This window comes from Yersinia sp. 22-579 (assembly GCF_030433455.1).
GTDB lineage: Bacteria > Pseudomonadota > Gammaproteobacteria > Enterobacterales > Enterobacteriaceae > Yersinia > Yersinia enterocolitica.
The window spans coordinates 1-49,457 of the sequence record NZ_JAUJTZ010000024.1 but is presented as its reverse complement, the minus strand read 5'-3'; the positions used below and the strand labels follow the sequence as shown (position 1 = coordinate 49,457).

The window sequence follows — 49,457 nt, the reverse complement described above, 5'->3', positions numbered from 1 at the left end:
CCGTGCCGAGTATATGGAAAAACTGCGCAACTCGGATGTCTACAAAGACGAAATGAAGAAAAACGGCACCGGCAGCGTCCTACAACAAAGCGTTCAGGCCGCAACCGCCGCCATACAGGGCCTGGCCGGTGGTGTAAGTGCCGGAATCTCTGACTGTTCTTCCAGCCATATTATTTAATCTATCTTTAGAAAGCAGCGATATAAGTGCGATAAGCTCAGCAATTGTTGGTATATTGGCGTGGACACCTTATTTTCTTTTATCGAAACGTATCCCTATTGTCTTTCATAAATAAATCACTTCATAAGTAATAATAGGAATCGCCCAGGAAAAAAACTTTAACTGGGCTGATAATATATTGATAAACCAAAAAAAATGAGAAACAAAACTAAGTATAGCAACCCAATACCAAAGCAACCCTCCCTCCCCTTTACTGACCTCAATCATAGTCTGACTATCCTTTAATGTGATAAAAAGTGTAAAATAGATGAATATCGATACAGTAATCTGTAATTTGTCACTTTTTTATATTTATTAATTTTAATTTCAAGAGGTTAGCGAGATGGGTTTACCAAACTGTCCAAAATGCAATTCTGAGTATACATGGCAGGAAGGGGAAAAACTGAATTGCCCAGAATGTGGTAATGAGTGGTCAGAAAATGGCGATTCTGCAACTACCGATGAAGGTCTGGTAGTACGTGATGCCAATGGCAATTTGCTGGCCGACGGTGACGCGGTGACCGTTATTAAGGATCTGAAAGTAAAAGGTAGCTCTTCAACCCTGAAAATTGGGACTAAAGTGAAAAGCATCCGCCTGGTTGAAGGTGACCACAACATCGATTGCAAAATTGATGGCTTTGGCCCGATGAAACTAAAATCTGAGTTTGTGAAGAAAAGCTGATTGCTCGGTTCCCCTTGCTCACCAGCGTGCCACGGCGCAAGGGGATTATTTATAGCTGCATCCCCTCTCCTACCCTTAGCCATAAAAATATCCCACCACTCCCTCTGGTCGCTCAGAAATCACTGCCATTGTGATTTTCCTCCTCTATCTTTCCATCCACTACTCTGTCGAAAAACTCATTTAGATATATCTTTTTTCATCCCCCTCTTGCTAATTTCGATATATCGATCTAGATTAGATATATCGAAACGTTTTCGATATATCTAAAGGAGATTTATTATGTTTGGTTTTTCAAAACGTGGTCATCGTTGTGGTGACAGAATGCATCGCGGCGGTCGCCATCATATGGCAGCTGAAGCAATCGAAGCTGCAAGAGGCGGCAGACGTGGGCGTGGTGAAAAAATGCATCGCTTGTTTGAACATGGCGATTTGCGGGTTGTTCTGTTGGCGCTACTTGATAAAAAGCCCAGCCATGGTTATGAACTGATTAAAGCTATCGAAGAGGCATCTTCAGGCTTATATGTACCTAGCCCAGGTGTTATCTATCCAACACTGACATTGCTAGAAGAACAGGATTTTGTTACTCCAGTAGCCACTGGTAATGGCCGTAAAAGCTACCAAATTACCGATGCCGGTAAAGCTGAATTACAACAAAATCAACAGATGGTTGATGCTATTTTTGCACGATTGGCACAAGTAAATCGCCGCCCTGAAGGCAATATGGCTGAAGGTATTTCTGATGCAATGCACCGCTTACGCCATATTCTACGTAGCAGCATGATGCGTTCGGATGTCACACCAGAGCAGGTTGAGCATATTAATACAGCATTACTGACCGCAGTAGAAGCCATTGAAAAAGCGTTAGAACCCAAGACGGCAGAGACTAATGAACCGGAGAAAAGCTAATGTCGGGATATCGTTATCGAATCACCATTGAGCCATTGACGGACCGCAAAGGCGAGCCTCTGGATAAAGCGCCAGTGACATTCGAAGCCGAGAATCATGATGAGATCCTCGGCATCATCGAACGGCTACAGACGCGTGAAGATCTGGATTTTGGTAAAGAAAAAACAGCAGCATTTGCACTAGGTCTGAAACTGTTTTCAGAAACTATGATGGAGAATCGCAAGCATCCTATATTTGCCCCATTGCGAACTGCATTTATGGATTTTATGACTAACTTGAAAAAAGGATCGACACGCGATCGTGGCGAGTGAAACATCATAAATTTAAAATAAAAATACCGCGGTATCCACATACTATTCATCGCCGGGAACATCAGCCATAGCCACCATTCCCGGCGAGTTATTTAACTCAAATCAGCACCATTACTGGCAATGACTTTTTTATACCAATAGAAAGATTTCTTTTTCTTGCGCGCTAAAGAACCCTTGCCCAAATCGTCACGGTCAACATAAACAAATCCATAGCGTTTGCTCATTTCTCCAGTCGAGGCAGAAACTAAATCGATACATCCCCATGAGGTATATCCAATGACCGGAATGCCATCGTCGATAGCTTCCGCCATAGCTTTAATATGTTCACGTAGATAACTAATACGGTAATCGTCTTCAATTTCACCCTGCGGATTAATTTCATCCTTAGCACCTAATCCATTTTCAACCAGGAATAGTGGCTTCTGGTAACGGTCATACATCATATTCATGGTGATGCGTAAACCTAAAGGATCAATGCCCCAACCCCATTCACTGGCTTGAATATGTGGGTTTTTCAAAGATTTCACAATATTAGCTGCGCTGCTGTTATGGTCATTCATATCCGCCGAAGCACAACGCGAAGCGTAATAACTGAAGGAGACGAAATCCACCGTATGTTTAAGAATATCGTCATCACCCACTTGGGTGGCAATTGAAATTCCCTTCTCGCGGAAAAGGCGTTTGGTATAAGCGGGGTAAGCCCCACGGGCCTGCACATCAATAAAAAATAGATTTTCCCTATCTTTTTCCAGCGCGGCCCAAACATCTTCGGGTTTACAGGTTCGCGGGTAAAAATTCCCTCCCGCCAGCATACAACCTACCTGATTCTCAGGGTTGACCTCATGAGCAATTTTAGTCGCTAATGCGCTGGCGAGCAGTTCATGATGAGCAGCTTGGTATTTTACCTGTTCCTGATTTTCATTCGGCTCAAAGACCAAACCAGCACCTGAAAATGGGCTATGAAGCAGGATATTAATTTCGTTAAATGTGAGCCAATATTTCACCAAACCATCGAAGGCCTCAAAACATGTTCGGGCATAACGCGTAAAAAACTCAACCATTTTTCGGTTACGCCACGAGCCATATTCTGTGACCAGATGCATGGGTACATCAAAGTGACACAGTGTTACCAGCGGCTCAATATTGTGCTTCTTACATTCATTAAAGAGGTCGCGATAAAATGCAATGCCCTCAGCATTAGGTGTCAATTCATCACCATTAGGATAAATCCGGCTCCATGCAATTGATGTACGGAATACGGTAAACCCCATTTCTGCCATTAACGCGATATCCTCTTTATAATGATGATAAAAATCAATGGCCTGATGACTGGGGTAAAACTCATCATCTCTTAAGGTAAAACGCTTTTCCTGCCCTAATTTCACTGCCAAACGGTGTTCCCCATGAGGGATCATATCCACCGTTGTCAGCCCTTTTCCACCCTCAAAACAAGCACCTTCGGCCTGGTTTGCGGCTAATGCGCCGCCCCATAAAAAACCGTCGGGAAATGTTGATACTGACATTCAATACCTCTTTATTTAGTTAATTTTCACTGCACTGTGTGAAACAGTTGAAGCAGGAGAATCGGCACGGCTATCCGCACTATCTTCGACCGGGATATCTTCAAATCCCAGTAAGAGTGTTGTGACGAAAGAAATGACTATTGCCAGAATCATGACGCCAAACACCCATACAATGCTCATTGGATTGGCCGGATCGAAGAACTGAACACTGGTAAATAACCCTGGTGAGGCCATGGAATGACTGGCTAACCCACCGATTCCCGCCACGGCACCACAGATAAACCCACTGATAAGGCTGGCGATTAACGGGCGTTTGAGTCGCAATGCCACCCCATAAAGTGCCGGTTCAGAGATACCCGCTACAATCGCGGAAGCCGCAGCAGCCAACGCCGTTTGACGTAATTCAGGGTTTTTGGTGCGCCAGGCAACCGCCAGAGATGAACCGCCCAATGAAAGGTTGGCACCAATTTCTGATGGCATCACCATGCCCTCTTTTCCCGTTTCGGCAATGGTCTGGATGATGGTTGGCGTAAAGACACGGTGCATACCCGTCATAACCAATAATGGCCAAAGTGCCCCCATAATTGCCACGGATAGCCAGCCCAGATAATCATGAACGGTATATACCAAAGAGGAAATGCCGCTGCCAATCCAGATTCCCAGTGGCCCAATAAACATGATGGCAATAGGGGCAGAAATCAGCACGATCAGCATCGGTTTAAGGAAGTTTTTCGTCACCGCCGGTGTAATACGGTCAACCCAGCGCTCAATATAAGACAGCAGCCAGGTCATACAGAGTGCCGGGATCACCGTATAGGTGTACTTCACTGCCGTAACGGATACACCCATAAATTCAACATGTTGGCCTTGTGCAGCTTTTGCCATTAAATCAATAAACGCCGGATGAACCAACACCCCGGCAATGGCGATAGCCAGCGACATATTGGTTTTAAATTTTATCGCCGCAGATGCCGCCACCATGACTGGCAGGAAGAAGAAAGCGCCGTCGCCAATCACATTAAGGATAATGAGAGTTGATGAGCCTTTCTCAAAAATGCCGGTCATATCCAGTATCATCGCCAGCAGTTTTACCATCGAACCACCGATGATGGCGGGGATCAACGGTGACATGGTGCCAATCAATGCATCCAGTATCCCTGCTCCAATCCGCTTTAAGGTGATTTTGTTTTTCTGGGGTAATGCGTTTGCCGGTAATGCACCTTCAGGCAACAATTTGAGCACTTCAGCAAAGGCATAACTCACATTATTTCCAATAATAACCTGACACTGGTTTTCACTGTGTACCACGCCCAACACACCAGTGATGGCTTTTAATTTTGCCAAATCGACCACAGTCTTATCATTGAGTACAAAGCGTAAGCGTGTCATACAGTGGGTCACGGCCCCAATATTATTGGCCCCACCAATGGCATCGACTATCTGTTGCGATACTGCGGCATAATTTTTTGACATGAGTAACAACTCCCCGTAATGGCGCGCACTGAGCTAAGTGTCCCTTCTGCACTGAGGGGATCCCCTCATCGCCACGAACTCACAATTAGCCATCAAATTCATATAGTTATAAATTATTCACTGGCCGGAAAGATCTTATCTATGAACATTCTCAGATAAATAGGTAACCGGTTCCACATGAGAGTCTTAAAATATGAGGTAGAATTCAATAGATCGCTTTATTCAATTTTCATTATGTGATGATGATCGACATCGAGAGGGAATTTATTCTGCCCGGCAACCTGCTTCTCGGCGGCGGTAACGTGTAGAATAGTAATAATTTTCAACGTGTCAGGAAGAGCCTATGTCTACAATGCAAGAAGTGGCAAAGAAAGCCGGTGTTTCAAAAGCCACGGTTTCGCGTGTTTTGTCGGGCAAAGGCTATGTCAGTGATGCAACTAAAGAAAGTGTCTTTAAAGCTATTGAAGAGACGGGATATCGGCCAAATTTACTGGCGAGAAATCTGGCGACCAATAAATCTGAATGCATCGGATTGGTGGTCACCAATACCCTGTATAACGGCAGCTACTTTAATGAAATCCTGTCTCAAGCGGCGCAAAAATTAGAAAAAAATGGTCGTCAGTTAGTTCTGGTTGATGGGAAACACAGTGCTGAAGAGGAACAAGAGGCTATTCAGTTCCTGCTAGACTTACGCTGTGATGCAATAATAATTTATCCTCGGTTTTTAACTGTTGATGCCATGGATCTTATTATTGATCAATATAAGCAACCGATTATGGTGGTTAACAGAAAGCTGCGTAAAAATCATAGTCATTGTATTTTCTGCGATCATAAAGGTTCCAGCTATAATGCGACTAAATATCTTATTGATCAGGGCCATCGCGATATTGCCTTTATTACCGGCTCACTTGATTCACCCACCGCGATTGAGCGACTTTCTGGCTATAAGACAGCATTAGCAGCATTTTCGCTGCCCGTTCAGGACAAACTTATTGCGCAAGGTAGATGGACGCCTGCAAGTGGTGCCACTGCAGTTGAGTCTTTATTAGCCAGCCAGTTACCTTTTAGCGCAATTATCGCCAGTAACGATGATATGGCCATTGGGGCGATGAAAAAATTAAACGAAGCCGGATTAAAAGTCCCAGAAGATGTTTCCATCATCGGGTTTGATAATATTCCTATTGCGCCTTTCCTGCTACCGCCATTATCCAGTATCAAAGATCCTGTCAGTGGCATGATAAATGAAGTTATTAACCGGTTAATATCCATGCTAGATGGCGGCTATCTATCAAATGAAAATATATTTCAATCTGAATTGTTCATCAGAGATTCAGTCGGTAAAGGGCCTTTCTTTGCAGAAAATAAGGTCAAATAGCCTTATCTTTTATAATTTCGATATTAAAAAAGGAGCCAAGGCTCCTTTCAGATAGAACAACACAGGTTATTTAGCTCGAACACCTTCGACGGACAGAATCAATTCAACTTCCTGTGATGCCGGGCCTAAATCAGTAGTGATATTAAAGTCTTTCAGCTTAATATTACCATTAGCTTCAAAACCGGCACGATAGCCACCCCACGGGTCATTACCCTGGCCAGTCAGCTTACTTTCCAAGGTCACTGGCTTAGTCACACCATTTAATGTCAGGTTACCAACTACAGTATAACCTTCAGCATTTTTCTTCACTTCAGTCGACGCAAATGTCGCTTGTGGGAATTTACTGACGTTCAGGAATTCTTTGCTGCGCAAATGTTTATCACGTTCAGCATGATTGGTATCAACACTGTTAGTGTTAATCACCACATTCACTTTATCAGCTGCTGGATTCTTTTCATCAAAAGTGAAAGAACCATCAAAATCATTAAAACTGCCATATAACCAGCTATAGCCTAAGTGTTTAATCCGGAATTCGATAAAGGCGTGTTGACCTTCTTTATCAATTTTATATTCGGCGGCTACGGCACTACCAGCGGTAAACATCAGTGCGCCTACAGTCAGGCCCAATAGGGTCTTATTAAACATACTTAATTCTCCATAATACAGTTGGTTAATCGGTGCTACGTCCCAGCATCCGTTTAAGGGTAATATCACCATCAATAAAATGGTGTTTAATTGCGGCCAGCCCATGTAATAGTGAAAGCACCACTACGGCCCAAGCCAGATAAAGATGCACAGTACCCGCGGTATCAGCCTGATCAGGTAAACTTGTTAATGTTGCAGGAACAGCAAACCAACCAAATACAGAGATCGGTTGCCCATCAGCCGTTGAGATCAAATAACCGCTGAACATAATACAAAATAAAACAATATATAAAAACAGATGTGCCAATACTGCACTAATGCGAGTGAACCGGCTATAAGTGGATAAAGGCTTTGGTGGCGGAGAAATAAATCGCCAAATAACCCGAAATAACATCACAGCAAAAAGTATACAACCGATGCTTTTATGTATTTCAGGTGCCTGATGATACCAGCCATCATAGTAGCCTAAAGTCACCATCCATAAACCCAAAGCAAACAGTGCATATACTATCAATGCCACCAGCCAGTGGATACTAATAGTGATACGGCCAAACTGTTCCCTGGTATTTTTCCAAAGCATAATGATTCCCTTTTGCTCAACTTATAGAACAATAGTCAAACATTATGAAACATAAAATCAACTCTTATTTGATATAAGATATATTTCCGCAACAGCAATCAGATATTTTGTAGAAGTTTATAATTTCTCGGTCAATATAACTGTCGGACTTTACTTAACCTGACATAACCTCCCTGCCGTCACAGTTCCCCCAGTGCCGACTATCATCCTTCATATTGAGATATTGACATTAGAGTAGCTCGAAGCCATATATTTACTGTTCACGATCAAAAGCTGATTCAAGGACATATTAACATGTACAAATTGCCGTATAAAAAAGCGCTGCTTACCTTGGTCTGTCTCAGTATATTTCCACTATTCGGTGCCAATGCCGATATAAAAATGCCCTCCGACTGGCATGGCAAAAAGATTGAAGGCCCGCCACAAGGTGCCAATGGCTGCGGTGAAGCACCAGATATATCGCGTATTACCCATAAATATTTGGATGTTCCTTACGCCTCAGTCTCCGATGCGCAAAAAATGGATATCTTCCTACCCGAACAATGGCAGCTAAAGTACCCCGTTATCATCAATGTACACGGTGGTGCATTCTTTGGTTGTGACAAAATGGATAATCAGCTTGTCCCGGCACTTTACGGGTTGGAAAAAGGGTATGCAGTGGTGAATATCAATTACCGACTCAGCCCAGAAGCTGCATGGCCAGCACAGATAAATGACGTAAAAGCAGCCATCAAATTCGTCCGCGCTAACGCTAAAAAATACAATTTCGACCCCGATAATATTGTTTTAATGGGCGGTTCGGCAGGCGGAAACCTGGTGGCATTAGCCGGAGTCTCAGCAGATGTGAAATCTTTAGAAGATCCGGCATTGGGCTACCCTGATGTTTCGACTAAAGTTCAGGCGGTTATTGCCTGGTATCCCCCAATTAATTTCCTGAAGATGGATGAGCAATGGAAGCAAATCGGTATCGATGGACAAAAACATTCAACAGCAAATTCTTTTGAATCTTTCCTGATGAGAAAACAAATCTCTCAGGTGCCACAAGATATTATGGATACCACGAATCCTGAAAAATATATTACCAAAGATGCACCGCCATTTTTGATTCAGCATGGTTATAAAGATTCAGTTATTCCACGACTGCAAAGCCAAGAGTTTGCCGATAAGTTGGCTCAAGCAATTGGGGGCGATAATGTGGAATACAACCTATTAATGGAATCTGATCATGCTGAAGATAAGTATTTCCATACACAGAACAATCTTGAGCGAAACTATGAGTTTCTGTCTCGTCATTTAAATCTTAAATAACAATAATTCTGAGGCTCTTATTGCAAATAAGAGTCTATTAAGAAATACCTTTTACGATTATCATTAATCGTTGATAAGAAGGAGATACTAATGAATTACACCATAAAAAAGTTTCAAGAGATAACGCGTATCTCTTCTCACAATCTACGGTATTTCGATAAAATTGGCCTATTAGTCCCCAAAAGGGATGCTAATGGATACAGATTATATTCACATGCTCAGATATCCCAAGCTCATATGATCGAAATCTTGCAAGAGGCCAGGATGCCTAATGCCGAGATCAAGGCAGTTTTATCAGATTACTCATCGTCTGAAAACATAGATAAAATAAAAAAGGCACATGCTGAACTGCTGGCGTACCAAGAAAAACTGGCTCAGGCAAGCCACTTTTTACAGAAGCATATCCAGTGCTTAGATGCCATATCAACGACCAAAGAAAATATAAACACCCCATTTATTGAAGATCGTGAAAAAGTTGAAGTCGGTATATTGCAACTTCAAACAAGTAATATTTTAGATTTCTTTAAAAAAATAGGTGATATGACCGAAGACTATTCGTGGTATCTAACATCCAATTATGGCTTTCTATTAAAAAGTAGTGACATTAAACCCGATAACTATCCACTTGCCACCCTATTTTGCGATCACCCAGCCATTATTCATCAATCACCTTATACCCTGCGGGCGGGGAAGTTTGTCAGTATGTGTTGTGCCGGAAGTCTTGAGAACAACGTGAATGTGATGAAATTAAAGCAATATGCCCTGGATTGCGGTTACCGACTCACTAGCGATATTATTATCGAGAATATCAGCGGCCCGGTAATAGAAAAGAAAAAGAGTGATTTTCTCATCAAAATAATGGTGGCTATTCAGTCAGATAAATAGCCACCACTCTTACATAAGTGATTGTTTGCTGAAATGACTGTTACTGAGGCGACTGTTGCAGTGTCCAGTTCAATACCTGTGAGGCCAACTGATTGCTCGCCAAGCCAAAAGCATCTACCACTTCATTCATCTGTGCGCCCTTAATCGGTTGCCGAACTTCAAAATGTCGCGTCGCCATAATTCTACGATCTGAAATCCGCACCAGTCGGGCATCAAAACGGATCAGCACTTCACTGTTACCCGCTTGATATACCCCCTGAAATGCCGATAAGTCGCCGCTCAGCTCAACATCAGCCTGCAGGCTATCATCGTCACTGCTGACCGCAGGAATACGGCCATCAGTGCGGAACTCCTGAATCAGGCGATTACGCACTAAAATAGGGGCCGGATCAGTCCAGCGCGAATTTTTGTAGACCGCTATTTCCTGCCCTTCTGGCTGCACAGCAATACGCGAGCTGTTGATAAACTGATTGGTAGCCGGTTGTGATACTCGCAACGACCAATTTACTGCCTCCGCGCGCGGAGCATTGGCTGCGGGCGGCACGGGTAGTAAGTAAACCTGCGATACCGGGGCACTGGGTAAAATGGTACAAGCTGACAGTAACATCGCCAGTCCGGATAACATCAACAGCCGCGCACCATGACCGGTAGAGTGTATTATCTTCAGAGATATCATCGAGGCGTAAACTCCTGTGTTCTTTCACGGCCACGCAGCAGAGCCGCTGGGTTTTCTTCCAAACGGGAAACCGCCGCACGCAATGTGGCTAATGTTCTGCGCAACTCATCAACAGCAGGCCCCAATTCATTCATTCCTTGCATGCCATTATTGAGAGAAGTTTGATTTTCACTGACCAATTTATTGAGAATGATGCTGGTATTTTGTAACGATGCCATAGTCTTGGCAGCATCATTAACCAGTTGCTTACCCTGCCCGTCCATCAATCCATTGGCGTTGCGCAGCAAGCGATTGGTTTGTGCCAGTGTCTCATTAGCTTGTTTGCTGGCCTGCGCCAACTGCTGCAACATGGTGCGAATATCCTGACGTTGATCGGCGACAGTTTGGGTGACCAGTGCGAGATTATCCAGTGTGGTGATGAGCCGCTGCTGATTATCAGGTGCCAATAGCTGGTTTAAGCGCATCAGCACTTCATTGGCGTTACTCATGAAATTCTCGCCATTGGCCAGCAATTGGCTCATCGGTGACGGAGTGGCGATAATAATAGGAATTTCGCCATCTTTACCCTCTAATAACGGGCTTGACGGGGTGCTGCTGCTAAATTGAATATTTGAGGTGCCGGTAATACCAGCAACCGTCAGACGGGCTTGGGTATCCTGGCGGATAGGTGTCGAAGCAGAGACGCGAATACGTGCCCAAACCTTATTAGGGTTCTCACTGTCCAAACGCAGTTGAGTCACTTCGCCAACCCGAATACCACTGTACTGCACGATACTCCCTTGAGACAGACCACTCACCGGTTCATTAAAAACAATATCGTAGAGCTTGAACTGGCGATTAGAGCCGGCGTTTGTCAGCCATAGGCAGAATAACAGCGCGGCACTGACCACAATGAGAGTGAACAAACCAATGACAACATGGTGAGCACGGGTTTCCATTTACAACCTCTCTTCGCTATTAATTGCTGCCGCTGCCTGATAAGCAGCCCGGCCACGAGGGCCATGAAAATACGCCTGAATCCAGTCATCATCAGTTGCAGCCACTTTATCTAATGTATCTACCACCAGCACTTTCTTTTGTGACAGCACGGCCACACGATCACACAAGGTATAGAGTGTATCCAGATCGTGTGTCACCAGAAATACGGTAAGATTCAGTGCATCACGCAAGGTGCGGATTAAACTATCAAACGCCGCCGCACCAATAGGATCAAGACCCGCAGTCGGCTCATCGAGAAACAAAATATCCGGGTCTAATGCCAACGCGCGCGCCAAAGCAACACGTTTGACCATCCCGCCCGACAGTGAAGCCGGATATTTACTGCCCGCTCCTGGCGGTAACCCCGCGAGCGCTAATTTAACCTGCGCTAACCGCTCTGCCTCGCCACGGGGTAAACCCGCATTTTCGATTAATGGCAAGGCCACGTTTTCCGTCACCGTCAGAGAACTAAATAATGCGCCTCGTTGAAACAATACACCAAATCGGCGTTCAACTTGGGAACGCGCCTGGCCCGATAGTGTCATTAAATCCTGACCAAACACATGAATCTGCCCAGCCGTCGGGCGACGTAATCCCACGATACTGCGCAGTAGCACTGACTTACCCGTACCCGATCCCCCCACCACACCGAGCACTTCACCGCGCTGCACATCAAGATTAAGATCCTGATGCACGCACTGTTTGCCAAAACAATTTACCAGATTGCGAATTTGAATGATTGGCTCTTGTGTCATTTGGCTCACCATCCCATTTCCATGAAAAATAGTGCTGCGACGGCATCAAGCAAGATCACCACGAAGATTGAATGCACCACACTGGTGGTGGTGTGTACCCCGACAGACTCAGCACTGCCGGTGACTTTGAACCCTTCCAGACAACCAATGATGGCAATCAGGAAAGCGAAAATCGGCGCTTTGCTTATCCCCACCAGAAAATGCTGTAATCCATTGCTGTTTTGCATGATTGATAAAAACATGGTGGGCGAAATATCGAGGGCTAAAGCACAGACCACCATCCCACCGAAAATGCCGCAAACCATACCGATAAAGGTCAACATTGGTAATGAGATTAACAACGCCAATACCCGTGGCAGCACCAATAATTCAACCGGATTTAACCCCAGAGTTTGGATGGCATCGATTTCCTCATTGGCTTTCATCAGGCCGATTTCAGCGGTAAAGGCACTGGCAGTGCGCCCCGCCATCAAAATAGCAGTCAGCAGCACAGCAAATTCACGTAGGAAAGAAAACACCACCAAATCGACAGTAAAAATACCCGCACCAAAAGTGGTTAATACTGTCGCGCCGAGAAAGGCAATGACCGCTCCCACCAGAAACGTCAGTAGCATAATAATAGGAACAGCATTGAGGCCGATTTGCTGAATATTGGCAATCAAGGAGGTCATTCGCCAGCGCGAGGGGCGGAAAATCGTGCTGAATAGCGCTTCAAGAGTCAGGCCGACAAAACCCAGTAACGATTTGATGTCTTGCCATAAATTGTCCACCGACCGGCCGGTGTTCGCCAATAATTCAAGCCAAAATGAAGGTGATTTCTCTGACGACTCGGAGGCTAAATCAGGTAAAACACGGCTAACGGTTTCCAGTAAAATGCGGCGCTCTTCGGGCAGTTTAGGCGCAAGTTCGCGCAGATGATTGATGCGCTCTTCACCCAGAAGCAGGGCTAACAGCGTCGCACCAGCGGTATCTAAAGCCCCCAATTGCGTAAGATCAAAGACCACTGACTGGGGCTGGCTGGCACGAAATTGCGTGACGACCGGTTCCAAAACGCGGTAATGCGCCAGCACCCAATCTCCTTTGATAGAGACCCGGACAGGTTGAGTTGAACTGTCGATATCAAGTTGTGCTGCGAACGGCCGCGCGGTCATAGAGAAAGCCTTACTCTTTATGGGAATACGGTTTTGACATCATTTATCAATCAAAAACCAAATCGCTACCGTAAATAGGTATATCACACACTTAACTAAGAGCAATGGCTAATGAATAAAGAGAGTTAGCAGACTCTAAACCGTTAATAAACAGTTTAATAAAAAAAGAAGTTGTGGATGGGTATCAGGGGCCAGTTGGCCCCCTCGGTCAATGTGCAAATTGCCGTATTTTTTTCCCCGGCATCGCAAACCACACTACGGTCGCCAGCAGGATCAACAAACCGCTGGCGGTACCTAATACTAAGCTGTGCGAGGCTGAAAAAGCGAGTTTGGCGCTATTGAGCAGCGCGTCATATCCACCAAGATTATTTACTACCTGAATGGTTTCGCTAATAGAAGCACTGGCCTGTTCCGTTAAGCTGGCGGGCAAATCCTCCGGTAATACAATCGAGGATGTATAGGCCCGCGATAGCATCAAACCAAAGATTGCCACCCCCAAACCTGCGCCTAACTCATAAGCCATACCTTCGACGGCTCCCGCCGCACCGGCTTTTTCTGGTGGAGCGGCGCTCATGATTGCCGCCGTGGAGGCCAGCAGTGAAGCTTCAATACTGAAACCGAGTAATATCATCCATCCCCACGCCAGATATACCTGCGTGGCAAAATCTGTCCAGGCCAACCCGAGAAAACTCAATGAACTGAAGGCGATACCGGCACTGGCGACAGTACGTAATCCCAGTCTGGCTACTAACCATCCCGATAGCGGCCCGCTCACTCCGCTGGCAATCATTAATGGCAGCAGAAATATGCCCGCTTCAAGTGGACTTTTACCCAACACAAACTGCAATTCTTGCGTCAGGAGTAATTCAAACCCCACCAGCGTTATCATCGCCGTCATTGCCATTGTTATGCCAACGGCAATAACTCGCTGACTTATCAGACGAAAATCGATCATCGGGGCAGAGGTAGACAATTGATGGCGCACAAAAGCAAATAGCATCACACCACCAAACAAAGCCGTCAGCGACGTCGTCACCGGGTCGCCATTGCCGCGCAGCCCGGTTTTGGCAGCATAGACCAACATCAGGATGGCAGTGATCAACACCAATGCCGGAGCCAATTTCCATGTCTGTTCAGTGCGCATCGGCTGAGTAGGAATAACCACCAATGTGGCAATAACCACCGCGATAATAATAGGAATATTGATTAAGAACACCGATCCCCAATAGAAGTATTCCATTAATAACCCACCGACCAACGGCCCCATCGCCGCGCCCATGGTGCCAATAGCTACCCAAATTCCTAATGCTAAAGCCCGCTCGCGTTCATCAGTAAAAATATGGCGCACTGCGGATAAAGTGGCGGGCAGAATCATCGCCGCGCCAATCGCCAGACAGGCACGCGCAGCAATCAACGCGGCAACCGACGGTGCCAAAGCAGCCCCAAGTGATGCCATACCAAACAGTACCGACCCCAATAAAGCCAGACGTTTAAAACCGATGCGATCGCCCAGTGCCCCCATAGGGAGCAATAAACAGGCCATAACCAACGAGTAAATATCGATGATCCACAGTAACTCGCTGCCAGTAGCAGACAAGGCGATCCCCAGCCGTGGGGCAGCCACATGAAGTACGGTTGCATCAATAGAAACAGGGAGATACATCAGAATAATAACGTAGAAAATCATCCACTTTTTAGACATACAAAACGCTCGGATTAGGCATAAATTAGTGTTGAACACCTGTTCAATTTCGCAATAATAGCGGAAAGTTGAACTAACGTCCAATTCATCACATAATGATGAAAATATTAATGCGTCAGATAAAGGAGTCTCTTTGGCCTATTTGAATCGTGAAGAGCGACATGACACCATTTTGCGCGCTGCGATGCGTGTCGCCATAACCGAGGGGATGAACGCGACCACCGTGCGCCGTGTTGCCAGTGAGGCGGGAGTGGCTGTTGGGCAAGTACATCATCACTTCACGTCGGTTTCACGACTGCGAGCCGATGCTTTTCTATTATTAGTGAAGCAATCTTTAGCGGCTTTCGCGATAAACAGCCAAAACTTACCGGCCCACGAGCGGGTGCTTCTTGTTCTGGGTTATCCACAAGATGAAGCGGGTAAACGAGAAACGCGTTTATGGAATGAAGTCTCGGTCATGGCCGAACGCGATGACTTGATTAAAGCCGCCTGCGCTACCTCAATGTCGGATTGGCATCAGGCCACCGTCGAGGTGATTGATGCCGGAATAGACAATAATGAATTCCGTTCAGATATAAGCGCCAGTGATATCGCATGGCGCTTGATTGGGCTGGTCTGTGGTCTGGATGGATTGACACAATTAACCGAATTAGGTTTTTCGGAAACAGAAATACTGCGCCATCTGACCGCCACGATGAAAGCCGAATTACTAAAAAAACCTTAAGCTAACACCAGCCTTAGTTTGTATCTCACTCGGAATTTTACCGGAGATACAGGCTATAATGGCTATTTGACCCACCTATTCCCAAAATCATTGGCGTTGTGGCAAGCATCTGAAAACTGCTGCAACATCAAGGAAGAACGGGATTTTTGAGAGCCTACTATGACTCAACAATCTACTGTCGCCGATGTTATCTATTACAACGGCATCATTTACACGGCAGATGCCAATAACCGGGTGTGCAGCACCATAGCACTGGGCCAGGGCTATATTCTGGCGACGGGCAATGATGAGCTTATCCCGCAGTTTTCCGGCCCGAAAACCCAACTTATCGATCTGGCTGGTAAGTTTATGATGCCCGGCCTTATTGACAGCCATATGCACCCGTTTTGGGGTGGCAAACAGCTGATCGGTTGTAATCTCAATTATGCCGCGCTGAGTGTTGAGCAGACGTTGGATATTATCCAAAAGCATCTCGATAGTGACCCCTTTAAAGGCGAAAATGACTGGCTGACCGTCCGCGCCTGGCAGCGCCAAGCCATGACACCGGTAGGTGCAGATATGAGCCGTGCCGCCCTCGACTCACTTAATACTCGTCGCCCGGTGGCGTTGTTCTCGAATGACTGCCACACGCTGGCGGCCAATAGTCGCGCGCTTGAGTTGCTGGGGATTGATGAAAATACGCCGGTCCCACCCGATGGCAAAATTGCTCGCGACGCGAACGGCAAACTTACCGGCATTTTGGAAGATGCACCGGCCATGCGCGCCTTTGATAGCATCCCTTCCGCCACGCCAGAAAAGAATGTGCAAATTGCCGCTCATGTGCAGCAAGTCTTAAATGCTCAGGGCGTCACTACGGTGATGGATACCCGTGTATTTGCCGAACAATTAGTGGCTTTCCGCCAATTATATGAGCGCAATGAGCTGACTTTACGCATTCTGGGTGCCAAAGAAGTGACACCAGACAGCCTGCAAGGGCCGGAAGATGCGGCACGCGTGGTGCAAGAAGTGGTGGAATTTGGTCGCCTGTGGGGAAATGAAGAGTGGACACCCGCGCCGGGGTTTGCTGTTGAACACTTGAAACTGTTTATCGACGGTGTATTACAGCCGCCGACCATGACTGCCGCCCTGCTCGAACCTTATCGTGCCAACCACGGCACGGCAGAAAACCCAGATTGGCAGCCAACTAAACACTATGGCGACCTCTATTTTACCGCGCCAGTCGTCAATGCGGTGATTCTGGAATGCGCCCGTGCTGGCCTTCATCCACACACTCACACCGTGGGTGATGGTGCCATCGAAATGGTGCTGGATGCGGTGGAACAGATGCGAGCAGCCTTCCCTGGCAAAGATATCCGGCCGGGGCTGGCGCACAATGAGCTGGTGGCTGCTCATCAATATGATCGCTTTGCCAAACTGGGGGCGACTGCCGTGCTCTCTTTCCAGTGGGGCGGTTTGCCGGGTGTATTGATTGATGAAGAGCGTGAAATGCTGGGTGAAGTCCGTTTCCAACATATGGAACCCGCGGCGCGTTTCCTCGATGCAGGGGCACGTATTGCTTATGGGAGTGACTGGCCGATTGACCGTTTGGATGAATGGTACAACCTGCAAGTGGGGATGACCCGCCGCGCATGGCATCTTGACGGCAGCCCCGCTGGCCCGCGGCTGGATAATGATCGTGACCTGACGCTGATTGAAACATTACGCTCCGCGACTATTGACGCGGCGCATATGATTGCCAAAGAGCAGTATATTGGCTCACTGGAAGCGGGTAAATTTGCCGACATTATCATTTTGAAAAATAACCTGTTTGAGCAGTCGCCAGAGACAATTTATCAAACTCAGGTGGAATCTACATTGATTGGCGGTAAAGTGGTTTATCAGGCCGGATAAACCGGTGTTTATACCCACCCGAGCAACTGATGTAACTCAGTGATTCGGGTGGTAAATATGCCGAAATCAACGGCAATTTACCTGGATGGCCCAAGTCATCAATCTGGCAAATAACGCGGCAATACCAAGTCGGAAAGGTATTGGCTTTCAAACCTTCCCCCCTTGTGTCAAAATCCGCTCCTTTCTATGTTAGATCTGCATAAAAATGCAGCTTAGCGGTGCTTGTACACACCAGGAGATGATACGGTAATGCCACAAAATATTCAGTTGCGCAGAGTGCTTAAAACCCCCGCGCTGGTCGCTTTCGGGCTCGCCTATATGGTGCCTTTGGGCGTATTTACCACCTACGGACAGGTAACTGTATTAAGTCAGGGGCATCTACCTATTGCCTATCTGGTCACCGTAGCTACCATTTTATTTACCGCCCTCAGTTATTGCCGGATGACTAACGCTATGCCGTTATCAGGTTCTGCCTATTCTTACGTTCAGCGTAGTTTTGGTGGAAAAACCGGTTTTCTGGTGGGTTGGGCGCAAATTTTGGATTACCTGTTCCTGCCAATCCTTAATTATTTAGTTTTAGGCATTTTCTTGCACGAGGCATTTCCGGCGATCCCCGCACCGGTATTTATTATTGCGTCTATTGTCAGTGTCAGCCTATTGAATATTCTCGGTGTGCGCCTGCTCACTTCGGTGAATTTCTCGCTGATAGCGGCGCAAATGGTCTTTATCGTATTATTTATTGCTCTTTCTTTCAGTCAGGCAGATTTAAGCCCGGCTGCGTTAATGAAGCCACTGCTGGTCAATGCCGGTGATATGTCTGGCTTATTATCTGGTGCCGCGGTGCTTTGTCTGGCATTCCTCGGTTTTGATGCCATCGCGACTATGGCAGAAGAAGCCCACGACGCAAAACGCACTCTGCCACGCGCTATTCTATTTACCGTGATAAGCGCCGGTGCCATCTTTATTGCTGTATCTTATGCCGCGCACTTGGCTTATCCAGACTGGAAATCATTAATCCCTTATCAGGACACCGCCAGCCTGATTATCTCCGAGCATGTCGGCGGTAAGTGGATGTATAACTTCTTTATGGCCACTTATCTGACGGGCGTTTATGCCTCGGCGATGACCGCACAGACCAGTGTGTCGCGTATCTTCTATGCCATGGGCCGTGAAGGGGTACTGCCACGCAAAGTGTTCTTCCATCTACATCGCAAGTTCCATACGCCGTGGCGCGCTATTTTGTTCGTGGCAACCATCTCGCTGCTGGCGCTGTTCCTTGATCTGAATTTAGTGGTGTCGATGATAAGCTTCGGTGCGCTCGGCGCGTTCACCTTTGTGAATTTGAGCGTTATAAAACACTTTATTTTCAATGAGAAACATCGTGGTATTTCAGCCATGTTTAAATATGGGCTGTTGCCAATGATGGGGTTTGTGATGTCGGTGTGGTTGTGGGTTCATCTTGAACAGCGCGCGCTGGAGGTAGGCCTGCTGTGGTTACTGGCAGGTTTTATTTACCTGCTGTGGCTAACGCGCGGTTGGCGTCAGTCTCCACCATCGGTTCATCCGGATGATATTTCTCATCTGCTGTGATTAGTATGAAGAGCCGCATAACGCGGCTCTTTTTTGTGATATCCGCTCAGCTATTAAAGGCCGCGACGCGCCCGACCGACCGCCTCACCCAACTGCCACACCGCCATCGCGTAATGGGTACTGTGGTTGTAACGGGTAATAGTGTAGAAGTTTGGCAAACCATACCAATATTGATAGCCGGTACCGACATCAAGGCGCAACAAGCTGGCTTCCTGATAGTCGCCCAGCGAGCCGGTCGGGCTTAGCCCTACGGCAGATAATGTCGAGATGGGGTATTTGGTCTTAAAGCCATTATCGAGATTCGGCGCTTGCCCGTTGGCAGGAATAGCCACCGCCGCCCCTTTGGTCCAGCCGTGGGCTTTGAAGTAATTCGCCACACTACCGATGGCATCCTCCGGATCCCACAAATTGATATGACCATTGCCGTTAAAATCAACAGCATAATCTTTAAATGACGATGGCATAAATTGACCATAACCCATAGCGCCGGCGTAAGAACCGCGCAGACTTAGCGGGTCATTGCCCTCAGCGCGCGCCATCAGCAAAAAGGTTTCCAGCTCACCAGAAAAATACTCGGCGCGGCGTGGATAAGCAAAGGAGAGTGTTGCCAGCGCATCAATGATACGAGTCTTACCCATCACTCTGCCCCAGCGTGTTTCAACACCAATGATGCCAACGATAATTTCTGGTGGAACCCCGTAAACCTCATAAGCACGTTGCAGGGCTTTTTCATGTTGATTCCAGAAATTCACCCCATTTTGCACGTTATCTGGCGTAATAAATTGGTTGCGGTAGCGGTTCCAGGCACCATTTGGCCCGGATGGACGGCCAGAGGTCGGCGCTTGCTTATCCATCAAGCGGATAACAAAATCCAGTTTTTTAGTTTGCGCTAATACATCATGCAGTTGCTGACGCTCAAAACCATGCTCACGCACCATTTTGTCAACAAAACGGGCGGTATCCGCATTATAGGCAAAATCACCGTCTGGCACGTGACCCACATGTTGTGGTTCAAGTAAAAAACCACTTTGTGTCAGGCTATCTGACGGCGTCGCAGCAACAGGAGGCGTCGGCTTGCTGCTACAGGCAGAAAGCAAAATGAGTGAGGGAAGAATGACAGCTAAGTGACGCATCGTATATCCATAAACCATGCTAAAAAGTAATAGCTATGTTAAGTCATTGCCTATAAGGAACAAACAGGAAAATGCAGGATTATACTGGGTTATTTACAATAGGAATCGTACAGTAGCCAGTGCCTGCGCCAGAGGAAAATAGACTAAACCCTTTGAAGAATAAGGAATTACAGCAACATCAACGAAACATTTAGTATCAAATAATACGAATGATTTTCACTATCATTGCTAATTTCTTTCTATACAATCGACATGTTTCTCCGTTGACTCACTCTCTCGTTTTCTTCTTTGACCTGTTAAAGGATGTCTTTATGAAGTTACGTTTATCCTCTCTTGGCCCTGTTGCTCTGTTAGCTTCCTCAATGATGCTGGCTTTTTCCGCCAATGCTGCATCCAATGACGAAGGTATTGTGGTGTATAACGCCCAACACGAAAATTTGGTGAAATCCTGGGTCGACGGCTTTACCAAAGATACCGGTATTAAGGTAACCCTGCGCAATGGCGGGGATAGCGAGTTAGGTAATCAGCTGGTTCAGGAAGGCAGCGCATCACCCGCCGACGTTTTTCTGACGGAAAACTCCCCGGCAATGGTGCTGGTCGATAATGCAAAATTGTTTGCCCCATTGGATGCAGCAACACAAGCTCAGGTGGCGAAAGAGTATCGCCCTGAACATGGCCGCTGGACCGGCATTGCTGCCCGCAGTACCGTTTTTGTCTATAATCCGGAAAAAATTAGCGCAGCCGAGTTACCTAAGTCGATCATGGACTTAGCTAAACCTGAGTGGAAAGGCCGTTGGGCTGCATCACCTTCTGGGGCTGATTTCCAGGCCATTGTTAGCGCCATGCTGGAACTGAAAGGCGAAAAAGCCACGTTGGAGTGGTTAAAGGCCATGAAAACCAACTTTACCGCTTATAAAGGTAATAGCACGGTGATGAAAGCGGTGAATGCTGGCCAAATTGATGGTGGTGTTATCTATCACTATTACCGCTTTGTTGATCAAGCCAAAACCGGTGAGAACAGCGGTAAAACTCAACTGCATTACTTCAAACATCAAGATCCAGGTGCCTTTGTGAGTATCTCTGGTGGTGGTGTATTGGCGTCGAGCAAGCATCCAAAAGAAGCACAGGAATTCGTGAAATGGATAACCGGCAAATCAGGTCAGGATATCTTGCGCACCAATAATGCTTTTGAATACGCTGTGGGTGTCGATGCTGCGTCTAACCCTAAATTGGTGCCGCTGAAAGATCTGGATGCGCCAAAAGTAGAACCGTCTAAACTAAACAGCAAGAAAGTGGTTGAGTTAATGACAGAAGCTGGCCTGCTGTAATACAGTCAACCTGCTGATAATATGTATTTTTAGCCCGTCGCGTCCCTGACCAGACGGGCATTAACACGCCGAGTGCCTTGACGATTATGGCCAATGTAAACCCCGATGTTATCCCGCTGCCACTGAGTCAGACAACTCAACGCCAATATAGCCGCCGCCCTGGTTCTGGAATTGTGGTTATTGCGGTAATGCTTTCTCTACTGTCCTTGCTGCCACTGGGGTTTGTGATTGGCATTGCCATTGATACCGGTTGGTCAACGGTCAAGGCGCTGGTTTTCCGCCCTCGCGTGGGGGAATTACTGCTTAACACCGCATTACTGGTGGCGTTCACTTTGCCGCTATGCGCCATTATTGGTGTGGCGTTGGCGTGGCTCACCGAACGCACCACGCTACCCGGCAGGCGAATTTGGTCACTGCTGGCTATTGCCCCACTGGCAGTGCCTGCTTTTGTGCAAAGTTACGCCTGGATAAGCCTGGTACCCTCAATGCACGGGCTTGGCGCGGGGGTATTTATCTCTGTCATTGCCTATTTCCCTTTTATTTATCTGCCCGCCTCAGCAGTATTGCGCCGCCTTGATCCCGGCCTGGAAGATGCAGCAGCGTCTTTAGGTAGCACGCCCAGCGCAGTATTTTTCCGCGTGGTACTACCACAATTAAAACTCGCTGTTTGGGGCGGTTCGATATTGATTGCACTGCATTTATTAGCAGAATATGGCCTGTACGCCATGATCCGTTTTGATACCTTTACCACGGCTATTTTTGATCAATTCCAATCCACTTTTAATGGCCCAGCGGCCAATATGTTAGCGGGTGTTCTGGCGTTATGTTGTCTGGGATTATTGTTAATCGAAGCCACCAGCCGCGGCTATAACCGCTATGCCCGAGTCGGTTCGGGTAGCGCGCGCAGACAAACTGCTTATTCAATGGGAACCGCCCTCACCCTGTGGTGTCTGCTGCTACCACTGGTGATGACCGCCCTCTCGCTCGGTGTACCTTTTATCACCCTCACCCGCTGGCTCTACATTGGCGGCATTGATGTATGGTTGAATGCTGAGCTGTTTCCAGCCTTGAAACAAACGCTGGCTCTGGCGCTGAGCGGTGCCGTAATTATCACTCTGTGCGCCATACCAATGGCCTGGTTATCCGTGCGCTATCCAGGCCGCTTACATCGGGTCATGGAGGGGTGTAACTATGTCACCAGTTCGCTGCCCGGTATTGTGGTCGCACTGGCACTGGTGACCATCACCATCCGCATTGCACGGCCGCTGTATCAAACTGAATTCACTCTTTTACTGGCCTATTTATTGATGTTTACGCCACGCGCCTTAATCAGTTTACGGGCCGGTATTGCGACTGCGCCGGTCGAGCTGGAAAACGTGGCACGCAGTTTGGGTAAAACGCCCACTCAGGCCATCTGGAGCACCACCATGCGGCTGGCGGCCCCCGGTGCGGCGGCGGGTGCGGCCTTGGTATTTCTAGCGATATCCAATGAATTGACTGCCACCTTATTATTAGCACCCAATGGTACCCGAACCCTGGCCACCGGATTCTGGGCATTAACCAGTGAAATAGATTATGTTGCTGCATCACCTTATGCCCTGCTTATGGTGGCACTCTCCCTGCCACTCACCTGGCTCCTTTATTCTCAATCTCAACGTACGGCAGGATTATGAGCACGCTTGAACTTCAAAAAATCGGTAAATCTTACCAATCGGTCAGGGTATTAGACGACATTGATTTACAGGTGACAGCGGGCAGCCGCACTGCGATTGTCGGGCCATCGGGTTCGGGTAAAACCACATTGCTGCGTATTATTGCCGGTTTCGAAACGCCGGATAGCGGCAAGGTGATTTTGCAAGGAAATCCGCTATTTGACCAATCAACTCACGTGCCAGCGCATAAACGCGGGATTGGGTTTGTCCCGCAAGATGGCGCACTGTTTCCACATTTTACCGTGGCGGGTAACATTGCTTATGGGCTAAAAGGCAGCAAGCAAGATAAAGCCCGACGGATTGATGAATTGATGGAAATGGTGGCACTAGACCGGCGATTAGCGCAACTTTGGCCTCATGAAATATCCGGTGGCCAGCAACAACGTGTCGCGCTCGCCAGAGCATTGGCGCAAAGCCCGGTATTGATGTTATTGGACGAACCCTTTTCAGCACTGGATACCGCTTTGCGTGCATCTACCCGCAAAGCGGTAGCTGAACTGCTGTCACAAGCCAATATCGCCTCCATATTAGTCACCCACGATCAAAGCGAAGCATTATCTTTTGCCGATCAGGTCGCGGTAATGCGCGCGGGCAAGCTGGCTCATGTGGGCGCGCCGCAAGAGCTTTATCTCAGGCCGATTGATGAGCCGACCGCAACATTCCTTGGTGAAACACTGATTCTTTCCTCGAATATTGCGGCCGGATGGGCCGACTGTGCGCTAGGCCGGGTAAAGGTTGACGATGCAACGCGCCAAGGGCAAGCACGCATTATGCTGCGCCCCGAGCAAGTGACTATCACACCACTGCCCTCCGCTCACCATTATCCGACTCACTGCTTGGCTAAGATTGTCAGTATTGATTTTGCCGGTTTTATTTCAACGCTCACGTTATCTATTATTGAGCACGACGAAATCGTCGCAATCAAAACCATCAGCCGCGAAGGTATCCATGTTGGCTTAATGGTTGATTTGACGATTATGGGTCAGGCCCATATTTTTGTTGAGTGACAGACAACACATTTCTATTAACACTGTCGACTAAAACATGGCAATAAGCACAAGTTATGCTCTGCACGCTCCGGTAGATTGGATTATGCTACTGAAATCATGAATATCGGAGCCGTACCAAATGGATGAAATCCACGTCATCATATTGACCATCGGGCTATTTGTACTCACATTTATTAATCCCGGCGCTAATTTACTTGTTGTGGTTCAAACCAGTCTCAGCTCTGGTAAGAATGCAGGTTTACTCACCGGGTTGGGTGTGGCCTTAGGGGATGCAATTTACTCAGGATTGGGGTTATTTGGTATGGCAGCGCTGATTGCTGAAGGGGGAGCTCTGTTCTCGGCAATTAAGATCGGCGGCGGTTTGTATCTGGTTTGGTATGCCTACAATATGGTGCGCCATCGTCAAGAACTGCACATGGGCATGGGTGCTGTCGCTACTTCATCAATTACGCCTTGGTATGTGTTCTTCCGCCGTGGGCTGTTAACTGATTTATCCAACCCACAAACTGTGCTGTTTTTTATCAGTATTTTCTCGGTAACCCTCACCCCGACCACACCAGCATGGGCCAAAATGGTCGCCTGGCTCGGCATTGTTGTGGCCTCAATCCTCTGGCGGTCATTGCTGAGTATGGCATTCTCCCGCCCGGCAGTACGCCGCGCGTATGGCAAGGTTCAGCACTTGTTAAGCGGTATTATCGGAGTCGCTGTCGGAGCCTTTGGGCTGCGCTTAATTTATGAAGGGATAACCCGCCGCTGATAGCAAAATATGGCTGTTATCAGCATCACATAGGCTTCGCTTGGAGTCTTTTTTGTTCCTGTCGCAATTGCCGATACTCCAGCACTGTCAATACGATAACCACCAAGTCAAGAATAGTGATTAAAATCAGCATAATAGAATGAGTAAAGGTATAACGATAAAGTTGATAGATAATAAATAAGCTAAAAATGACTATTGCTGCTGGGTAATACCCCAGTTTTTTGCGCCACAATCCAATAATGACCCATAACTTAACAATGCCATGAATTAATAAATAAAACGCGGCGAAATGCAGACTGCTGATGGAAAGGCTTTGCGCTGCATGCAGCAAATAATTGGCAATCACATCGCCACGATCTTCGATAAATTCAACTTGAGTAATGCGATGCAATATATTCAATAAAAGCTGGGGGGTAACAAAAAAAGTTAAAATACCCGCCACAATCTCCATGATAGCCAATATCGCTTTTAGCAACAGGCTAACTTCAAAAACAGCATGAATATTCTTCTCCCCGAAGAGGTTATTACGCTCAAAACGGTTTCTCATATTCAACATCGCACTCATTCCCTGCGTGATAAAGCTTTGAAGAGTATTGATATAGAATAGCAGTTTACGCGGTGCCGGTTAAAGCACCGCTATTGAAATACGCCAATATTAGCGTTTTAGTGTTTCGCCATTACTCTGAATGACATCCCGATACCAATAGAAACTTTTCTTACGGCGACGTTCCAGGGTGCCATGACCACTATCATCACGATCAACATAAATAAAACCGTAGCGCTTGGATAATTCAGCTTTCGAAGCACTCACCAGGTCAATCGGCCCCCAACTGGTGTATCCCATTACCTCTACGCCATCTTCAATAGCCTCGCTGACTTGGACTAAGTGGTCATTGAGGTAGTCGATGCGATAATCATCTTCAATATTTCCATTAGCATCCGGCTTATCTTTTGCTCCCAGCCCATTTTCAACAATAAACAGTGGCTTTTGATAACGATCCCACAATTCATTTAGCAGAATACGCAATCCATCGGGGTCTATCTGCCATCCCCACTCTGAACTGGCAAGATGTGGGTTTTGTACCATGCTCAGAATATTGCCTCTGGCCTGATGATTTAATTCCTCATCGGTAGTCACACAGCCACTCATGTAATAGCTGAAGGAAATAAAATCGACCGTTTCTTTTAGTGCCAGTTTGTCTTCTGCCGTAATCTCAAGACTAATACCATGCTGCTTAAAGTAACGGCCCATATAGGAGGGGTAATAGCCGCGCACCTGTACATCGCCAAAGAATAACCATTCACGATTCTGCTGTAGAGTTTCCAACACGTCAGCAGGTTTACAGGTTAACGGATACATCAAACCGCCTAACAACATATTACCGATACGGCCATCAGGAATAATTTGATGTAAAGCAGCAACTGCTTTGGCACTGGCAACCAATTGGTGATGAATCGCCTGATATATCTCACTTTTACTGCTTTCCCGCTCTAACCCAACACCGGTAAAAGGCGCATGCAGTGACATATTTATTTCGTTAAATGTCAGCCACAATTTGACCTTATGCTGATAACGCTGAAATACCGTGCGGGCATAATGTTCAAAGAAACCAATTGTTTTACGATTTCCCCAGCCGCCATAATTCTTCACCAGGCCATAAGGCATTTCATAATGAGATAGCGTCACCAGTGGCGTAATATTGTATTTCGCCATTTCATCAAATAAGCGATCATAGAATGCCAGGCCGGCTTCATTCGGCTGCTCCTCGTCGCCCTGCGGAAAAATACGCGTCCAGGCAATAGAAATACGCAGGCATTTAAAGCCCATCTCAGCAAATAGTGCAATATCTTGCGGGTAGCGGTGATAAAAATCGATAGCCACATCTTTGACATAACTGTCGCCATTCACGCGGGGAACGATATCACCGAAAATACCGTATGGCTGTAAATCAGAGGTTGATAGCCCTTTTCCATCAGTAAGATAAGCTCCTTCAACCTGATTAGCGGCAATAGCCCCGCCCCAAAGGAAGTTGTCTGGAAATGCATGTTTCATCTGTTTTCTCCTGAATCAGTATTAACGAATCACGGTTAATAACGGTGCTTGCTCTGTAATAGATGTCCCTTTGGCATACAGAACATCCTGATAATCTTCACTGTTGCTGATAATGATCGGCGTGGTCAGGTCATAACCAGAGTTAATAATCGCCGCGTAATCAAACTCCAATAGCAGGTCCCCAACATTAACTCGATCCCCCACACTGACATGCGCGGTAAAATATTGACCCTCGAGTTTGACGGTATCAATGCCGACGTGAATAAGAATTTCAGTACCAGCATCGGACTCAATACCTATTGCATGGTGAGTTTTAAATAACGAAGCCACTACACCATTAACCGGTGAAACAACCCGGCCTTGTTGCGGAATAATGGCGATTCCCGCCCCCAACAAGCCGCTGGCAAAAATAGTGTCGCCAACATGAGTTAATGCCTGTAATTCACCGCTGATTGGGCTAAATATCACTTCGCCAAGGCCACTATGGTCCTTGGCGATAGATGAGGTTTGCAGTGGTTTTTCAAGTTCTGGCGTTGTAATTTGGGCTGGCAAGCCAAAGAAGAAGGTGCCAATTGCGGCAAAAACCAATGCGGTCAGAGTGCCTATAATTGCGCCCCATACGCTGGCATCAATGCCGGTAGTTGGAATTATCTGGGCAAAAGAGAAAATACTGACCAGACCAAATGAATAAACATGAGTCTGGCTATACCCCACAATAACGCCGCCAATCGCCCCGCCGATACAACCGAATATAAACGGTTTTTTAGACGGCAACGTCACCCCATAAATAGCAGGTTCGGTGATACCAAATATACCGGCAGTAAATGCCGAACCAGCCAATACTTTCATTTTGGCATCACGGGTACGTAAAAAGACGCCGAGTGTCGCCCCCACCTGTCCCATCACAGCGGGTAATAGCAGTGGCAACATGGCGTCATAGCCCAATACACTCAAGTTATTAATCATCAATGGGACCAAGCCCCAATGCAGGCCAAAAATGACGCATATCTGCCATATTCCGGCTAATACACCACCAGCCACCGGCGGGGCTGCGGAATAAATAATTTGAAAACCTTCGGCTAATAAATGGCTCAGCCAGGTCGCTAGCGGGCCAATCAATAAGAATGTGGCAGGAACCGTAATCGCCAAACACAACAACGGGGTAAAAAAGTTTTTAATACTGCTGTGTAAAATGCGATTAAACCTTTTCTCTAACCAACAACTGACCCAGGCCGCTAATATGATAGGAATAACGGACGACGTGTAATTAATAAAAGTGACCGGAAGGCCAAGGAAATAGAGGGTCGCAGCGCCAGGTTGCCCAGTGGCATTAAATGCAGCCAGCATCAGAGGATGGACTAAAGCACCACCAATCGCCAAGGTAATAAACGGATTGCCACCAAATTTCTTACCCGCGGTATAACCTAGTACTAGTGGGAAGAAATAGAACAAAGAGTCGCTGGCAGCGAATAAAATCATATAGCTGCCGCTGGTAGTCTGTAACCAACCGCACACCACACTGAGTGCTAGAAAACCCTTAAGAATACCGGAGGCTGCCATGATCCCGAGTAAGGGAGTGAAAATGCCCGAAATAATATCAATACAGCGACTCAGTAAACCCTCTTTTTGTCGGCTCGGCTGGCGCTCATTTTCATCACCATCAGATAAACCCGCTTGCTGCAATAATTCCTGATAGACCTCGCTGACATGGTTGCCAATAACCACCTGAAATTGCCCGCCACTCTCCACCACCATAATGACGCCCGGATTTTGTTTCAGCATTTGTGCATCTGCTCGCGACGTGTCCTTGAGTTTAAAGCGCAAACGAGTAGCACAATGAATAACACTGTTAATATTGCTCTTCCCTCCCACTCCGGCGAGGATCTCGCTGGCGACCGCTGTGTATTGCATAATATGTTCCTTGGATAGCAGGATGATTTATATAAATAAATCACCTATTTTGGTCATTAAGTCCGGGCAAAAAAAAACCTGAATATGCTCTGCACCGCCATAAGCGATACCAACACATTCAGGTTTTGCCTGCCCTCAGCAGTCACAATCCTTTATTCTAAAATCTCTTTTGCTAATGACTTAATCGGGCAAGTTAGAGCATTCCCGACGAACCCGCTCAATATGAATAGTCAAAAACATCAGCTCTTCTTTACTCAAATCCTGCTGATACTGCAATTTAATATGTTGCTGAATTTTCCCGGCACAGCGATAAGCCGCAATATAATTCTCTTTTATCGTATCGTGTAAAGAATCATCATCACTAATGACATTATTGCGCCCCAACATGCGCTGCGCAAAAAATTTCAGATGCGTGACAAAGCGGTGATAGCTTAGCCCGTTCTCATCATATTCCAGCTTAAACTGATACTTTACGATATGCAGAATTTCCTGCATCACCTTGGTGACCTGCATGACTTCGGACATTTTGCTATTTAGCTGCGCATTCACCAAATGCAACGCAATAAATCCAGCCTCATCTTCACGCAATTGCACACCGAGCCGTTGTTCAATGATTTGCAATGCTTCACAGCCCAACCCAAACTCTTTGGGATACAGCCGACGAATCTCCCATAGCAATCCATTGGTGATATCTAAACCTTGCTTGTGGCGTTCAATTGCATAAAAGCAATGGTCCGTCAGTGAGATATAGAGATTATCTTGCAGCTTCCCCAACTTAGCCGCCGCCAAAGTGATTATTCGATCACAAGTAATCATCACTTCTAATGGGATACAACTCAGTAACTCACTTAATCGCGACACCCACTCATTATCTTTCAGTGCAAATACTTTTTCTATCAATGTGTTATCTAGCAATTCACCCGGATGTTTTTGAAAGCCAAGACCGCGGCCCATCATCACCTGCTCCTGCCCCTGCGGGTCAAGAACGATAACCACATTGTTATTAAGTATTTTAGCGATTTTCATGTGTTAGCCCTGAAAACAAAAAAACCCGACTCAGCAGCATTCATCAAGCCACTCAATCAGGTTTTGCCCGCCATTGACGGTAACAATCCAACTACCGCTAAATTAACATGTTACTACCCGACGACAAGCAGGTAGAGCTAAAAATCGTGATGCAGATCTCCTATTGCTTTCGCCCAAAAATGTCCTGCGCAAAGGGAATGTCGATGAATAACAATAAAAGACCGATTACTGCTTCACTGAGCCGCAGTGAATTTATTCAACCATCTGCCGCAGTCAACGAGGCTGCGGCAATTGCCGATTTTTGTGACAAACAGGCGCTACTCAGACAATATTGCTCTTGCCCGTACTCGCCAATATTCATCATTTATGCGAATACGCTAAATAAGTAACCCCGTATTGCTGATGCCAGTACAATGGCTGCATCTTGAAGTACCTTGTTGCCACAGGAGTTACACCGTGCACCATTACCCAGCCAGCCATACCTATGATGAAGCCAGCGGCGAATACCATATCCATTACCGCGACTTTCCAGAATCAGGTTCTGTGACTTACTCGGTCGATGACATAGAGTTAGAAGCACAAGATGGCATTAAAAATGGCATTGCCGCGCAAATAGAAGAACAGCGCCCTGTCCCCGCACCATCGGCAATGCAACCGGATGATATTGCTATCCACGTACCGATTCTGGTGCGCCTGAAAGCAGAATTGCACAATGCCATGCTCACCACTCAAACCCGCAAAGCCGATATGGCCCGTAAGTTAGGTTTGAATGCAGCTCAAATGGATCGTCTGCTGGATGTGTATTACGCTTCCAAGGTTGAAGCTCTGGAACAAGCTCTTTATTTACTGGGTTTTGAAGCTGATGTGGTAGTAAGAAAAGTCGGATAATTAAGCTCTCCCAATCGTTATCGCTTAAATTTAAGCCAAGAGAGTAACAAATTGTTATTAAGCGATAATTTAAAAAAACGTTAATAGCTTCACACTTCAATACATTGACTAACATTAATTACTGTTTCTGTATAAAAGTGTGATCTAATGCATAAAATTACAGTATTGAAAATCGCTCTCTATTGGGATTACATTAGCGCCATCGACTCGCAGACAGTGACTGAGTGACTCAGGCTGGCGAGGTGCTCCAAGGGGGAGTGGTTAAATGAAGTATTTCTTTATGGGTATCTCAATTATGTTGGTGGTTTGGGTTGGCACCTTCATGATGATGGTCGAATAGTATTCGACTGAGATATTCACTACCTGACATCGTATAAAGGGCGCATTTGCGCCCTTTATCATTTTAAACTCTATATCATTTACCCGGCATCATTCTGCGCAAAGTATCATCACGGCGAATATAGTGATGGTAAAGCGCCGCCAATGCATGAGCACCAATCACGAAATATCCTAAATTAGCAATTAATTCATGTGTTTGTTTTAGATAAGCCCGCGCTTCATCATTCGGCGTCACCCATTGCGGGACTTGCCAGCCGAGCAAAAACCAGGTTTTCCCACCATAGGCCTGCGCCAAAACACCCAAAATTGGTAACGATAAAAACATCAGATACAGGCACCAATGTAAAATATGTGCCCCTAATAGCTGCCAGTCAGGTAATTTTGGAGTGATAGGAGGAATTGTATTTTTGTGGCGCAACCAGAGTCGCACCAGCATAAGCAACCAAACAGAAATACCAAAATTGAAATGCAGGTTTTTTACCAGGGTTCGGTCTTCATCAGGCACCGTGTCACTGAGCAGCATGGCTGCATAGGTCAAAATGACCATCAATAACGTCAGCCAATGTAAGGTTATCTGGGGTAATGAATAGCGATTTCTCATAGCCGCACGCTCCACTTAAATAACGCAATTAAGACTAAGTATGGTGTTAAACAGATGAAGAGAACATTAAGGATGGGTAGATAAGCTGTTGAAGAGTGACTTTTATTCTGACTGAAGCCCTAAGCTACCAGCCAGAATAAGGTTATTTGACGCTAAGAATTGCTAACGGATTAAGCCGTTTCCCCAGATGCGGTTTTACCTGGCTTTAGCAAACCATCGACACGGAACATACTTTTAATCCCACGCACCGCCTGGCGGATCCGGTCCTGATTCTCAATCAGAGCAAAACGGACGTGGGTATCACCATAATCTCCGAAACCAATCCCCGGCGAGACGCAAACTTTCGCATCAGACAGCAGACGTTTAGCAAACTCTAATGATCCTAAATGCGCGTAAGGCTCGGGAATTTTAGCCCAGACGTACATTGATGCTTTTGGATTTTCAACCATCCAGCCCGCTTCGTGCAACCCACGAACCAAGGCATTGCGACGTTGGCGGTATTGTTCGGCGATATCACGCACACACTGCTGATCCCCTTCCAGCGCAGCAATAGCTGCCACCTGTAATGGAGTGAAAGTGCCGTAATCGTGGTAGCTCTTAATCCGCGCCAATGCATTGACCAACTCGGGGTTGCCGACCATAAAACCAATACGCCAACCCGCCATATTGTAGCTTTTAGATAAGGTAAAGAATTCAACTGCAATATCTTTTGCACCCGGTACTTGCATGATTGATGGGGCTTTCCAGCCATCATACACAATATCGGCATAAGCCAAATCATGCACCACCAGCACATCATATTGCTTCGCCAGCACCACAACGCGCTCGAAAAAGTCCAGCTCGACACATTGCGCCGTTGGATTAGACGGGAAACCGAGGATCATCATTTTCGGTTTTGGAATAGTTTCGCGGATGGCTCTTTCCAATTCACCAAAGAAATCAATACCTTCGGTCAGGGGAACCGAACGCACTTGTGCGCCCGCAATGACCGCACCGTAGATATGAATAGGATAACTGGGATTAGGCACCAGCACGGTATCACCGTGATCCAATGTCGCCAGCATCAAATGCGCCAGCCCCTCTTTCGAGCCGATGGTGACAATGGCTTCACTTTCAGGGTCAATATCTACCTGATAACGATCCGCATACCAGCGCGAAATCGCCCTGCGCAAGCGAGGTATCCCTCGAGAGGTTGAATAACCGTGAGTGTCCTCACGTTGTGCGACGCTACACATTTTCTCAACAATATGCGGCGGCGTCGGGCCATCCGGATTACCCATACTAAAATCAATGATGTCTTCACCACGGCGACGCGCGGCCATCTTCAACTCAGCAGTGATATTGAAAACATAAGGGGGAAGACGATCAATTCGGGTAAAACGACGTTTGGAAGGGGATTCAGCCATAATTTCCTCAAGGATACGTTAGCGCCCGGACCGTCCGAGCGACGCTGACCAGCAGTAAATGGTCTATTAATGAACATATCCCAGCGCTGATTAACTGTCGATAGGCTGATAACAAATATCCAACTCATCGGAGTTCAACGCGATAGCTCAAATTCACTATCCAACAGCCCCAATACCCAGTCATCACACCATTGCCCATCCAACTGGAAATTATCACGCAAGGTGCCTTCCAACTGAAAGCCGCAACTCTCCAACGTCCGCCGCGAAGCCGTGTTCCCTACGGTGACTGTGGCTTTCATTTTATGGAATTGGCATTGTTGAAAGCCAAATTCCAGCACTGCCATCAGTGATTCTTTCGCAAAACCCTTGCCGTGATAAGACGGCAATATGGCATATCCCACCTCAGCTTGTTGTAGCGGCAGCCACTCAGCTAAAAAACCGGTCAGCCCTATCGCCTGCCCACTTTCTCTTTCGCGGATAACCAAACATAACCAGTGACTGGAGGTTTTTTCCCACGGCATTAAACGCGATTCAAAGCGAGCGCGTATTTCGGCCATTCCCTGCGGATCAGCAATATAGCGCTGAACATCCGGGTCTTGATGCAATTGTAAAAACAGCGGCCAATCCTGCTCGACAAGACTGTCCAGCATCAAGCGGGGTGTTCTCAAAGAAATGGGCGAGCAACTAAACATGGGGATCACTGGCACTATTTTTCCCTCGATTTGAAGATGTTAGCCGTAAAAAGAGGAGAAAGATTAAAGAGGAAATTTTACGAAAACCTCATCCCTTTATTCTTCTCTATTTTACTTAAATAATGTTTACCTGAAGATAACAAAAAACAAACAAATGGTCAGCAAACGCAACCATGACTCTGGCCTCAACCTACAGCTATTGGAGAATCAACATTATGTCTTCATTACAAATAGACGATATTCCCTCAGCAATCAAAGCAGTGAAACAACAGTTACGTCAAGCGCTACCCAATTATCTGCAGGTCTTCCAAGAGGTAGAAGAGAATATCCGTCAACAAGTTAGCGAGATCCGCCGTAGTCTGGCTCAGGGTGAGAACCCGGTTCCACGTATTCATGCTGATGATATTATCAATGGCAAAGTCACTGACGAGAAAAAAACCCAAATAAAACAACGGGGTTGCTGCGCTATTCTCGGGGTATTCCCGACCGAGAAAGCCACAGCATGGAACCGCGAAATCGGTGATTATCTGGATCGTAATAATTTTGTCGAGCGCCTGAAAAATGCAGCGGAAGACAACTACTTCGGCACTCTGGCGGCCAGCAAGCCACAAATTTACGGCATTTACTGGTCAACTCCACAGGTTGAAGCTCGCCAGGACCAACGCATGAACGCAGTACAGGTTTTCTTAAATAACCTGTGGCAAACCGAAAGCAATGGGAAGCAATACTTTGACCCTAACCGAGTGGTAACTTATGCTGACCGCACCCGCCGCCGTCCGCCAAAATCCTCATCTCTTGGCTTATCGCCTCATGTGGATGGTGGTTCTATTGAACGCTGGCTGGATGAGAATTTCCGCCATGTTTACCGCCATGTATTTTCTGGTGAATGGCAGAAATACGATCCCTTTGCTGCTGAAGGTCGCCCGGAGGTGCGCGAATTTCCATCACCCGCAGTATGTTCCATGTTTCGGACATTCCAAGGCTGGACCGCGCTGACACCGCAACGCACCCATGCCGGGACGTTAAACGTGATTCCAATTGCCAATGCCATGGCCTATATTCTGCTGCGTGCTTTGCAAGATGATGTAGCTGACGATGACTTATGTGGCGCGGCACCGGGGCGCGCATTATCGGCCTCTGAGCAATGGCATCCTCTTTTAATCGAAGCCATTTCCCCTATTCCGGATCTGGAAGCTGGTGATACTGTATTTTGGCACTGCGATGTTATCCATTCGGTAGAAAACGAACATAATGGCGAGTTTGACAGCAATGTTATGTATATCGCTGCTGCCCCTTGGTGTGAAAAAAATGCCGCCTACTTACCACGCCAGTTAGCCAGCTTTATTGATGGCCGTTCTCCACCAGACTTTGCAGCCGATGATTTTGAAGTTGATTTTGTTGGCAGAGCCACAGTCGATAATTTAACCGCCATCGGCAAGCAGCAATTAGGAATAACAAAGTAATCTTCTTCCACCAGATACTCTGCCGGAGTTTATTGCTCCGGCAGACGCCATTCAATAGCACGGATAAAGTAGCAGTCTCCCCCCGTTTTCCTTATAGTGATTCGCTTATTCGTCCCAGGATTTGATGGTTTCTTACCGCCAACCCCCGGTTGTTACCAAGAGAAAACAGTGTGCACCAGATATTTGAAATGCTATTAGCGGTATTTGATCGTGCCGCATTGATGTTAATTTGCCTGTTCTTTCTGACCCGCACCCACCTATTTCGTCAGCTATTGCAAAAAGAGAAACACACGCCGCTAGAATTGGCTGCAGTCACTGCTATCTTCTCGTTATTTGCTATTTTCGGCACCTATTCCGGTATCAATGTTGAAGGCTCGCTGGTTAACGTACGGGTGATTGCCGTAATGTCCGGCGGTATTCTATTTGGCCCATGGGTGGGGATTATTACCGGGCTTATTGCTGGCTCTCATCGTTATTTAATTGATATTGATGGTATTACCTCGGTTCCTTGTCTTATAACCAGTATTATTGCGGGTCTGATGTCGGGCTATATCAACCTGAAAGTCAAAAAAGAGCGGCAATGGAGCATCGGTATTCTGGCCGGTATGATTTGTGAATCGCTGACCATGCTCTTGGTGGTTATATGGGCCAAACCGACGGCATTGGGCATCGATATTGTGTCTAAAATCGCCATTCCGATGATTTTAGGGGCAGTCTGTATCGGGCTGATTGTGCTATTAGTGCAGAGTGTCGAGGATGAAAAAGAGGTCATTGCTGCGCGACAGGCAAAGCTGGCACTGGATATTGCTAATAAAACCTTACCCTATTTTCGCAATATCAATGGCGAGTCATTGCGCAGTGTGTGTGAAATTATTCGCCATGATATCAAGGCCGATGCTGTCGCTATCACCGATACCCAACATATTTTGGCGTATGTCGGTGTCGGGGTAGAAACCTATAATATCGGCCATGAAATAATCAGTGACATTACCAAGGAAAGTATTCAGCGCGGTAAAATTACCATCCGCAATAATGATGAGGTCCACCGGACTCCCCAAATTCATTCGCTTATTATCATTCCCTTATGGGAAAAAGGAGAAGTGACGGGCTCGCTGAAAATCTATTATTGTCATGCCCATAAAATCACTTATTCACTCAAAGTAATGGCGGTAGGTTTGTCGCAAATTATCTCAACCCAAATTGAGGTTTCGCGTATTGAACAACTGCGCGAAATGGCAAATAAAGCGGAAATGCGGGCACTACAAAGTAAAATTAACCCACACTTTTTATTTAATGCCCTAAATGCCATTTCCTCATCAATTCGTATTAATCCAGATACCGCGCGTCAATTGATCATCAATCTATCGCGCTACCTGCGCTATAACCTTGAACTGAATGATGAACAAATTGATATCCGTAAAGAACTGCATCAAATTCAAGACTATATTGCCATCGAACAGGCGCGATTTGGCAGTAAGTTAACCGTCATTTATGATATTGATGATGATATTGCACTAAAAATCCCCAGCTTGTTGATCCAGCCGCTGGTAGAGAATGCTATCGTGCATGGTATTCAGCCGTACCGAGGTAAAGGTGTGGTGGTTATTGCGGTTAAAGACTGTGGCGATCAGATAAAAATCTCGGTGAAAGATACCGGTAATGGGATCAATCAGGAAACCATTGAACGCGTGGCAAATAACGAAATGCCCGGCAATAAAATCGGCTTACTGAATGTCCATCATCGAGTGAAATTACTCTATGGCGAGGGTTTACAGATACGCCGAATGGAACCGGGCACTGAGATTTCTTTTTATATCAGTAAAAATGGCGGCAAAGTCCATGCAGAACCCAGCATTTCAGCCGGAGATTAATCCGTGAAAGCAATTATTGTCGAAGATGAATTTCTGGCTCAGGAAGAATTAAGTTACCTGATCCAACAACACAGTAATATCACCATCGAAGCCACCTTTGAAGATGGATTGGACGTACTTAAATATCTGCAAAATCATCAGGTTGATGCCATTTTTCTCGACATTAACATTCCGTCGCTGGATGGCGTGTTACTGGCGCAAAATATCAGCAAATTTGCCCATAAACCTTATATTATCTTTATTACTGCTTATAAAGAGCATGCGGTAGAAGCCTTTGAAATTGAAGCTTTTGACTATATTTTAAAGCCTTACCACGAATCGCGTATTGTTACTATGCTGCAAAAACTGGAAGCCCTGTATAAACGTGATCGCCAAAATAAAGAACAAACCAACAGTCCCAGCCATCGCCCAACGCCCCATACCATCAATCTGATGAAAGATGAGCGCATCATCGTAACGGATATCAATGATATTTATTACGCAGCGGCGCAGGAAAAGGTCACGCTGGTTTATACTCGGCGCGAAGAATTTATCATGCCGATGAATATCACTGAATTTTGCAGCCGCCTACCTGAAGAGTACTTTTTCCGCTGCCACCGTTCTTATTGCGTGAATTTAGCCAAAATCCGCGAAATCGTGCCTTGGTTTAACAACACCTATATTCTGCGACTCAGTGATTTGGACTTTGAAGTCCCAGTGAGCCGCAGCAAGATAAAAGAATTCAGGCAACTGATGCGCCTTTAAATGCATTTCATTCCTCCCCGAATGCAGCTCATTCCCCTTTCGATCTATTGCTATTAGCCCGCCCGTATACTGGTTTTATTCGGCGGGCTGATAACACCGCAATACAAGATTTTCGGTGCTCCATCAGCGCGTAATTTTTAGGCTCCGACGCTATTGCTTACACCTATCCCGTCAGCAATAGCCCCCATTCGGGCCGTATGCATTGATGTTTAAGGAGTCCGGCATGAGCAGTAAACCGGTAAATCGTTGGCTAATTGTTATTGGTACCATCATCGTTCAGATGGGTTTAGGCACTATCTATACTTGGAGCTTATTCAATCAGCCGCTGGGGGAAAAATTCAGTTGGTCACTCGGGGCGGTTGCGACCACATTCTCTATCACCAGTTTCTCTCTGGCTATCGCCACCTTGTTTGCAGGCCGTCTGCAAGAACGCATTGGTATCCGTAAACTGACGTTAATTTCCGGCATCATCCTCGGTTTGGGTTTGATTGCCAGCTCTTTCGCCACCTCATTGGGGATGATTTATCTGCTGGCGGGGATTGTGGTTGGTTTTGCCGATGGCACCGCCTACATCACCACGCTGTCGAATCTGATTAAATGGTTCCCAGAGCGTAAGGGATTGATTTCAGGTATTTCTGTCGGGGCATTTGGTACCGGGAGTCTGTTATTCAAATACGTGAATGCCAGTTTGATCGCCAACCAGGGGGTCTCACTGGCTTTCTTCTATTGGGGCATTATTGTGATGGTTTTGGTCGGAGCGGGTTCTTTCCTGCTGCGGGAAAAAGCCGTCGCACCACAAACCGCTGCCCACCTGCCATCTGCACTTGCTGGCCGTGATTTCAGTGTCAAAGAGATGTTGGCAGTCAAAGAGTCTTACTTCCTGTTTATCATCTTCTTCACCGCATGTATGAGTGGTTTATATCTGATTGGTATCGTGAAGGATTTGGGCGTGCAGTTGGCGGGGATGGATTTGGCGACCGCAGCCAATACCGTGTCGGCCATCGCCATCTTTAACACTGCTGGACGTATTATTCTCGGAGCGCTATCCGATAAAGTGGGCCGCCTGCGAGTTATCAGCTTTACCCTGCTGGTGACCACTTTAGCCGTATCGGTGTTGAGTTTTGTCCCGCTGACTCATGCCCTGTTCTTCTTGTGTGTCGGTGCTATTGCTTTCTGTTTCGGTGGAAACATCACGGTGTTCCCGGCCATTGTGGGCGATTTCTTTGGCCTGAAAAACCATAGCAAAAACTATGGGGTTATCTATCAAGGGTTTGGTTTAGGCGCACTGGCAGGGTCATTTATTGCAGCACAGTTGGGCGGATATCACGCAACCTTTATCGTTATTGCAGTGATGTCAGTAGTTTCTCTGTTGTTAACCCTGGTTATCAAGCCACCGAAAGGGGCTGCTACCGAGGCAGAAAACACATCAACGGCTTCATCTGGGGTCACCGCCAGCAGCCACGCCTAATCATTATAAATTGTAAAAAAGCAGAGCATTGACTCTGCTTTTTCATTTTAATCCGGTGATCTATGCAGTTTTAAGGATGAAGAGTATGCCCTAACTTCTGACGTAAATAAGCCCCTGCGCCCAGCAAACCGGGTTGTTGGTGAGTGATCATATAGACCGGAATATCCTGTAAGAAATCTTTGAAACGCCCTTTATCTTCAAAAGCACCGCGGAAACCGGAAGCTTTAAAGAATTCCATAAAGCGCGGCACAATTCCGCCAGCGATATACACGCCGCCAAAGGTGCTGAGATTCAAGGCTAAATTGCCGCCAAAGCGCCCCATAATCACGCAAAATAGTGATAATGCACGGCGACAATCAGTGCAACTGTCTGCCAGAGCGCGTTCAGTCACATCTTTCGGTGCCAGATTTTCGGGCAGACGACCATCAGAAATCACAATGGCCCGGTATAAATTGACCAGCCCCGGCCCGGAAAGCACTCGCTCGGCGGAAACGTGGCCCAGTTCCTGACGCAATACCGCCAAAATCCGGTCTTCTTCTTCGCTATTGGGCGCAAAATCCACATGCCCACCTTCACCCGGCAAGCTTATCCAGCGGCTATCCACATTAACTAAATGTGCCACCCCTAACCCCGTCCCGGCACCGTATACCGCCACCGGTTTACCTGGCTGTGGCGATGTACCGCCAAATTGCAGCACATCCTGCTCAGACAACATGGGAATTGCCATTGATACCGCGGTGAAATCATTAATGATCTCTAAGTGCTTCAGCCCGAGGTTTTGCTGCATCGCCGCGATAGAAAACGCCCAAGTGTGATTGGTCATTGCCACCCAATCTCCGGTAATCGGGCAGGCGATAGCAATACAGGCATGCTCTACAGTGACCTTATGCTCTGATAAATATTGCTTAATGACAGCTTCCAGACTGTCGTAATCTAACCCTGAATATGTTTTTGCTTGTGATATTTCGCCCGTCGCCACAGCGCAAAGCGCCAAACGGGCATTAGTGCCGCCAACGTCACCCACCAGGGCATAGCTCGTCATCAGAAACTTCTCCGTTACAGATATTCTTAACTTCAACTATGCCCACTGTAAAATCAGGTTGGCGAAACAACAATCTCAATGCTGGAAACCGTTTCGCTTTGGGATAAAGATCACATAAAAACGTTTCAGCAGCGGTAAATTGCCACTGCTGAAACAAGAAATCACGGTTCGTGATGAACCAAATATTAGTTTGAACCGCGCCCTTTATCAGCGGCTGGCGTTAAGGTATCAGGCTGGCGTGAGCGGATAATTCGCGCCCGCAAACTGTCATAAGCCCAGTTATAGAACATGGTGTAAGGTAGGAAGAACAAGAAGAAACCGATCTCCAATATAAACGCCTGTAACAGTGAAATCCCCAATGCGAAAGCCGCAATCGGTAAACCAATCAAAATAAACCCGCCTTCAAAACCTAACGCATGGAATACTCGCACACGCAGGGTTTTCACTACCCGGCTCACCGGCCAGAAGTAGTCGAACAGGCTGTTGTAAATAATGTTCCATAGCATCGCCACAGAAGAGAGAAGAATGGCCAATGTTCCCATTTGTAATACGGAACGATCGAGTAACCATGCCCCGACTGGCGCACAAATTGCGACGGCAATCACTTCAAAGCCAATGGCATGGATAATCCGCTCAAATATAGTTTTGCGCTGAACTTGCATAAAACACCCACTTAATTAATCAATAACACAATGTCGAAGGTGATTATCATCGTTTTTTAAGATAGATTAAAAATAGAACCCATCGATAAAATAGATAGATTATGCACTACTCTCCCGAAGCGCTGATTGCGTTTGTCGAAGCTGCCGCACTGGGATCATTCTCCGCTGCGGCCCGTAAACTACGCAAAAGCCAGTCAACCATCAGCACCGCCATCGCCAATCTGGAGGCCGATCTGGGGTTAACCTTATTTGACCGGCAAGCCCGTCAGCCGGTGTTAACCGATCACGGACGGCGCGTGCTCTCTCATGTGCAAGAAATTCTGGCTGCCAGTGAGCGCCTGGATAATCTGTCAATCCGGCTGGCGGGCCAGGTTGAAACCCGTCTGACGTTTGTCTTGTCCGACACCTATCAACCCACCCATCATGAAAGCCTGCTACGCCGCTTTGAGCAACGTTACCCCGATATCGAATTTGAATGTTTGATTGCTGAAGATGACGATGTAATTGATTTGCTGCAACTGAGGCGGGCGCATATCGGCGTAGTAGAGGTGCAACAACATTACCCGCCGGATATTGCCGCCAGCCGATTAGCCGAGCAAACCGAAATGGCGATATTTGTGCAACGTCATCATCCGTTGGCACAATTGTCACAGGTTCACCCGGAACAACTCGCCACCACCCGCCAACTCTGTCTCAACACCTATAACCGCACCGAGCGCAATCAGTCGCAGGGATTGATATGGTCAGCACCCAGCTATTTAATGTTGATGGAGATGGCGGTGCAAGGCTTCGGCTGGGCGATTTTGCCGCACTGGATGGTTGAGCAATACAGTGATAAAAAACTGGTTGCTTTGCCAATTACAGGTTGGCCAAAAATGATCTCAATTGATGCAGTTTGGTCGAAAAAAAGCCCGCCGGGGCCGGCAGGCTATTGGCTGTTGGATCAATTAACCGGTGCCATCAAATCGCCGCATTACGGGCCTGAATAGATTTGGCCACATTAACCATTAATTCAGGCATATCCATTGGTGGCAACATAACCTCAATAAATGCTAATTGCTGGCAATTTTCGATTTTTGTCAGCACCTGTTGCAGTTCATCCGCCTGCGTGACCCGGCAGGTCAATGAGGCTTTGTCCACAGCCAAAGCTTGTGGTAGCTGCGTCCAATCCCACTCGGCAATGTCGTTATAGGGTTGCTGTGGCCCATGAATAGCCCGCTCGACGGTGTAACCATGATTATTAAGCAGAAAAATAATAGGAGTTAAACCATCACGCAGCATCGACCCCAACTCTTGTATGGTGAGCTGCGCTGCGCCATCTCCTACCAGCAAAATTACTCTGCGCTGCGGTTGCGCCAATTGTGCGCCATAGGCCGCAGGTAAACTAAAACCAATAGATCCCCACAATGATTGGGTGACAAAGGTACAGCCAGAAGGCAGACGCAGTGTTGCGGCACCAAAACTGGAGGTGCCTTGATCCGTCACCACAATATCGTCTGGCCGCAGGAAATGCTGGATGTGATACCAAAATGCCTGCTGGCTGAGGAGATTATCGAACGGCAGCGCGGGTATAGGATGAGTGATGACCGGCTGCTGCCACTCTCCCTGTAAAGACAGGCATAACTCGTGTAGCGCATTAACCGCAGCCAGCATGGGGATCTGACTAAAAACCTGACGTCCAATCCGCACTTGTTCTGGCTGAACATCAATACAATTATCCTGAGTAATATGTTGGCTGAATCCAGCGGTAATGGTATCAACGAACCACACACCGACGGTGATCAGCACATCGGCCTCTTCAATATATTCTCTGACGCTGGCATCACTGGCGGCTCCGGCATAAGTTCCAATGAACATCGGGTGAGTCTCATCCAGTAAGCCTTTCCCCATCAGCAATGTCGAATGCGGTAAATTCACCTCTGCCAGCCAATGATTCAGTGCTTGTCGTGCGCCAAATCTATCGGCGAGAAAATCTGCCAACAGCGCCACCCGGTGCGCCGACTGCAATTTTTGACGAGCTGCCTCAATAAAAGCCTGTAATGAGGTCGGGGATAACATCGGTTGAGACAGTGCTAACGCCCCAGATTGGCTGGTTAACTCCGCCTCTCCCACATCAGAAGGGAGCTGTAAATAGACCGGACGCCGTTGATAAAGTGCCGCCACCAACAAGCGATCAATCTCAGACGCGGCATTTTCGGCAGTTAAGCTGGTATGCGCGCAAGCAACCTCTTTCGCCATCCGCGCGAAATGGTTGAAATCACCATCGCCAAATGAATGATGTAATAATTCGCCGGCTTTTTGTGAGCGCAGTGCCGGTGTGCCAACAATATGAATGATGGGAAGATATTCAGCAAAGCTACCCGCGATACCATTAATAGCACTTAACTCACCGACTCCTGCCGTGGTCAATAACGCCGCCGCCGGCATAACACGGGCATATCCATCAGCCGCATAAGCCGCGTTAAGTTCATTCGCGCATCCCATCCATTGAATGACCGGATGGCTGATGACATGATCTAAAAAGTGAAGATTGAAATCACCAGGAACACCAAATAGATGCCTGATACCCACTTGTGCCAGTCGATCCAGTAAATAATCTGCTACCTTATAGTTGCTCGCCATTACTACCCGCCTCAATGCTTATTATTGTCAAATAAGTATTGAGCAAATCATCAATAAATCTAATGTTTTTTAAATTATTAATTAGCTCACGCAGAATAAGGTTTTGCTGACAGGCATTCTCCCCTGTCACCGAATGCAAACTCTGTGATCACGCCAGCGTTCGAAACCGGTGGAAACGCATACATTAAGGCGTAGTTTACTTTCATCAATAAGGGGCATCATGGTCTACCAGGCAGCGTCCTCCCGCTATCAGGAGATGGAGTATCACCGTTGTGGCCGCAGTGGATTAATGCTGCCAGCGATTTCTCTTGGCTTGTGGCATAACTTTGGTGATAGCACCTTGTATGAAAATAGCCGCAACCTGATTCATCGTGCTTTTGATCATGGTATTACCCATTTTGATTTAGCCAATAACTATGGCCCACCACCCGGCTCTGCCGAACTGAATTTTGGCCGAATCCTGCAACAAGATTTGCGTCCTTATCGCGATGAACTGATTATTTCCTCCAAAGCGGGTTACACCATGTGGCCCGGCCCTTATGGTGATTGGGGCTCCAAAAAATATCTGGTCGCCAGCATTAATCAAAGCTTGCAGCGGATGGGGCTGGATTATGTTGATATTTTCTATCATCACCGACCAGACCCTAATACCCCATTGGAGGAGACGATGGCTGCGCTGGATTTACTGGTGCGCCAAGGCAAAGCTTTATATGTCGGCTTGTCCAACTATCCAGCAGCACAAACACGTCAGGCCTGCGAAATTCTGGCACAGCTCGGTACGCCCTGTTTGATTCATCAACCCAAATACTCCATGTTTGAGCGCTGGATTGAAGCAGATCTGCAAGATACGCTGGACGAGTATGGTGTTGGATCTATTGCTTTCTCGCCACTGGCGGGCGGTTTATTAACTGATCGCTATTTGGCCGGTATCCCATTGGACTCACGGGCAGCCAGTGACAGTAAGTTCCTGAATCCTGAGCAACTTTCAGCGGAAAAACTGGCTAAGGTTCGCCAATTGAATGAACTCGCGCTTGACCGTGGGCAGAAGTTGTCGCAAATGTCTTTAGCGTGGGTATTGCGGGGCGGGCGAGTGACGTCGGCACTGATCGGGGCGAGCAAAATCAGTCAAATTGATGATGCTGTCGGTATGTTGGCCAATACCGAATTCAGCGACGCAGAGATAAAAGCTATCGAAAACATATTAGTGTAAACGTTCTCTTTTTAAGTCTTCAACAGGGGGCTAACGCTCCCTGCTATCTCCCCTCACAGATAAATCCTAAATCCGTATTTTACAGTTTTATCCGAATCTCAACGGCCAACTTCCTGTTTAAGATAGCGCTATAGCCTATAAGGCCAGATAAGGATAAATAATGTTAAAAACGGCCATGTTTAAATCAACAATGTTAAAGCTAAGCGTAGTGAGGCCGAGAAGGATAAAACCGCTGTTACTGATAACCATCTTAGCCTGGTTCCCGCTTATCCCAATGGCGAATGCTGAGAGTATTGAGTTGCTACCCGGTGTTTCGCTACAAATTGGCGAACAAGACCGCAGCGGTAATTATTGGGATGGTTATGACTGGCGTGACCAACAATGGTGGCAAAATCATCAAGGACGAGATTTAGGCGAGCGGAATCGTCATGGTCATTACTGGGACGGTCACCGCTGGCAACACAAAGATTGGTGGAAAAAGAACTACTACTATCGTGATGGGCACTATTGGAAATATGATAAACATCATAAAAAACAGAGTAAAAAACATCATCGCGGCAAAGGCCATGATCACCATGATCATGATTAGATGAGAATATCCCAGGCGAGTTTTTATCCTTAGCTCGCCTTACTGATAAATTAAATCAGGCTCACCAATAAGTAAGCATTCAATCCAATCACCACCAGTACAATCAGTTTCCCCAAAATCTGAATCAGTTTTGAGTTAACCATATCCCCCATCAATTCTTTATTGCCGGTAAAGGCCAACAACGGCACTAACGCCAAAGCAATACCGAAACTCAGCAATACCTGACTCATCACCAGTATACGAGTGGCATCCATCCCCATCAAAATGACAATAAAGGAAGGCAACATAGTGACTGTTCGGCGCACCCAGATAGGGATGTAAAACCGCACAAACCCCTGCATAACCACTTGTCCAGCCAAAGTTCCGACCACGGTTGATGACAGCCCGGCAGCCACCAAACTCAAGCCAAAAATGGTCGCGGCAGCATTACCCAACAAGGGTTGTAATGTTAAATAAGCTTGTTCAATTTCCGCAATGCTGCCATAGCCGTTGAAGTGGAAAGCGGCAGCTGCCGTCGCCATCATCGCCAAATTGACGAAACCCGCAATCGTCATGGCAATGGCCACATCCAATTTGGTCGAGGCGTAGCGATCCGCTTTAGAGTTTTCTCCGGCGGTTTGAGTCAATGATGAATGCAGATAGATAACGTGCGGCATTATAGTTGCGCCCAAGACCCCGGCGGCTAAAAATACTGCATCGCGGTTAGGGAGATCCGGGATTAACATCCCACGGCCTAAGGCTGCTATCTCTGGGCGTGAGAAGACAAGTTCTACAATATAAGCTGCAGCGACAAACAACAGCAGGCCACCAATCACTAACTCTAATGGCTTTTGTCCGCGCTTTTGTAGCATCAATATAAGGAAGGTCGCGATCCCCGTGAGTACCGCCCCCTCAAGTAGCGTCACACCCAAGAGCAATTTGAACCCAATCGCCGCCCCAATAAACTCAGCCAGGTCTGTCGCCATCGCAATAATTTCGGCTTGCACCCAGTAAGCCCATACCGCAGGGCGAGGAAAGCGGTCACGAATATGTTCAGCCAGATTTTTGCCGGTGGCAATACCGAGCTTGGCGGAAAGGAGTTGGATCAGCATGGCCATAAAATTGGCCCAAACCACGACCCATAATAAGGTATAGCCAAAGGAAGCACCGGCCTGAATATTGGTGGCAAAGTTGCCGGGGTCGATATAGCCGATAGCCGCGATAAAAGCAGGCCCCATCAGGGAGAGTTTGATTCTCCTTGATGTACGGGGGGGCGTATCGACAACACGACTATTCAACATTCAGTATTACCCTTGAAAACCTACGGCTACTTTCTTGTCTTTAATAATATCTAAATGATAATAATTATCAAGCGCATTTAGAGAGGTGAAACTTATCTCTCTGATAGCTAATACCGCATAATTTGCCGTATCGTCATCGTCAGTTGTTGGTTTCTGAAAAATTGAGTTAACAGCTACATCGCAATTTTTGAGACCGAACGCTACAATTGCTCAAACTAGCATATTTACACTATCCCTGTAGCATATTATTAACATCCTGTTTTTTGTGATCAACCCCGCTAATTTGTTTGCATTTATGAAAGTGAATTTCTATATTTGCAGACTACATCTCGTTTTTAATGTAGCCGTTACATAAAATGTCCACCAAAACCTAGCCTGCCTCTAATTTGGAGCACACATGTCCCATATTCTACAGTTTGCGTTGGCCTTAGTCGTAGTGGCCATACTAGCTCTAGTGATCTGTAAGGATCGTAAAAGCATCCGCATTCGGTTTGTTATTCAATTGTTGGTTATTGAGGTGCTGTTAGCGTACTTCTTCCTCCATTCGGAAGTTGGATTAGGTTTTGTGAAAGGATTCGCCGGTTTATTCGACAAGTTGCTTGGATTTGCCGCTACTGGCACCGATTTTGTCTTCGGCAATATGGGTGATAAAGGTCTCGCGTTCTTCTTCTTAAGAGTGCTATGCCCTATCGTCTTCATTTCTGCCCTGATTGGTATTCTGCAATACATTAAAGTTCTGCCAGTCGTTATTCGTATCATTGGTACTTTACTGTCCAAAATTAACGGCATGGGTAAGCTGGAATCATTCAACGCAGTCAGTTCACTGATTCTGGGCCAGTCTGAAAACTTCATCGCCTATAAAGATATTTTGGGCAAAATGTCTGAAAAACGCATGTACACCATGGCAGCAACAGCAATGTCGACGGTTTCTATGTCGATAGTCGGTGCTTATATGTCCATGCTGGACGCGAAATTCGTGGTCGCAGCACTGGTGCTTAACATGTTCAGTACCTTTATTGTGTTGTCGTTAATCAACCCATATAAAGCTGAAGATGAAGAAGAGTTACAACTGAGCAATCTGCACGAAGGACAAAGCTTCTTTGAAATGCTGGGTGAATACATCCTGGCTGGTTTTAAAGTTGCCATTATCGTTGCAGCAATGCTGATTGGTTTCATTGCATTGATTGCTGCGATGAATGCTCTGTTCAGTCTGCTGTTTGGTATTAGCTTCCAGGGTATTCTGGGCTATGTCTTCTTCCCGTTTGCCTGGGTAATGGGTATCCCTGCTCATGAAGCCTTGCAAGTTGGCGGTATCATGGCAACCAAACTGGTTTCAAATGAATTTGTGGCAATGATGGACTTGCAGAAAGTTGCATCAGAATTGTCACCACGCAGTGTAGGTATTCTGTCCGTATTCCTGGTTTCATTCGCTAACTTCTCTTCCATCGGTATCGTAGCTGGTGCGATTAAAGGCCTGAATGAACATCAAGGTAACGTCGTTTCTCGCTTTGGCTTGAAACTGCTGTACGGCTCTACGCTGGTCAGTGTGCTGTCCGCTTCTATCGCGGGCCTGGTACTCTAAGTATCAGAAAAAAATCGTTAAAAAGGCGCTACGGCGCCTTTTTTTATGCCTGCGATTCACAGATGAGTTATTTGCTTAGGGAATAAGTCTTAGGAAGTTAAAAATGAGACTATAGGTAAATAAGACAGGTATACAGGGAATGGTATTCAGGTGTTGGGGTGTTGGGGTGTTGGGGTATTGGGGTGTTGGGGTGTTGGGGTGTTGGGGTGTTGGGGTGTTGGGGTGTTGGGGTTCTATATAATGGTGGGTCGTGCGGGATTCGAACCTGCGACCAATTGATTAAAAGTCAACTGCTCTACCAACTGAGCTAACGACCCATTATATAGATTTACTCGACATTTCTGGCGTTTTTCGTGCGGGATTACTCATCCTACGGATTCGCCCTTCGGGTCAACGCTGGCGCGCTGCTGTCTCGCTTTGCTCGGCTCGAACCTTTAACCATTGATTAAAAGTCAACCACCTACCAACTGAGCTAACGACCCATTATATAATTTTGAAAGCATAGAAGTGGTGGGCGATACCAGATTCGAACTGATGACCCCCTCCGTGTAAAGGAGATGCTCTACCAACTGAGCTAATCGCCCACTTCTACTACTTTTAACACATTAAACTTGATGATGAGTGGTGGGCGATACCAGATTCGAACTGATGACCCCCTCCGTGTAAAGGAGATGCTCTACCAACTGAGCTAATCGCC

Annotated in this window: 46 protein-coding genes, 2 tRNA genes and 1 other RNA gene; 25 read left to right on the top strand and 24 right to left on the bottom strand. The window is 46.8% G+C overall.

All coding sequences use genetic code 11. The features are described 5' to 3' along the window. The first annotated feature begins 137 nt into the window (after positions 1–137). From QSV56_RS22005 to QSV56_RS21055, 4 genes are all read left to right on the top strand, one after another. Positions 138–293 (top strand): DUF2569 family protein, encoded by a 156-nt coding sequence (locus tag QSV56_RS22005; RefSeq protein ID WP_113773035.1) that lies wholly within the window; start codon positions 138–140, stop codon positions 291–293. Between the two features lie 267 nt (positions 294–560). Next, on the top strand, positions 561–899 hold the full coding sequence (locus tag QSV56_RS21065; protein WP_046050530.1) for a zinc ribbon domain-containing protein YjdM: 339 nt from the start codon (positions 561–563) through the stop codon (positions 897–899). Positions 900–1,178: 279 nt separating this feature from the next. Further along, complete coding sequence (locus QSV56_RS21060; protein ID WP_050123196.1) at positions 1,179–1,805, top strand: PadR family transcriptional regulator; 627 nt, start codon at positions 1,179–1,181, stop codon at positions 1,803–1,805. Beyond that, positions 1,805–2,116 carry a DUF3861 domain-containing protein gene (locus tag QSV56_RS21055; protein ID WP_046694765.1) on the top strand — a complete coding sequence of 104 codons (312 nt, stop codon included), beginning with the start codon at positions 1,805–1,807 and terminating at the stop codon, positions 2,114–2,116. Before QSV56_RS21060 ends, QSV56_RS21055 begins: the two co-directional genes overlap by 1 nt. A gap of 92 nt (positions 2,117–2,208) precedes the next feature. On the opposite strand, the gene QSV56_RS21050 is transcribed toward QSV56_RS21055, so the two are convergent. Together QSV56_RS21050 and ascF are read right to left on the bottom strand one after the other, a co-directional pair. After that, the gene (locus QSV56_RS21050) at positions 2,209–3,639 is read right to left on the bottom strand and encodes a 6-phospho-beta-glucosidase (RefSeq protein WP_046694764.1); all 1,431 of its coding nucleotides are present in this window, start codon (positions 3,637–3,639) and stop codon (positions 2,209–2,211) included. Positions 3,640–3,654: 15 nt separating this feature from the next. Next, complete coding sequence (ascF, locus tag QSV56_RS21045; protein ID WP_019081691.1) at positions 3,655–5,112, bottom strand: PTS cellobiose/arbutin/salicin transporter subunit IIBC; 1,458 nt, start codon at positions 5,110–5,112, stop codon at positions 3,655–3,657. A 343-nt stretch (positions 5,113–5,455) separates the two neighbouring features. On the opposite strand from ascF, the gene QSV56_RS21040 reads away from it, so the two are divergent. Further along, complete coding sequence (locus QSV56_RS21040) at positions 5,456–6,487, top strand: LacI family DNA-binding transcriptional regulator (protein ID WP_019081692.1); 1,032 nt, start codon at positions 5,456–5,458, stop codon at positions 6,485–6,487. A gap of 66 nt (positions 6,488–6,553) precedes the next feature. Here the strand turns inward: QSV56_RS21040 and QSV56_RS21035 are convergent, their stop codons facing one another. After that, positions 6,554–7,132 (bottom strand): YceI family protein, encoded by a 579-nt coding sequence (locus tag QSV56_RS21035; protein ID WP_019081693.1) that lies wholly within the window; start codon positions 7,130–7,132, stop codon positions 6,554–6,556. Positions 7,133–7,157: 25 nt separating this feature from the next. Next, positions 7,158–7,712 carry a cytochrome b gene (locus QSV56_RS21030; protein WP_046694762.1) on the bottom strand — a complete coding sequence of 185 codons (555 nt, stop codon included), beginning with the start codon at positions 7,710–7,712 and terminating at the stop codon, positions 7,158–7,160. A gap of 381 nt (positions 7,713–8,093) precedes the next feature. On the opposite strand from QSV56_RS21030, the gene QSV56_RS21025 reads away from it, so the two are divergent. Beyond that, complete coding sequence (locus QSV56_RS21025) at positions 8,094–9,020, top strand: alpha/beta hydrolase (RefSeq protein WP_072083119.1); 927 nt, start codon at positions 8,094–8,096, stop codon at positions 9,018–9,020. A 90-nt stretch (positions 9,021–9,110) separates the two neighbouring features. Further along, entirely contained in the window at positions 9,111–9,905 is a 795-nt protein-coding gene (locus QSV56_RS21020) for a MerR family transcriptional regulator (RefSeq protein ID WP_046050525.1), read from the top strand. A 40-nt stretch (positions 9,906–9,945) separates the two neighbouring features. Here the strand turns inward: QSV56_RS21020 and QSV56_RS21015 are convergent, their stop codons facing one another. The 5 genes from QSV56_RS21015 to QSV56_RS20995 form a co-directional block, all read right to left on the bottom strand. Continuing rightward, the gene (locus QSV56_RS21015) at positions 9,946–10,581 is read right to left on the bottom strand and encodes an ABC-type transport auxiliary lipoprotein family protein (protein WP_046694761.1); all 636 of its coding nucleotides are present in this window, start codon (positions 10,579–10,581) and stop codon (positions 9,946–9,948) included. Continuing rightward, entirely contained in the window at positions 10,578–11,519 is a 942-nt protein-coding gene (locus tag QSV56_RS21010; RefSeq protein ID WP_005158681.1) for an MlaD family protein, read from the bottom strand. Before QSV56_RS21010 ends, QSV56_RS21015 begins: the two co-directional genes overlap by 4 nt. Next, positions 11,520–12,326 carry an ABC transporter ATP-binding protein gene (locus QSV56_RS21005; RefSeq protein ID WP_013650221.1) on the bottom strand — a complete coding sequence of 269 codons (807 nt, stop codon included), beginning with the start codon at positions 12,324–12,326 and terminating at the stop codon, positions 11,520–11,522. After that, entirely contained in the window at positions 12,320–13,465 is a 1,146-nt protein-coding gene (locus QSV56_RS21000; protein WP_019081698.1) for an ABC transporter permease, read from the bottom strand. Before QSV56_RS21000 ends, QSV56_RS21005 begins: the two co-directional genes overlap by 7 nt. A 208-nt stretch (positions 13,466–13,673) precedes the next feature. Continuing rightward, positions 13,674–15,167: an MFS transporter gene (locus QSV56_RS20995; RefSeq protein WP_050139004.1), complete on the bottom strand. Its 1,494-nt coding sequence runs from the start codon at positions 15,165–15,167 to the stop codon at positions 13,674–13,676. 133 nt (positions 15,168–15,300) lie between these two features. Here QSV56_RS20995 and QSV56_RS20990 point away from each other — a divergent pair, with 133 nt between their 5' ends. The 3 genes from QSV56_RS20990 (at position 15,301) to QSV56_RS20980 (ending at position 19,371) form a co-directional block, all read left to right on the top strand. Continuing rightward, on the top strand, positions 15,301–15,891 hold the full coding sequence (locus tag QSV56_RS20990; protein WP_242365417.1) for a TetR family transcriptional regulator: 591 nt from the start codon (positions 15,301–15,303) through the stop codon (positions 15,889–15,891). 159 nt (positions 15,892–16,050) lie between these two features. Then, complete coding sequence (locus QSV56_RS20985) at positions 16,051–17,781, top strand: amidohydrolase (protein ID WP_301213630.1); 1,731 nt, start codon at positions 16,051–16,053, stop codon at positions 17,779–17,781. Between the two features lie 249 nt (positions 17,782–18,030). Next, positions 18,031–19,371 (top strand): APC family permease, encoded by a 1,341-nt coding sequence (locus QSV56_RS20980; RefSeq protein WP_046050520.1) that lies wholly within the window; start codon positions 18,031–18,033, stop codon positions 19,369–19,371. A gap of 53 nt (positions 19,372–19,424) precedes the next feature. On the opposite strand, the gene mltB is transcribed toward QSV56_RS20980, so the two are convergent. Further along, positions 19,425–20,504, bottom strand: a complete 1,080-nt coding sequence (gene mltB / locus QSV56_RS20975) for a lytic murein transglycosylase B (protein WP_046050519.1) — start codon at positions 20,502–20,504, stop codon at positions 19,425–19,427. Between the two features lie 311 nt (positions 20,505–20,815). Between mltB and QSV56_RS20970 the strand changes: the two genes are divergently transcribed. The 4 genes from QSV56_RS20970 (at position 20,816) to QSV56_RS20955 (ending at position 25,311) form a co-directional block, all read left to right on the top strand. Further along, on the top strand, positions 20,816–21,832 hold the full coding sequence (locus QSV56_RS20970) for an iron ABC transporter substrate-binding protein (RefSeq protein WP_019081703.1): 1,017 nt from the start codon (positions 20,816–20,818) through the stop codon (positions 21,830–21,832). Positions 21,833–21,918: 86 nt separating this feature from the next. Beyond that, positions 21,919–23,505, top strand: a complete 1,587-nt coding sequence (locus QSV56_RS20965; protein WP_242365414.1) for an iron ABC transporter permease — start codon at positions 21,919–21,921, stop codon at positions 23,503–23,505. Beyond that, complete coding sequence (locus QSV56_RS20960; protein ID WP_046050516.1) at positions 23,502–24,551, top strand: ABC transporter ATP-binding protein; 1,050 nt, start codon at positions 23,502–23,504, stop codon at positions 24,549–24,551. The genes QSV56_RS20965 and QSV56_RS20960 overlap by 4 nt, the downstream gene beginning before the upstream one ends. 121 nt (positions 24,552–24,672) lie before the next feature. Beyond that, positions 24,673–25,311 carry a LysE family transporter gene (locus QSV56_RS20955; protein WP_005172122.1) on the top strand — a complete coding sequence of 213 codons (639 nt, stop codon included), beginning with the start codon at positions 24,673–24,675 and terminating at the stop codon, positions 25,309–25,311. Between the two features lie 25 nt (positions 25,312–25,336). Here the strand turns inward: QSV56_RS20955 and QSV56_RS20950 are convergent, their stop codons facing one another. From QSV56_RS20950 to licT, 4 genes are all read right to left on the bottom strand, one after another. Next, the gene (locus QSV56_RS20950) at positions 25,337–25,867 is read right to left on the bottom strand and encodes a DUF2127 domain-containing protein (RefSeq protein WP_019081706.1); all 531 of its coding nucleotides are present in this window, start codon (positions 25,865–25,867) and stop codon (positions 25,337–25,339) included. Positions 25,868–25,966: 99 nt separating this feature from the next. After that, the gene (locus tag QSV56_RS20945; RefSeq protein ID WP_019083639.1) at positions 25,967–27,364 is read right to left on the bottom strand and encodes a glycoside hydrolase family 1 protein; all 1,398 of its coding nucleotides are present in this window, start codon (positions 27,362–27,364) and stop codon (positions 25,967–25,969) included. 21 nt (positions 27,365–27,385) lie between these two features. Further along, on the bottom strand, positions 27,386–29,275 hold the full coding sequence (gene bglF, locus QSV56_RS20940) for a PTS beta-glucoside transporter subunit IIABC (protein ID WP_046050513.1): 1,890 nt from the start codon (positions 29,273–29,275) through the stop codon (positions 27,386–27,388). 180 nt (positions 29,276–29,455) lie between these two features. Then, positions 29,456–30,301 carry a BglG family transcription antiterminator LicT gene (licT, locus tag QSV56_RS20935; RefSeq protein ID WP_050158803.1) on the bottom strand — a complete coding sequence of 282 codons (846 nt, stop codon included), beginning with the start codon at positions 30,299–30,301 and terminating at the stop codon, positions 29,456–29,458. A gap of 203 nt (positions 30,302–30,504) precedes the next feature. Here licT and QSV56_RS20930 point away from each other — a divergent pair, with 203 nt between their 5' ends. The 3 genes from QSV56_RS20930 (at position 30,505) to ypdK (ending at position 31,529) form a co-directional block, all read left to right on the top strand. Continuing rightward, positions 30,505–30,690, top strand: a complete 186-nt coding sequence (locus QSV56_RS20930; protein WP_050158815.1) for a hypothetical protein — start codon at positions 30,505–30,507, stop codon at positions 30,688–30,690. A gap of 67 nt (positions 30,691–30,757) precedes the next feature. Continuing rightward, complete coding sequence (locus QSV56_RS20925; protein WP_046694755.1) at positions 30,758–31,189, top strand: hypothetical protein; 432 nt, start codon at positions 30,758–30,760, stop codon at positions 31,187–31,189. Positions 31,190–31,454: 265 nt separating this feature from the next. Next, positions 31,455–31,529 (top strand): membrane protein YpdK, encoded by a 75-nt coding sequence (ypdK, locus tag QSV56_RS20920; protein ID WP_098057507.1) that lies wholly within the window; start codon positions 31,455–31,457, stop codon positions 31,527–31,529. A 75-nt stretch (positions 31,530–31,604) separates the two neighbouring features. Here ypdK and QSV56_RS20915 read toward each other — a convergent pair whose 3' ends face one another. The 3 genes from QSV56_RS20915 to QSV56_RS20905 all read right to left on the bottom strand — a co-directional run bounded on the left by QSV56_RS20915 (position 31,605) and on the right by QSV56_RS20905 (position 34,185). Beyond that, positions 31,605–32,129: a cytochrome b gene (locus QSV56_RS20915; RefSeq protein ID WP_046050511.1), complete on the bottom strand. Its 525-nt coding sequence runs from the start codon at positions 32,127–32,129 to the stop codon at positions 31,605–31,607. A gap of 170 nt (positions 32,130–32,299) precedes the next feature. Further along, positions 32,300–33,535 carry an alanine transaminase gene (gene alaC, locus QSV56_RS20910; protein WP_046050510.1) on the bottom strand — a complete coding sequence of 412 codons (1,236 nt, stop codon included), beginning with the start codon at positions 33,533–33,535 and terminating at the stop codon, positions 32,300–32,302. Between the two features lie 134 nt (positions 33,536–33,669). Beyond that, positions 33,670–34,185 (bottom strand): GNAT family protein, encoded by a 516-nt coding sequence (locus tag QSV56_RS20905; RefSeq protein WP_046694752.1) that lies wholly within the window; start codon positions 34,183–34,185, stop codon positions 33,670–33,672. Positions 34,186–34,442: 257 nt separating this feature from the next. Between QSV56_RS20905 and QSV56_RS20900 the strand changes: the two genes are divergently transcribed. From QSV56_RS20900 to QSV56_RS20885, 4 genes are all read left to right on the top strand, one after another. Then, the gene (locus QSV56_RS20900; protein WP_301213614.1) at positions 34,443–35,690 is read left to right on the top strand and encodes a DUF1479 domain-containing protein; all 1,248 of its coding nucleotides are present in this window, start codon (positions 34,443–34,445) and stop codon (positions 35,688–35,690) included. A gap of 170 nt (positions 35,691–35,860) precedes the next feature. Beyond that, complete coding sequence (locus tag QSV56_RS20895; RefSeq protein ID WP_050163479.1) at positions 35,861–37,561, top strand: sensor histidine kinase; 1,701 nt, start codon at positions 35,861–35,863, stop codon at positions 37,559–37,561. A gap of 3 nt (positions 37,562–37,564) precedes the next feature. After that, positions 37,565–38,305: a LytTR family DNA-binding domain-containing protein gene (locus QSV56_RS20890; RefSeq protein ID WP_019081716.1), complete on the top strand. Its 741-nt coding sequence runs from the start codon at positions 37,565–37,567 to the stop codon at positions 38,303–38,305. A 223-nt stretch (positions 38,306–38,528) separates the two neighbouring features. Beyond that, a complete protein-coding gene (locus tag QSV56_RS20885; RefSeq protein ID WP_050129831.1) occupies positions 38,529–39,773 on the top strand; it encodes an OFA family MFS transporter in 1,245 nt (414 codons plus the stop codon). A gap of 70 nt (positions 39,774–39,843) precedes the next feature. On the opposite strand, the gene glk is transcribed toward QSV56_RS20885, so the two are convergent. Next, the gene (gene glk / locus QSV56_RS20880; RefSeq protein ID WP_019083647.1) at positions 39,844–40,815 is read right to left on the bottom strand and encodes a glucokinase; all 972 of its coding nucleotides are present in this window, start codon (positions 40,813–40,815) and stop codon (positions 39,844–39,846) included. Positions 40,816–41,000: 185 nt separating this feature from the next. Beyond that, positions 41,001–41,477, bottom strand: a complete 477-nt coding sequence (locus QSV56_RS20875) for a multidrug/biocide efflux PACE transporter (RefSeq protein ID WP_019081719.1) — start codon at positions 41,475–41,477, stop codon at positions 41,001–41,003. A 101-nt stretch (positions 41,478–41,578) separates the two neighbouring features. Here QSV56_RS20875 and QSV56_RS20870 point away from each other — a divergent pair, with 101 nt between their 5' ends. Then, complete coding sequence (locus tag QSV56_RS20870) at positions 41,579–42,466, top strand: LysR family transcriptional regulator (protein WP_046050507.1); 888 nt, start codon at positions 41,579–41,581, stop codon at positions 42,464–42,466. Here QSV56_RS20870 and QSV56_RS20865 read toward each other — a convergent pair. Further along, positions 42,438–44,099 carry an alpha-keto acid decarboxylase family protein gene (locus QSV56_RS20865; RefSeq protein WP_019081721.1) on the bottom strand — a complete coding sequence of 554 codons (1,662 nt, stop codon included), beginning with the start codon at positions 44,097–44,099 and terminating at the stop codon, positions 42,438–42,440. The genes QSV56_RS20870 and QSV56_RS20865 overlap by 29 nt on opposite strands. A gap of 220 nt (positions 44,100–44,319) precedes the next feature. Between QSV56_RS20865 and QSV56_RS20860 the strand changes: the two genes are divergently transcribed. Then, complete coding sequence (locus tag QSV56_RS20860; RefSeq protein ID WP_046050506.1) at positions 44,320–45,309, top strand: aldo/keto reductase; 990 nt, start codon at positions 44,320–44,322, stop codon at positions 45,307–45,309. A gap of 160 nt (positions 45,310–45,469) precedes the next feature. Continuing rightward, positions 45,470–45,898 carry a DUF2502 domain-containing protein gene (locus tag QSV56_RS20855; protein ID WP_019081722.1) on the top strand — a complete coding sequence of 143 codons (429 nt, stop codon included), beginning with the start codon at positions 45,470–45,472 and terminating at the stop codon, positions 45,896–45,898. 50 nt (positions 45,899–45,948) lie between these two features. Here the strand turns inward: QSV56_RS20855 and QSV56_RS20850 are convergent, their stop codons facing one another. After that, positions 45,949–47,178 carry an Nramp family divalent metal transporter gene (locus QSV56_RS20850; protein WP_011815865.1) on the bottom strand — a complete coding sequence of 410 codons (1,230 nt, stop codon included), beginning with the start codon at positions 47,176–47,178 and terminating at the stop codon, positions 45,949–45,951. Positions 47,179–47,575: 397 nt separating this feature from the next. Between QSV56_RS20850 and QSV56_RS20845 the strand changes: the two genes are divergently transcribed. Further along, entirely contained in the window at positions 47,576–48,760 is a 1,185-nt protein-coding gene (locus tag QSV56_RS20845; protein ID WP_019081724.1) for a NupC/NupG family nucleoside CNT transporter, read from the top strand. A 241-nt stretch (positions 48,761–49,001) separates the two neighbouring features. Here the strand turns inward: QSV56_RS20845 and QSV56_RS20840 are convergent. From QSV56_RS20840 to QSV56_RS20830, 3 genes are all read right to left on the bottom strand, one after another. Beyond that, positions 49,002–49,077: transfer RNA gene (locus tag QSV56_RS20840), tRNA-Lys, on the bottom strand. A 31-nt stretch (positions 49,078–49,108) separates the two neighbouring features. Beyond that, positions 49,109–49,235: non-coding RNA, RtT sRNA (locus tag QSV56_RS20835), on the bottom strand. Positions 49,236–49,268: 33 nt separating this feature from the next. Then, a tRNA-Val gene (locus QSV56_RS20830) sits at positions 49,269–49,344 on the bottom strand. Positions 49,345–49,457 lie beyond the last annotated feature (113 nt).

Coding starts and splice junctions, on each gene's coding strand:
- QSV56_RS21065 (WP_046050530.1), top strand. CDS start 561: ATGGGTTTACCAAACTGTCCAAAATGCAATTCTGAGTATACATGGCAG.
- QSV56_RS21060 (WP_050123196.1), top strand. CDS start 1,179: ATGTTTGGTTTTTCAAAACGTGGTCATCGTTGTGGTGACAGAATGCAT.
- QSV56_RS21055 (WP_046694765.1), top strand. CDS start 1,805: ATGTCGGGATATCGTTATCGAATCACCATTGAGCCATTGACGGACCGC.
- QSV56_RS21050 (WP_046694764.1), bottom strand. CDS start 3,639: ATGTCAGTATCAACATTTCCCGACGGTTTTTTATGGGGCGGCGCATTA.
- ascF (WP_019081691.1), bottom strand. CDS start 5,112: ATGTCAAAAAATTATGCCGCAGTATCGCAACAGATAGTCGATGCCATT.
- QSV56_RS21040 (WP_019081692.1), top strand. CDS start 5,456: ATGTCTACAATGCAAGAAGTGGCAAAGAAAGCCGGTGTTTCAAAAGCC.
- QSV56_RS21035 (WP_019081693.1), bottom strand. CDS start 7,132: ATGTTTAATAAGACCCTATTGGGCCTGACTGTAGGCGCACTGATGTTT.
- QSV56_RS21030 (WP_046694762.1), bottom strand. CDS start 7,712: ATGCTTTGGAAAAATACCAGGGAACAGTTTGGCCGTATCACTATTAGT.
- QSV56_RS21025 (WP_072083119.1), top strand. CDS start 8,094: ATGCCCTCCGACTGGCATGGCAAAAAGATTGAAGGCCCGCCACAAGGT.
- QSV56_RS21020 (WP_046050525.1), top strand. CDS start 9,111: ATGAATTACACCATAAAAAAGTTTCAAGAGATAACGCGTATCTCTTCT.
- QSV56_RS21015 (WP_046694761.1), bottom strand. CDS start 10,581: ATGATATCTCTGAAGATAATACACTCTACCGGTCATGGTGCGCGGCTG.
- QSV56_RS21010 (WP_005158681.1), bottom strand. CDS start 11,519: ATGGAAACCCGTGCTCACCATGTTGTCATTGGTTTGTTCACTCTCATT.
- QSV56_RS21005 (WP_013650221.1), bottom strand. CDS start 12,326: ATGGTGAGCCAAATGACACAAGAGCCAATCATTCAAATTCGCAATCTG.
- QSV56_RS21000 (WP_019081698.1), bottom strand. CDS start 13,465: ATGACCGCGCGGCCGTTCGCAGCACAACTTGATATCGACAGTTCAACT.
- QSV56_RS20995 (WP_050139004.1), bottom strand. CDS start 15,167: ATGTCTAAAAAGTGGATGATTTTCTACGTTATTATTCTGATGTATCTC.
- QSV56_RS20985 (WP_301213630.1), top strand. CDS start 16,051: ATGACTCAACAATCTACTGTCGCCGATGTTATCTATTACAACGGCATC.
- QSV56_RS20980 (WP_046050520.1), top strand. CDS start 18,031: ATGCCACAAAATATTCAGTTGCGCAGAGTGCTTAAAACCCCCGCGCTG.
- mltB (WP_046050519.1), bottom strand. CDS start 20,504: ATGCGTCACTTAGCTGTCATTCTTCCCTCACTCATTTTGCTTTCTGCC.
- QSV56_RS20970 (WP_019081703.1), top strand. CDS start 20,816: ATGAAGTTACGTTTATCCTCTCTTGGCCCTGTTGCTCTGTTAGCTTCC.
- QSV56_RS20965 (WP_242365414.1), top strand. CDS start 21,919: ATGGCCAATGTAAACCCCGATGTTATCCCGCTGCCACTGAGTCAGACA.
- QSV56_RS20960 (WP_046050516.1), top strand. CDS start 23,502: ATGAGCACGCTTGAACTTCAAAAAATCGGTAAATCTTACCAATCGGTC.
- QSV56_RS20955 (WP_005172122.1), top strand. CDS start 24,673: ATGGATGAAATCCACGTCATCATATTGACCATCGGGCTATTTGTACTC.
- QSV56_RS20950 (WP_019081706.1), bottom strand. CDS start 25,867: ATGTTGAATATGAGAAACCGTTTTGAGCGTAATAACCTCTTCGGGGAG.
- QSV56_RS20945 (WP_019083639.1), bottom strand. CDS start 27,364: ATGAAACATGCATTTCCAGACAACTTCCTTTGGGGCGGGGCTATTGCC.
- bglF (WP_046050513.1), bottom strand. CDS start 29,275: ATGCAATACACAGCGGTCGCCAGCGAGATCCTCGCCGGAGTGGGAGGG.
- licT (WP_050158803.1), bottom strand. CDS start 30,301: ATGAAAATCGCTAAAATACTTAATAACAATGTGGTTATCGTTCTTGAC.
- QSV56_RS20930 (WP_050158815.1), top strand. CDS start 30,505: ATGAATAACAATAAAAGACCGATTACTGCTTCACTGAGCCGCAGTGAA.
- QSV56_RS20915 (WP_046050511.1), bottom strand. CDS start 32,129: ATGAGAAATCGCTATTCATTACCCCAGATAACCTTACATTGGCTGACG.
- alaC (WP_046050510.1), bottom strand. CDS start 33,535: ATGGCTGAATCCCCTTCCAAACGTCGTTTTACCCGAATTGATCGTCTT.
- QSV56_RS20905 (WP_046694752.1), bottom strand. CDS start 34,185: ATGCTGGACAGTCTTGTCGAGCAGGATTGGCCGCTGTTTTTACAATTG.
- QSV56_RS20900 (WP_301213614.1), top strand. CDS start 34,443: ATGTCTTCATTACAAATAGACGATATTCCCTCAGCAATCAAAGCAGTG.
- QSV56_RS20885 (WP_050129831.1), top strand. CDS start 38,529: ATGAGCAGTAAACCGGTAAATCGTTGGCTAATTGTTATTGGTACCATC.
- glk (WP_019083647.1), bottom strand. CDS start 40,815: ATGACGAGCTATGCCCTGGTGGGTGACGTTGGCGGCACTAATGCCCGT.
- QSV56_RS20875 (WP_019081719.1), bottom strand. CDS start 41,477: ATGCAAGTTCAGCGCAAAACTATATTTGAGCGGATTATCCATGCCATT.
- QSV56_RS20870 (WP_046050507.1), top strand. CDS start 41,579: ATGCACTACTCTCCCGAAGCGCTGATTGCGTTTGTCGAAGCTGCCGCA.
- QSV56_RS20865 (WP_019081721.1), bottom strand. CDS start 44,099: ATGGCGAGCAACTATAAGGTAGCAGATTATTTACTGGATCGACTGGCA.
- QSV56_RS20860 (WP_046050506.1), top strand. CDS start 44,320: ATGGTCTACCAGGCAGCGTCCTCCCGCTATCAGGAGATGGAGTATCAC.
- QSV56_RS20855 (WP_019081722.1), top strand. CDS start 45,470: ATGTTAAAAACGGCCATGTTTAAATCAACAATGTTAAAGCTAAGCGTA.
- QSV56_RS20850 (WP_011815865.1), bottom strand. CDS start 47,178: ATGTTGAATAGTCGTGTTGTCGATACGCCCCCCCGTACATCAAGGAGA.
- QSV56_RS20845 (WP_019081724.1), top strand. CDS start 47,576: ATGTCCCATATTCTACAGTTTGCGTTGGCCTTAGTCGTAGTGGCCATA.